General features: G+C 67.1%; 46 protein-coding genes, 1 tRNA gene and 1 pseudogene. 11 read left to right on the top strand and 37 right to left on the bottom strand.

What is annotated here, in order from left to right; translation table 11 throughout:
- Positions 1-475 (bottom strand): DinB family protein (locus tag VLA96_07540; GenBank protein ID HSE49040.1); only part of this gene is annotated, 475 nt, incomplete at its 3' end.
- A 158-nt stretch (positions 476-633) separates the two neighbouring features.
- Here VLA96_07540 and VLA96_07535 point away from each other — a divergent pair.
- Positions 634-1,047 (top strand): annotated as a pseudogene (locus tag VLA96_07535) (integrase core domain-containing protein).
- Between the two features lie 1,668 nt (positions 1,048-2,715).
- Here the strand turns inward: VLA96_07535 and VLA96_07530 are convergent.
- Positions 2,716-5,283, bottom strand: a complete 2,568-nt coding sequence (locus VLA96_07530) for a diguanylate cyclase (GenBank protein HSE49039.1) — start codon at positions 5,281-5,283, stop codon at positions 2,716-2,718.
- A 170-nt stretch (positions 5,284-5,453) separates the two neighbouring features.
- Here VLA96_07530 and VLA96_07525 point away from each other — a divergent pair, with 170 nt between their 5' ends.
- Both VLA96_07525 and lexA read left to right on the top strand, forming a co-directional pair.
- The gene (locus VLA96_07525; GenBank protein HSE49038.1) at positions 5,454-6,794 is read left to right on the top strand and encodes an amino acid permease; all 1,341 of its coding nucleotides are present in this window, start codon (positions 5,454-5,456) and stop codon (positions 6,792-6,794) included.
- A gap of 63 nt (positions 6,795-6,857) precedes the next feature.
- A complete protein-coding gene (gene lexA / locus VLA96_07520) occupies positions 6,858-7,496 on the top strand; it encodes a transcriptional repressor LexA (protein HSE49037.1) in 639 nt (212 codons plus the stop codon).
- A gap of 94 nt (positions 7,497-7,590) precedes the next feature.
- Here lexA and trxA read toward each other — a convergent pair whose 3' ends face one another.
- Both trxA and VLA96_07510 read right to left on the bottom strand, forming a co-directional pair.
- Entirely contained in the window at positions 7,591-7,920 is a 330-nt protein-coding gene (gene trxA, locus VLA96_07515; GenBank protein ID HSE49036.1) for a thioredoxin, read from the bottom strand.
- A gap of 73 nt (positions 7,921-7,993) precedes the next feature.
- On the bottom strand, positions 7,994-8,737 hold the full coding sequence (locus tag VLA96_07510; protein HSE49035.1) for a hypothetical protein: 744 nt from the start codon (positions 8,735-8,737) through the stop codon (positions 7,994-7,996).
- Positions 8,738-8,909: 172 nt separating this feature from the next.
- Here VLA96_07510 and VLA96_07505 point away from each other — a divergent pair, with 172 nt between their 5' ends.
- From VLA96_07505 to VLA96_07490, 4 genes are read left to right on the top strand one after another with little or no spacing between them, the layout of a single operon-like run.
- Complete coding sequence (locus VLA96_07505) at positions 8,910-9,470, top strand: sigma-70 family RNA polymerase sigma factor (GenBank protein HSE49034.1); 561 nt, start codon at positions 8,910-8,912, stop codon at positions 9,468-9,470.
- On the top strand, positions 9,467-10,285 hold the full coding sequence (locus VLA96_07500) for a hypothetical protein (GenBank protein ID HSE49033.1): 819 nt from the start codon (positions 9,467-9,469) through the stop codon (positions 10,283-10,285). Before VLA96_07505 ends, VLA96_07500 begins: the two co-directional genes overlap by 4 nt.
- Entirely contained in the window at positions 10,282-11,559 is a 1,278-nt protein-coding gene (locus tag VLA96_07495) for a HEAT repeat domain-containing protein (GenBank protein ID HSE49032.1), read from the top strand. Before VLA96_07500 ends, VLA96_07495 begins: the two co-directional genes overlap by 4 nt.
- Positions 11,560-11,567: 8 nt before the next feature.
- The gene (locus VLA96_07490) at positions 11,568-12,647 is read left to right on the top strand and encodes a HEAT repeat domain-containing protein (protein HSE49031.1); all 1,080 of its coding nucleotides are present in this window, start codon (positions 11,568-11,570) and stop codon (positions 12,645-12,647) included.
- A gap of 80 nt (positions 12,648-12,727) precedes the next feature.
- Here VLA96_07490 and VLA96_07485 read toward each other — a convergent pair whose 3' ends face one another.
- Positions 12,728-13,666 (bottom strand): FHA domain-containing protein, encoded by a 939-nt coding sequence (locus tag VLA96_07485; GenBank protein ID HSE49030.1) that lies wholly within the window; start codon positions 13,664-13,666, stop codon positions 12,728-12,730.
- Entirely contained in the window at positions 13,663-16,701 is a 3,039-nt protein-coding gene (locus VLA96_07480; protein HSE49029.1) for an FHA domain-containing protein, read from the bottom strand. The genes VLA96_07485 and VLA96_07480 overlap by 4 nt, the downstream gene beginning before the upstream one ends.
- Positions 16,702-16,834: 133 nt before the next feature.
- On the opposite strand from VLA96_07480, the gene VLA96_07475 reads away from it, so the two are divergent.
- Positions 16,835-17,404 (top strand): cysteine dioxygenase family protein, encoded by a 570-nt coding sequence (locus tag VLA96_07475; GenBank protein HSE49028.1) that lies wholly within the window; start codon positions 16,835-16,837, stop codon positions 17,402-17,404.
- Here the strand turns inward: VLA96_07475 and VLA96_07470 are convergent.
- Positions 17,401-18,570, bottom strand: coding sequence for an aminotransferase class I/II-fold pyridoxal phosphate-dependent enzyme (locus VLA96_07470; protein HSE49027.1), 1,170 nt, complete (start codon positions 18,568-18,570; stop codon positions 17,401-17,403). The genes VLA96_07475 and VLA96_07470 overlap by 4 nt on opposite strands.
- A 98-nt stretch (positions 18,571-18,668) precedes the next feature.
- Between VLA96_07470 and VLA96_07465 the strand changes: the two genes are divergently transcribed.
- The gene (locus tag VLA96_07465) at positions 18,669-19,937 is read left to right on the top strand and encodes a zinc dependent phospholipase C family protein (protein HSE49026.1); all 1,269 of its coding nucleotides are present in this window, start codon (positions 18,669-18,671) and stop codon (positions 19,935-19,937) included.
- Between the two features lie 6 nt (positions 19,938-19,943).
- Here VLA96_07465 and VLA96_07460 read toward each other — a convergent pair.
- Positions 19,944-20,032 (bottom strand) — tRNA-Leu (locus tag VLA96_07460).
- A 145-nt stretch (positions 20,033-20,177) separates the two neighbouring features.
- On the opposite strand from VLA96_07460, the gene VLA96_07455 reads away from it, so the two are divergent.
- Positions 20,178-21,068: a hypothetical protein gene (locus VLA96_07455; protein HSE49025.1), complete on the top strand. Its 891-nt coding sequence runs from the start codon at positions 20,178-20,180 to the stop codon at positions 21,066-21,068.
- On the opposite strand, the gene VLA96_07450 is transcribed toward VLA96_07455, so the two are convergent.
- The 6 genes from VLA96_07450 to VLA96_07425 all read right to left on the bottom strand — a co-directional run bounded on the left by VLA96_07450 (position 21,065) and on the right by VLA96_07425 (position 28,526).
- On the bottom strand, positions 21,065-22,432 hold the full coding sequence (locus VLA96_07450) for a hypothetical protein (protein ID HSE49024.1): 1,368 nt from the start codon (positions 22,430-22,432) through the stop codon (positions 21,065-21,067). The two genes, VLA96_07455 and VLA96_07450, sit on opposite strands and share 4 nt — an antisense overlap.
- A gap of 3 nt (positions 22,433-22,435) precedes the next feature.
- On the bottom strand, positions 22,436-23,740 hold the full coding sequence (locus VLA96_07445) for a BamA/TamA family outer membrane protein (protein ID HSE49023.1): 1,305 nt from the start codon (positions 23,738-23,740) through the stop codon (positions 22,436-22,438).
- Positions 23,733-24,197, bottom strand: a complete 465-nt coding sequence (locus VLA96_07440) for a cyclic nucleotide-binding domain-containing protein (GenBank protein HSE49022.1) — start codon at positions 24,195-24,197, stop codon at positions 23,733-23,735. Before VLA96_07440 ends, VLA96_07445 begins: the two co-directional genes overlap by 8 nt.
- Positions 24,194-26,986 (bottom strand): Npt1/Npt2 family nucleotide transporter, encoded by a 2,793-nt coding sequence (locus tag VLA96_07435; protein ID HSE49021.1) that lies wholly within the window; start codon positions 26,984-26,986, stop codon positions 24,194-24,196. The genes VLA96_07440 and VLA96_07435 overlap by 4 nt, the downstream gene beginning before the upstream one ends.
- A gap of 92 nt (positions 26,987-27,078) precedes the next feature.
- Positions 27,079-27,963, bottom strand: coding sequence for a metallophosphoesterase (locus tag VLA96_07430; protein ID HSE49020.1), 885 nt, complete (start codon positions 27,961-27,963; stop codon positions 27,079-27,081).
- Positions 27,960-28,526 carry a hypothetical protein gene (locus VLA96_07425; GenBank protein ID HSE49019.1) on the bottom strand — a complete coding sequence of 189 codons (567 nt, stop codon included), beginning with the start codon at positions 28,524-28,526 and terminating at the stop codon, positions 27,960-27,962. The genes VLA96_07430 and VLA96_07425 overlap by 4 nt, the downstream gene beginning before the upstream one ends.
- Before the next feature lie 90 nt (positions 28,527-28,616).
- On the opposite strand from VLA96_07425, the gene VLA96_07420 reads away from it, so the two are divergent.
- Complete coding sequence (locus tag VLA96_07420) at positions 28,617-29,795, top strand: putative sulfate/molybdate transporter (GenBank protein ID HSE49018.1); 1,179 nt, start codon at positions 28,617-28,619, stop codon at positions 29,793-29,795.
- Positions 29,796-29,798: 3 nt separating this feature from the next.
- Here VLA96_07420 and VLA96_07415 read toward each other — a convergent pair whose 3' ends face one another.
- The 23 genes from VLA96_07415 to VLA96_07305 all read right to left on the bottom strand — a co-directional run.
- Complete coding sequence (locus VLA96_07415) at positions 29,799-31,010, bottom strand: ABC transporter permease (GenBank protein ID HSE49017.1); 1,212 nt, start codon at positions 31,008-31,010, stop codon at positions 29,799-29,801.
- 10 nt (positions 31,011-31,020) lie between these two features.
- Entirely contained in the window at positions 31,021-31,806 is a 786-nt protein-coding gene (locus VLA96_07410; GenBank protein ID HSE49016.1) for an ABC transporter ATP-binding protein, read from the bottom strand.
- A gap of 1 nt (position 31,807) precedes the next feature.
- Positions 31,808-33,253 (bottom strand): efflux RND transporter periplasmic adaptor subunit, encoded by a 1,446-nt coding sequence (locus VLA96_07405; GenBank protein ID HSE49015.1) that lies wholly within the window; start codon positions 33,251-33,253, stop codon positions 31,808-31,810.
- Positions 33,254-33,419: 166 nt separating this feature from the next.
- Positions 33,420-35,678, bottom strand: a complete 2,259-nt coding sequence (locus VLA96_07400; GenBank protein HSE49014.1) for a SulP family inorganic anion transporter — start codon at positions 35,676-35,678, stop codon at positions 33,420-33,422.
- Positions 35,679-35,714: 36 nt separating this feature from the next.
- Entirely contained in the window at positions 35,715-36,233 is a 519-nt protein-coding gene (locus tag VLA96_07395; GenBank protein HSE49013.1) for an SRPBCC domain-containing protein, read from the bottom strand.
- Positions 36,208-36,621: a cyclic nucleotide-binding domain-containing protein gene (locus VLA96_07390; GenBank protein HSE49012.1), complete on the bottom strand. Its 414-nt coding sequence runs from the start codon at positions 36,619-36,621 to the stop codon at positions 36,208-36,210. Before VLA96_07390 ends, VLA96_07395 begins: the two co-directional genes overlap by 26 nt.
- A complete protein-coding gene (locus VLA96_07385) occupies positions 36,602-37,927 on the bottom strand; it encodes a hypothetical protein (protein ID HSE49011.1) in 1,326 nt (441 codons plus the stop codon). Before VLA96_07385 ends, VLA96_07390 begins: the two co-directional genes overlap by 20 nt.
- A 171-nt stretch (positions 37,928-38,098) precedes the next feature.
- Positions 38,099-39,316: an ornithine--oxo-acid transaminase gene (gene rocD, locus VLA96_07380; protein HSE49010.1), complete on the bottom strand. Its 1,218-nt coding sequence runs from the start codon at positions 39,314-39,316 to the stop codon at positions 38,099-38,101.
- Positions 39,317-39,321: 5 nt separating this feature from the next.
- Entirely contained in the window at positions 39,322-40,272 is a 951-nt protein-coding gene (gene pyrB, locus VLA96_07375; GenBank protein HSE49009.1) for an aspartate carbamoyltransferase, read from the bottom strand.
- Positions 40,269-41,261 (bottom strand): carbamate kinase, encoded by a 993-nt coding sequence (arcC, locus tag VLA96_07370; GenBank protein HSE49008.1) that lies wholly within the window; start codon positions 41,259-41,261, stop codon positions 40,269-40,271. The genes pyrB and arcC overlap by 4 nt, the downstream gene beginning before the upstream one ends.
- Positions 41,262-42,239, bottom strand: a complete 978-nt coding sequence (argF, locus tag VLA96_07365; GenBank protein HSE49007.1) for an ornithine carbamoyltransferase — start codon at positions 42,237-42,239, stop codon at positions 41,262-41,264. It lies immediately after the preceding gene.
- Complete coding sequence (locus VLA96_07360; protein ID HSE49006.1) at positions 42,236-43,579, bottom strand: cyclic 2,3-diphosphoglycerate synthase; 1,344 nt, start codon at positions 43,577-43,579, stop codon at positions 42,236-42,238. The genes argF and VLA96_07360 overlap by 4 nt, the downstream gene beginning before the upstream one ends.
- 147 nt (positions 43,580-43,726) lie before the next feature.
- Positions 43,727-45,988, bottom strand: coding sequence for a hypothetical protein (locus VLA96_07355; GenBank protein ID HSE49005.1), 2,262 nt, complete (start codon positions 45,986-45,988; stop codon positions 43,727-43,729).
- Between the two features lie 329 nt (positions 45,989-46,317).
- Positions 46,318-48,009 carry a M28 family peptidase gene (locus tag VLA96_07350; GenBank protein HSE49004.1) on the bottom strand — a complete coding sequence of 564 codons (1,692 nt, stop codon included), beginning with the start codon at positions 48,007-48,009 and terminating at the stop codon, positions 46,318-46,320.
- Between the two features lie 158 nt (positions 48,010-48,167).
- Positions 48,168-48,671, bottom strand: coding sequence for a TlpA disulfide reductase family protein (locus VLA96_07345; protein HSE49003.1), 504 nt, complete (start codon positions 48,669-48,671; stop codon positions 48,168-48,170).
- Between the two features lie 73 nt (positions 48,672-48,744).
- Positions 48,745-49,686 (bottom strand): A/G-specific adenine glycosylase, encoded by a 942-nt coding sequence (locus VLA96_07340; GenBank protein ID HSE49002.1) that lies wholly within the window; start codon positions 49,684-49,686, stop codon positions 48,745-48,747.
- 72 nt (positions 49,687-49,758) lie between these two features.
- Positions 49,759-50,301 carry a hypothetical protein gene (locus VLA96_07335; protein ID HSE49001.1) on the bottom strand — a complete coding sequence of 181 codons (543 nt, stop codon included), beginning with the start codon at positions 50,299-50,301 and terminating at the stop codon, positions 49,759-49,761.
- Between the two features lie 27 nt (positions 50,302-50,328).
- Entirely contained in the window at positions 50,329-52,035 is a 1,707-nt protein-coding gene (locus VLA96_07330; GenBank protein ID HSE49000.1) for a PilX N-terminal domain-containing pilus assembly protein, read from the bottom strand.
- A 24-nt stretch (positions 52,036-52,059) separates the two neighbouring features.
- Positions 52,060-52,788 (bottom strand): prepilin-type N-terminal cleavage/methylation domain-containing protein, encoded by a 729-nt coding sequence (locus VLA96_07325; protein HSE48999.1) that lies wholly within the window; start codon positions 52,786-52,788, stop codon positions 52,060-52,062.
- Positions 52,789-52,796: 8 nt separating this feature from the next.
- Positions 52,797-53,354, bottom strand: a complete 558-nt coding sequence (locus VLA96_07320) for a prepilin-type N-terminal cleavage/methylation domain-containing protein (GenBank protein HSE48998.1) — start codon at positions 53,352-53,354, stop codon at positions 52,797-52,799.
- A 19-nt stretch (positions 53,355-53,373) separates the two neighbouring features.
- On the bottom strand, positions 53,374-54,078 hold the full coding sequence (locus VLA96_07315) for a prepilin-type N-terminal cleavage/methylation domain-containing protein (protein ID HSE48997.1): 705 nt from the start codon (positions 54,076-54,078) through the stop codon (positions 53,374-53,376).
- 265 nt (positions 54,079-54,343) lie between these two features.
- A complete protein-coding gene (locus VLA96_07310; GenBank protein HSE48996.1) occupies positions 54,344-54,796 on the bottom strand; it encodes a nuclear transport factor 2 family protein in 453 nt (150 codons plus the stop codon).
- Between the two features lie 107 nt (positions 54,797-54,903).
- Positions 54,904-56,338 (bottom strand): hypothetical protein (locus VLA96_07305; protein ID HSE48995.1); only part of this gene is annotated, 1,435 nt, incomplete at its 5' end.

The raw sequence follows: 56,338 nt of genomic DNA, 5'->3' as shown, positions 1-56,338 counted from the left end.
TGATGTGATTCAGATCGTGGCCCGCGGTGAGCTTGATCATGTGCGCGATCGACTCCTGGCCGCGCTCCGAGTGCATGCCATAGTTCTCCCACGCGCTGCGCGGGACCGACTTCAGCAGCACGATGTTCGCCTCGCGCTGCGCGGTGTAAGCGGCCAGCGACTGCCTCGGGTCGCGCTTCGCATAACCGAAGGTGTTGGCCCAGGCGTCTTGATCGTAGGCCTGCACGGCGACGCCGGGGCTGGCGAGGATCTGCCGCATGCGCCAGCCGATGGCGACTTCGGCGTCCGCCAGGTGCGCGACAATCTCGGCCACCGACCACTTCCCCGGCGCGGGACGCTTCGCCAGCCGCTTCTTGTCTTTGCCGCGCAACAGCGCAGCCAGCTTCTTCGGCGCTTGCTGCTGGAGCTTCAGCGCGTCCTTGCCATCGGAGTGGCTCAGGATGCGGGCGATGTACTGCTGAACGGTCTCAGGCATGGGACGTTCTCCTGCCTTGAGTGGATGAGCGACAGAACGGCCGGGTCGCGGAATCTTTTTCCGCGCGCGACTTCTCGCCTCCCACCCAAGCAAAACCGGCTTGGGTGGGGCACCCATAGTTGGATTGGGTGCAACAAGCGTAGGCTGGCCCACCCGGCGGGCGGGCGACCCGGGTGCTGAGCGTGATGGATGCCTTCACGCGCGAGTGCCTGGCGCTGGAGGCGGACACCAGCTTCGCCTCGCGGCGAGTGACGCGGGTGCTGGAGGAGATCGCGGCCGAGCGCGGAGCACCGCAAGCGATCCGCTGCGACAACGGGCCGGAGCTGACCAGCCGCCACTTCCTCGCCTGGTGCGTGGAGCGGCGGATCGAGCTGCGCCACATCCAGCCCGGCAAGCCGCAGCAGAACGCACGGGTCGAGAGCTTCCACGGGCACATGCGGGAAGAGTGCTTGCGCCTGAGCTGGTTCGAGAACCTGTTCGACGCGCGGCGCAAGATCGCGGCGTGGCGGACCGAGTACAACGAACAGCGGCCACACAGCAGTCTGGGATATCGAACGCCGAAGGAGTTTGCTACAGAGATGGGGGCGGCTTCGGACGGCAAGAAACCGCCGTCCTCAGCCGCAGAACCAAGAACAGGAGCTAAATCAGGTGTCGTATGATCGCGTGTGTGGAGAATGGGGGCAGGTCACTGCCACAGTCATGAGCAATGTAGACGGGACAGCCATCAAGGAAGAGTCGGATTTTTATCCGTGGGGTGGTGAGCAAGTCATTCGAGGTAGAAGGCGGTGAGTTAGTACACGCCGGTTACGCACGGGTTGATCTGAGTAACGGTACGGCTGAGCACATTGGATTTCTTGGCGCGGGCGTTGATCTTGTGCTGACCAATGTGAGCCTAAGCCACATCGCTACCCCAGGTTCTTTCGGGATCGTGGGCGAAGGGGGCTTTCAAGGAGCCGCTGGAGGGGTCGGAGCCTACCTTAACGTCCATTCAGTCACAGATTGTATCGACCATAAGGGACGGTAGACAATGATTGCGCTAATCATCGGTGATCCCTCTTCTCCCGCCTGGCTCAAACACCTAACGGGACTACTAAGCATCGCGCTCGTTTTTTATGTCAGCTTCTTTGTCAGGTTGCCACGAACAGCCGGGAAGCCCCGGTCTTTCGCACCTAAATTCACATATCCTCGCGATACTTTTAAGGGTTTCATGCAACGGATTGGATTCACGCTTGCATTCGGGGCGTTCGTGGTGGTCGTCTATCTAGGCATTGGGCGACTGGCGACACTTCTGTCGCCCTACAAATAGCACACTGAAGGCATCCACTAACCGCGCGGATACAGCGGATACAGAGGGGAAGAAACCCACGCGGCATAGCTTTCACGGCGACCACTTTTCTTACGAGGTCGTTACATACGTTACGTAACGTTAGGGTCTCTTACTTGTTCTTCGAAGATGCTCATTATTTCTGGAACGCGATGTGCCCCGTCACCGTAAAACAGACATTTTCGGGGCGATGTGCAGCACATATCCCGGAAACGAGAGGGCATCTGATAGGGCGGGTGGCCCACCCTACCCGCTGCGCAGGAATTATAGAGACGGAGAATCCTGAGGGTGCCCCATCCTTCGCGCGCGGTGTTCGCGCGAAGGGTGGGAGCAAGCCACCAGAATGTGGGTGCCCCACCCGAGCCCCGCCGCGGCGGGCTCGGGTGGGAGGCAGAATCCTCATAGGTTCGCCTTCCTGGCCGAAGCCGTTGTAGCTCTTGAGGTCGCTCGGCATGGGAAGAGAGTACCGCCGTCGCCGACTCATGCAACATCTTCGATTCGCTTGTTCTGGATCTGGAACAAGCGTTCCCACCCGAGCAACGGCGGCTCGCCCGCCCGAAAGAGTTGCGCGGCCTCGACTAGCCCTTAGCCACTGGCCACTTTTCCTGTCAAGCCCTCACTCCACCTGCTTTCTCGCTAAACCGCTGAGCACAATCGAAATAGAGTTCCCTCCCCGATGTCCGGTTTCACCCCTCCCGTATGTCATGCTGAAAGTGGCGGAGTGTACCTACACCCCGCCGGCCACTGCTCTTTCTCAACCCGCAAGCTCAAGCCGTAGGGTTACCCTACCCGCATCCCGTTCTGAACAATCGGAAATCGCCAGGACACCCCGGGGGGAGGGGATACCTCGAAGGTAATCGCGAAGCCGTGCGAGAGGTTATTGCTCTCTTACCTGCAGGGATGACCGCTTGCCGACCTAGGCGACGGCGGCGACTTCGAGTTCGGCGGCGAGGGACTTGGCAGTGCCGGGGCCTTCGACCTTGGCGGCTTCCAGCGCGGCGTCGGCGCGGTTGATGACCTCGGTGACGATGTCGATGGGGTCGTACTTGGCCTGCATCACCGCCTCGGCGATGCCGACGGTCATGGGCGGCTGCTTCTCGGTGCCGGGGATCTTCACGCTGCCCAGCACTTTGCGCAGCTTGTCGATGACGAAGAAGGCGTTCTTGTCGTTGGTGTCGGCCAGCACCACCGCGATGGTGGTGAGCTCGTAGCGCACCGCGACGTCGTTCTGCCGGATGTGCGAGCAGATGACCTGGCCGAGCTGCGTCATCATGTTCTCGACCGCCTGCTCGCCGATCTCCTTGACCAGCGTCCCGGATTTGCCGAAGTGCAGCAGCATCAGCGTCGAGGTGGAGTTCTGCTGCACCGAGCGCCGCGTCTCCGACAGCAGCACGTCGAGGTAGCTGGAGCGCTTGAGCAGGCCGGACTTCTCGTCGGTGACGGCGAGCGTCTTCATCAGCGAGCGCAGCTTGGCGTTGGAGACGGCGAGCTGCGTCTGGTCGGCGATGGTCTTCAGCACCACCACGTCGGTCTGGCGCCACTGCCGCTGCTGGCCGCACTGCTCCAGGATGATCATGCCGGCGTGCTCGTCGCCATCCATCAGCGGCACCGCGAGGATGCTCTTGATGTCGAGCGCGGTCAGGAATGGCTGCACAGGACCGAGCTCGGGCGACTTCTGCGCGTCGGCCAGCGAGACGAAGCCCTGCGCGATGGACATCTGCTGCAGCGTGCCCAGCAACTTCACGATGGCCTGGACGTCGGATTGCTTGATGCCGGGCGCGCAGTACTCGAGCGCCGCCGAGGGCGGCTTGCCCGGATTGCACAGGCCCGCGATACAGCGCGAGGCGCTCCAGTGCCGGCCGACGTCGTTGACCGCGGCGAACAGCACGCCCTTCACGTTGGACTGGCGGTAGATGTTGCGCGTGATCTCGGTGACGCGCGAGATGTTGTCGACGGCGTTCTCGCCGTGCTCGGCGGGCGGCGGCGCGGGCGCGGCGGCCACCGGCGCCGCAGCGGCGACCGGAGCCGCGACGGGCGCGGGCGCGGCGCCGCCTTCGTACTTCGGCACGTAGCCGGCGTTCATGTACAGGTTGCGCAGCTTCTCGTTCTTCTCTTCTTCGCGCGGGAAGAGCTTGTTGATGCGCTCCAGGCGCTCGATGGCCTTCGAGCGCATGCCGTACTGGATGTAGATCTCGGCCTGGAGGATGAAGTCCTCCAGCACGGTGGGCTCGCTGTCGACCTGCTTCTGCTGAGTCGCGGGCTCGCCGGGCACGGCGCCGACGGCGGCGAAACGGTTGGCGATGGCGCTGTAGCGGTTCTGATCGATCTTGCCGCGCAGCATCTCGAGGCGCTTCTGGTAGCCCTTCTCGTAGGGGTCTACCTCGGCGGCGCGGTCGAGCGAGTCCGACGCCTTGATGAAGTTGCCCATCGCGTAATACAGCTCGAAGAGTTTCACCAGCGCGGCGCAGTAGTCGGCCTCGCGGTTGGTGGCGTTGAACTGCTCCACCAGGTACTCGAGGAACTCGGGCGCGGGCGGATGCTTGTCCGTCACGCCCTTGATGAACTCGACGTACTCACGGCGCCGGCTGTGCTTGCTCTCGAACTCTTCCAGCTTGTGGGCGAGCGCGAGCGCCTTGCCGTGGTGCTCGGCGGTGATGAGCGCGCCGATGACCTGGCCGACGTTCTCGAGTTGCGCCGAGGGGTTCTTCTCGAACAGCTCCCAAAGGAAGGGCTCGGCTTCGAGCGGACGGTTCGAGCCCAGCAGCGCGAGCGCATAGGGCTCACGCGCTTCCGGCTTGGAGTCGGCGGCCTTGGCGAGCGGCTCCAGGATCTTGATGGCCTCGGCGGACTTCCTGTTCTCGGTGAGCGCGGCGCCGTAGGCGATGGCCAGCGCCTGGTTGGCAGGGTCCAGCGGATATCCGCGCTCGAGCAGCGCGAGCGGGCTGGAGCCCGCCTTCTTCTCCAGTTCGGCGGCGTGGAGATAGGCGTCGGCCGCGGTCTTGTTGTCGCCGGTCTCGGCGGTGAGGATGCCGAGCTGCTTCCAGTTCTCCAACTCGGGCTCGAGCACGACCAGCGACTTGTAGCAGGCCGCGGCTTCTTTCTTCCTGCCGGTGGCCACGAAGGCCTTCGCCGCAGCGTGGTAGCCCTCGAGCGCTTCCTTCTTGTCGCCCTTCTTCTCGGCGAACTGGGCGTGCTTGAAGACCTGTTCGTTGGTCGGCTGGCCGACGCGGATGAGCTTCTTGTAGGTGATGAGCGCGCCGGCGGCGTTGCCGATCTGCGCCTGGCGGTCGAAGAGCTCGCTCAGCAGCTCGTGCGCGTCCTTGGGACGGCCGAGGGCGATGCACAAGTCGGCGGCCGACTGCCGGACGGCATCCTGATTGGGGTCCGCTTCCAGGATGTCGATGTACTCGTTCAGGGCGTCGTTCTGCTTGCCCTTCTGGAGATACTTCTCGGCTTTTTCCAGGTGCTTGGAGATGTCAGCCATCGCGGACCCTGCGTCATCGCTGGCGGGCGCGCGAAGAAAGTCCGGCCGCGAAGAAGCGGCAAAAGACTGTTGTGGCAGCCAGTGTGAGGCTTGCGTATTGTATGCGGAACGCTACAGCAGCGGCAATTAGGGAAAAAGCCTGAGAGCGCGGTTTTTGGGGCAGGAGCGGGATGAACGAGAGCGGGTTGCGGAAAGAGCTGACTGCCGGCCAGATGGCCATGGTCGCCATCGGAGGGTCGATCGGGACGGGGCTGCTGCTGGGCTCCGGCGCGGCCGTCAAGCTCGCCGGACCGGCGGTGATCCTGAGCTACGTGATCGCGGCGCTGGTGATGGGCGTGGTCGCGCTCGCCATCGGCGAGATGGCCTGCGTGCACCCCGCGGCCGGGTCCTTCGGTGTCTACGCCGAGGAGTACCTGAACCCGTGGGCGGGGTTCATCTCGCGCTACGGCTACTGGTTCGCCATGGTGACCTCGATCGGGGCGGAGATGGTGGCCTCGGCGACCTACGCGCGCTACTGGTTCCCCGGCGTGCCGGCGTGGGCGTTCGTGCTCGGATTCGGTGCGCTGCTGGTGGGCGCCAACGTCCTGCCGGTGCTGCACTACGGCTGGTTCGAATACTGGTTCGCCATGCTGAAGGTGGTCACGATCGTGGCGTTCATCGTGCTGGGCGGGCTGTTCCTCGCCGGCGGGCGCGTGGCGCCGCAGTACACCGCGAGCGGCGGGTTCTTCCCCAACGGCGGGCTCGCGCCGCTGCTGGCGACCGCGTTCGCCATCTTCACCTTCGGCGGGGTGGAGATGGTGGCCATCGCGTCGGGCGAGGCGAAGTCGGGCAAGGACGTGGCGCGCGCGACCTGGGTGATGTACGGCGTGCTGACGTTCATCTACGTGGGCGCGGTCGCGGTGCTGGTAGGCGTGCTGGCGTGGCGCGAGGCGGGAGTGGCCGAGAGCCCGTTCGTCAGCGTCTTCCGGCTCGCGGGGCTGGGCGGCGCGGCGACGGTGATGAACGTGGTCGTGCTGACCGCGGCGCTCTCGGGCGCGAACGCTTCCCTCTACTCGGCGGCGCGCATGGTGTTCTCGCTGGCGCGCACCGGCTATGCGCCCAGCGGGCTGGGAAAGCTGACGCGGCACGGCTCGCCGCTGCGGGCGCTGATGGCCTCGAGCCTGGGGATCGTCGCGGCGGCGTGGGTGGCGGTGCGGTACCCGGAGAGCGCGTTCCTCTACATGTTCGGCGGAGCGCTGGGCGGCGGCGTGGCGGCGTGGCTGGTGGGGCTGGCGGCGCACGTGCAGTTCCGGCGGCGGATGTCGGCGGAACAGATCAAGGCGCTGCCGCTGCGGCTGCCGGGCGGCGCGGCCAGCTCCGTGGTCGCGTTCATCGTGATGTCGCTGGCGGTGCTGGCGACGTGGCCGACGCAGCTGCGGGTGACGCTGCTGGGCGGCCCGCCCATCCTAGGGGCGCTGACGGTGGCGTATTTCGTGACGCGCGGGCGGCGCGGTTCGAACCCGCCAAGGTAGCGGCCGCGGGGCGTCCGCGAGTTTTCGCTTGACATTCGCCCTGTCTTCGCCAACACTTTCGCTATGGCACTCACCAAGCGGCAGAAGCAGGTCTACGACTTCATCGCGGAGTTCCTGACGCGGAACGGCTACTCGCCCTCGTTCGAAGAGATCGGGCAGGGCATGAAGCTGAGCTCGCTGGCGACCGTCCACAAGCACATCTCCAACCTCGAGAAGAAGGGGCTGCTGAAGCGGGATTACAACCGCAGCCGCTCGATCGACGTGCTGCCGCCGAAGGGCGCGCTGAAGAAGTCGCTGGCCGCGGCGGCGGCCGCGGCGGCGCCGGCCTCCACTTCGCTGCCGCTGCTGGGGCGCATCGCCGCGGGGCGTCCGGTGGAGACACTGGAGAATCCGGAGACGATCTCGCTGACCGACATCACGCGCTCGAAAGACGTGTACGTGCTCGAGGTCTCGGGCGAATCGATGATCGACGAGCACATCATGAGCGGCGATTACGTGCTGGTGGAGAAGACGCAGACCGCGCGCAACGGCGAGATGGTCGTCGCGCTGGTCGACGGCATGGAGACCACGCTGAAGCGCATGTACAAGGAAGACGCGCAGGTGCGGCTGCAACCCTCGAACGCGGCGATGCCGCCCATCATCGTGCCGGCACAGAACGTCGCCATCCAGGGGAGAGTGATCGGGGTGCTCAGGAAGTACTAGTCGTCCGACGTCAGTCTTCGGACTCCAGGAAAGTCAAAAGCCCGGCACACATGCCGGGCTTTTTGCTGAAGACTGACGTCTGACGTTCGAAGACTTACACGTACTTCTCCAGGGCCTGCTGGATCTTCTCTTTGGCGACGTAGCCGACGATGGATTCTTTCGGCTGGCCGTCCTTATAGATGATGAGGGTGGGGATGCCGCGGACCTGGTAGCGCATGGGCGTGGCGGGGTTGCGGTCCACGTCCATCTTGCCGACCTTGACCTTGCCCTGGAACTGCGCGGCGACCTCGTCGACGATGGGGGCGAGGGCCTTGCAGGGGCCGCACCAGGCGGCCCAGAAATCAATCATCACGGGCTTGTCGGATTTGAGGACGTCCTGCTCGAACGTCTGGTCGGTGACTTCAAAGATCCCTTCGGCGGCCATTCTTCCTCCAGCTTCCTGCGCAAGTATGAGAGCAACGACTGAGTATATTGGATGCCGAGGCAGGCGGAAAGACTCAGCGGCGGCGGGACGCGGCCGGCCCTGCCGGCGAGAGGTCGGCGCTCCCCTCCAGCGCGCGCTGGAACCAGCGGCGGCGGCGCGGCGGCAACTGCTCGGCGAAGGCGGCCAGCAGCTCCTCGATCTGGCGGAGCATGCGGCGGTCGCTCCAGTTGCGCTCGTCGTAGCGCAGGCGGCGATAGGTGAGGTGGGCGAGCAACGCGTTGACGCGCTCGCGGTTCGAGGTGGCTTCCTTGTCCATGCGCGGGCGGCGCTCGCGCCAGCGCTTGGCGTCGATCACGTAGTCGGCGGCGCGCACGTCGTGCGCCAGCGAGCGCTTCTTGTCGGCGTAAAAGAAATCGAGCAGGTTGCGGTAGTGGATGAGGAAGGTTTCGAGCATGGCGTTGCGGAAGCTGCGCGGCCCGATGCCCTTGCCGCGCAGCGCGTTCGCCGTCTCGCGCACCATCTTGATCTCGTAGGCGAGGTGGCGGCGCGCCATCTCGGCGAGCTCCAGGTCGTCACGCTCCGCCTGGAAACGGCGGCGAGCCGAGACGGGCGCGGGCAGCAGCTGGTTCCGGCCGGGGAATGGGACGACGGGCGCGGGGCGTCCGCGGGGCTGCGGCGCGCGCCGCAGCGGCGCGGGCGCGATCTCGCTCACGACAAGCGGCTTGGGAGGGCGGCCGGGCATGGGCCGCAGCTTGCCAGCCGCGCGCGGCATGGCGGCCTGCGAGCGCGCCGCCGTGCGCGCTTGCTGGCGCTCCATCTGCCGTAGGCCACGAGTGAGGCGCGCTCCCATCGAAGTCTGTAGGACGCACGCGGGCAGCGGCTGGTTGCGCCCCCAAGGTGCAGCGTCAAAGGCCGCGGGCCGTGGCACCCATTTTCTTGCCGTTCCCCCTAACCGGGGGCTGCCCTTCAGGTCTAATGGGCGCATGGAGATGAGCGACCGAGGAGCGGTAGCCGCGGTGCGCGCGGGCGACCGCGAGGCGTTCCGGCTGCTGGTCGAGAAACACAGCCGCTCCATCTTCAAGCTGGCCTATCGCATGACGCAGAACGAACAAGACGCGGAAGAGGTGGTGCAGGAGACGTTCCTGCGCGCCTACCGGAAGCTGGCCGACTTCGAGTCGCGCGCGGAGGTGGGGACGTGGCTGTACCGCATCGCGGCGAACTGCTCGTACGACCTGCTCGGCCGCCGCAAGAAGCACTTCGCCGAGACGCCCATCCAGGACGAGGAAGGCGACCTGATACCGCTGCCGGCCGCGGACCCGAGCCCGGAGCGCGTGGCGCTCTCGGGCGAGCTGCGCGCCAAGCTGGCGGAGGCGATGAATGAGCTTTCGCCGGTGGAGCGGACGGCGTTCGTGCTGCGCCACTTTGAAGGACAGTCCATCGAGGAGATCGGCAAGGTCCTGGGTCTGAAGGCGAACGCGACCAAGAACAGCATCTTCCGCGCGGTGCAGAAGCTGCGCCGCGCGCTCGGCCCATTGGTGTTGGCGAGATGAAGAAAGAAATGCACCTGACGGAAGAACAGCTGGTTGCGCATCACTACGGCGACGCCGGCGCGCGCGAGCGCGCGGCGGCGGAGCAGCACCTGGCGAGCTGCGCGGAGTGCGCCGGCCGGCTCGCCGGCCTGCGCTCGTTCCTGCACGCCGTGACGGCGCCGGAGGCGCCGGCGCGCGACGAGGCTTACGGCAGCGAAGTGTGGGATCGCATCCGCGCGCACATCGCGCAGGAGCAGCCCGAGCCGCGGCGCTGGTTCGGGGTCTTCCCCGCGCAGCGCTGGGCGCTGGGTGGCGCGCTGGCCGCGCTCCTGGTGGCGGCATTCCTGCTGGGACGCTTCGTACAACCGAAGGGGCCGACGGAAACAGCCGCAGCGCCAAAGCCCGCGCCGGTCGAGGTCCGCGAGCGCGTCTTGCTGGTCGCGTTGAGCGACCACCTGGAGAAATCGCAGATGGTCCTGATCGAGCTGGCGAACGCGCCGACGCAGGGCGGGCCGGTAGACATCAGCGCGGAGCAGCGGCGCGCCGAGCAGCTGGTCGATTCCAGCCGGCTCTATCGCCAGACGGCGCAGGCGGTGGGCGATGCTTCCACGGCCAAGCTGCTGGACGAGTTGGAGCGGACGTTGCTCGACATCGCGCACAGCCCGTCGCAGCTCGAGGGGCCGGAGCTGAAGCGCATGCAGCAGCGCATCGAGGCGCGCGGCCTGATCTTCAAGGTCCGGGTGGTGGAGTCGAAGGTGCGGCGCGAGCAGTTGCCCCACAGAGATCAAGGGATGAAGAACGAATCCAAGCAGGCAGAACCGAGGAAACAGATATGAGAAGCAAGGCAGTGCTGATGGCGCTGATGTTGGCGGCGCTGGTGAGCGCGCGCGGGCAGTCGTTGGACGACGTCACGGGGAACGCGTTCGCACCGCAGACGGCGAGCGAGCGCGAGAAAGAGCGCGCGGAGCGCGACAAGGAGCGCGCGGCCGAGCGCGCCGAGCGCGAAGACGAGCTCTACAACGACGGCACCGAGTACCTGGACGAAGGCGAGTGGCAAAAGGCCCTCGGGAAGTTCGACCAGCTGATCGAGATGAAGAGCCGCCGCATGGACGCGGCGATGTACTGGAAGGCGTACGCGCTGAGCAAGCTCGGGCGGCGGCAGGAGGCGCTGGCGACGCTCGCCACGCTGAAGCGCGGCAATCCGCAGAGCAAGTGGGTGAAGGACGCGAGCGCGCTGGAGCAGGAGATCAACACGCGGCAGGGCGTCGTGCCGAAACCCGAGACGATCGAAGACTGCGAGCTGAAGGTGATGGCCATCAACTCGCTGATGAACAGCGACGAAGAGCGCGCCGTGCCGATGGTCGAGAAGCTTCTGAACTCGAACACGTGCCCGAAGGCGAAGAACCAGGCGCTGTTCGTGCTCTCGCAGAGCGACTCTCCGCGGGCGACGGCGGCGCTGATGAACATCGCGCGCGGCAACGCGCACCCCGAGCTGCAGATCAAGGCGATCCGCAATCTCGGCCTCAACGGCAACCAACAGAACAAGCAGGCGCTGGTCGAGATCTACAAGTCCACCAACGACACGGCGGTCAAGCGCACGGTGCTGCAGGCCTTCCTGACGGGCGGCGCCGAGGACGAGACGCTGGCGGTGGCGACGGGCGATCCCGATCCGGACATGCGGCGCGCCGCGATCCACCAACTGGGCGCCATGGGCGCGCACAAGCAACTGCACCAGCTCTACCAGTCGGCGCGGTCGATCGACGAAAAGAAGGCCATCATGAACGCCTGCGGCATCGGCGGCGACATTGCCTTCCTGGCACAGGTCGCCAGGAACGGCGCGGAGCAGATGGAGGTGCGCAAGGCCGCGCTCAACGGGCTGGGCATCGGAGGGGGAGGCCGCTACCTGTTCGAGGTCTACAACGCCGACACCAACCCGGAGATCCGCAAAGCGGCTATCAACGGCATGTTCATCAGCGGCGCGTGCAGCGAGATGGTGACGCTCGTGAAGAAGGAGACCAACTCCGACATGAAGCGGGCGCTCATCCAGCAGCTCTCGCTCATGGATTGTCGCGAGGCGCGCGATTACATGATGGAGATCCTGAACAAGTGAGGCCAGCCATGAAGCGACTCGTACTGTGTGTGATGTTACTGGGCGCCGCGGTCGCAACGGCGCAGGCGGTAAGACTCGAGGATCCACGCCCGCAGATCGTCAACGGCAAGATCTCCGAGCAGGCGATGAGCGGCACCCTAGCCCAGACCATCGAGCGCCTGGGGGCGGGGGGCCGGGCGGCGTGGATCGGGTACGCGGCGGCCAAGGTGGCGGGCGTGCAGCAAATGTGCTGCTTCAACGCGCGCAGCGCCTTCCGTGGAAACCCGCAGTGCTGCGGAGGATGCCGGCTGGAGAGCGGCGACAACAGCAACACCATGGGAAGAGTGAACGACTGCCCCGAGCCGCAGACGGACCGGTTCTTCGTCCTGGTGCGCGTCGGGTCGGGAGAGGTGCTGCGCATCCGGCCCGCGAGCGTGGACTGTGGTCTCGACCTGGGCGGGCTCACGCTGTACTGGCTGAACCAGGTGAAGCCGGCAGAGAGCGTGGCGTGGCTCTCGGGCTTCCTGACCAATGAATCGAAGAAGCAGCGCAACAACGCTCTCACGGCGCTGGCGCTGCACCAGGATCCCGCGGCAGAGGCCGTGTTGCTCCGCTTGTTGAAGCCGCCGCAGCCCAAAGACATCCGGAACCAAGCGGCTTTCTGGCTGGGAAGCGAGCACGGCCGGAGGGGTTACGAGGCGGTGCGCGACGCCATCCGGAACGACAGCGACTCAAAGTTCCGCCAGGAAGCGATCCTCGCGCTGAGCGAGAGCGACGAACCTGACGCGCAGCAGGAGATGATCCGGTTGGCGCACGAGGACAGGGATCCCGACGTCCGCGGGCAGGCGCTGTTCTGGCTGGCGCAGAAGGCGGGCCGCAAGGTCGGGGGCGTGATCGCCGACGTGATCGAGAACGACCCCGACACCGACATCAAGAAGAAGGCGGTGTTCGCGCTCACGCAGATGGACCACAACGAGGGGGTGCCGCTGCTCATCCAGGTGGCGAAGACGAACAAGAACCCGGTGGTGCGGAAGGAAGCCATCTTCTGGCTGGGGCAGTCGGAGGACCCGCGGGCGCTGGATTACATCGAGAGCATCCTGGCCAAGTAAGCCGCGATTGCGGCGCGCCGAGGCTTGATCCTTCGACTCGCGCTCCCCTACGGCACGGCTGAAGCCGTGCCCTTTCTGCCTCACCGCACCTTGACTTCAGCTTTGGCGCCGCGCTGCAGCTCGTTGGCCTTCATCTGCAGGTAGCGGTCCATGATCCTGGGCATCTCCACGTCCATGCGCTGGACGAAGCGGTCCTCGGCCTTCTTGATGTTGCCGTCCATCGCGTCCATCTTCTGCTGGAACTGGTCGAGGCGCGAATCGAAGCGGTTGAGGCGCGTGTTGAGCGAGGGCATGAACTGGCCGACGGCGCCCTCCGCCTGCTTCTGCATGGCGTTGAGCGTGTCGCGTGTCTTGCGGATCTCCTGCCCCTGGTAGACGACCACCGCGCCGAGCGCGAGGCACAGCAGGATGACCAACACGAGCAGGTTGCGCGTGACTGCGAGATTGCGTTCCAACATGGCTTCTTCCTCAGGTGAGATCTCGTCGTACGACGGACGTGCGATGGCGCTGGCGGCCGCGTAGCCGGTGGGCGCTTTCATGCCGCCGGCGGTCTTCGGGATGGCGGTGGGAATCTTGTCCTGGCTCGGCGCCGGCGTGTGCGAGGTGGTGGCGAAGCCGCCGACCGACGTCGGCGGGGGCGTGCGGGTCGCGCCAGCCATCTGCGTGGGCGTCGCCCGCACGGTGGTAGCGCCGATGCTCCCCATCTCCATGGTGCCGGCGATGGTGGCCGCGCCCGCGCCGAGCCGGAACTCGGGGCCGTCCTCGCCCAGGCGGAAGACGTCGCCGGGATGCAGTCTCTCGCGCATGATGCGACGACCGTTCAGCAGCGTGCCGTTGAAGCTGTTCTGGTCCTCGAGCCACAGCTCGCCCTCGGGCGTGCGCAGGACGATGGCGTGGCGGCGCGAGACCATCTCGCCGGCCGGCCGGACGTCGCACTGGGCATCGCGGCCGATGGAGACCTCGCGCTGGTCAAAGCTCCAGCGCTTGCCGTCGGCGAGTGATTCGAGCTCTACCTTCACAGGCGACTCCCATCGTGGTCCCGGCCCTTGAGCGCCACCATGATGAACAAAAGCATGAGAAAAGCAAAGCCGCTTAAGACGGCGGCGTAGGGCGCGAGCTCGGGATGGCGCCCGCGGTCGCCGAGCTGCGAGGCGTTGATGTCGCCGGCGAGGAACGCGTCGATGTCCTTGCGGATGCGCGCCTCGTCGTCGGCGTGGAAGGTCACGTGGACGGCGCCGAGGTCCTGGAAGCTGTAGCCGTAGCTCTGCAGGTTATGCGGGTCGGTGGAGTAGTCGTGGACGTAGAGGTCGCTGAGCGCCTCGAGCCCCCAGCGCGCGGCCATCAGGGGCGCGGCGCCGTAGCGCAGCGCGGCCGGCATGCTGGGCGAGAGCGTCCAGGCGGGCGCGTCTTCGCGGCAGTAGCCGGTGGGCGCGACGGCTTCGGTGCAGGCGGCCGACTCGCCCGCCTTCACGATATTGAACGGGTGGCGCTGCTCGACCGGGATGAGCAAGCCGGCGAGCAGCAGCTGCGGGATGAGCGCCAGCGGGAACACGTAGAGCGCCCAATCGGCGTTGCGCGCGAGCGCGGAGATGAGCAGGCCGAGCAGCACGCCCTGCATCGTCATCACCCACATCATCACGGTCGCGCCCAGGTAGTGGTTGCTCTGCGCGTTCATCACGGTGAGCACGGTGACGAAGAGTGCGCTTTGCACCAGCGCAACCACGCCGAGGTAGGCGAGCTTGGAGCCGAGATAGCTGAGGATGGAGAGGCCGCGCTGGCGCTCGCGGCGGTAGATGGAGATCTCGTCGACGACCTCGCGCACCGAAAACGAGCAGCCGAACCACAGGCCCGCGAAGACGACCATGAGCAGCGTCTTGGGCTCGTTAGGCCCGGCGGCGATGAGCGCGGTCAAGGCCGCGATGGCGACCGGCGGCACCAGCATGCCGGCCACGTTCTTCCAGTCCTTGAGCTTGCTGGCGAACTGGCGGGCCGCGAGCGTGCCGAACTGGCGGAGGCGCGAGTGCTTCTCCGGCCTGGCGGGCGCGACCGCGCCGCGCCGCGGAGCGGGCTCATCGCCGCCCTGCGTGAATTCCTTCGCCAGCTCGGACTGGCGGTAACGGCGCGCCCACTCGTCGGCGTCGCGCTCCAGCAGTTTCTCGTAGACCTCGTGGGGACGCGTGGCCTGGAAGTAGTGCAGCATCTCCTGGCCGGGCCCGTAGTAGGCGAGCTTCCCTTTCGCCAGGACCGCGATCTTGTCGAGCAGGGTGAACGAGCTGAGCAGGTGGGTGGTGAGCACGACGGTGGAGCCGCGATTGGCGATCTGGCGGAAGAGCTGCATCATCCGCATCTCGGTGCGCGGATCCTGGCCGGCGGTGGGCTCGTCGAGGAACAGCAGGCTGGGCTTGGAGAGCAGCTCGATGGCGACGTTGACGCGCTTGCGCTGTCCGCCGGAGAGCTCGCCGACGGCGACGTCGAGGCGGTCGCCGAGGTCGAGCAGCTCCACGACTTCCGCCACGCGCTTGCGGATCTCCTCGGCGTCAGAGTCGTCGGGCAGGCGCAGGCGGCCGGCGTAGTTCAGGCACTCGCGCACGGTCAGCGTCTTGTGCAGGATGTCGTCCTGCGGGACGTAGCCGATGAGCGAACGCAGCGAGCGGAACTCGTCATAGAGGCTCGCGCTGTTCATCAGGACGCGCCCGGAATCCGCCGGCTGGAAGCCGTTGAGGGCGTGCATGAGCGTGGACTTGCCGGAGCCGACCGGCCCGAGCAGCCCGACGAACTCGCGCGGCTCGATGACGAGCGAGACGTCGTCCACCAGCGTGACCGGCCGCTGCGTGTACTGGTCCTTGACCGTGCGCTTGAGGCGCTGCGCGACCAGGCGGACGCGCGTCCCGTCGGACTGCTGCTCGAGCTGTGAGCCGTCGAACAGCAGCTGGACGGCGCCGAGCGCGAGCTTGTCGCGCGGGTTGAGCGCCTGGCGCTTGATGCGCATGCCGTTGACGAACGTGCCGTTGTCGGAATCCTTGTCGAGGACCTCGTAGCCGGAAGCCGTGCGGCGGATCTCGGCGTGCGCGCGCGAGACGCTGGGATGGTCGAGCCGGATGTCGCTGGCGGAGTCGCGACCGAGCACCACGACCGGCTTGGTGAGCTCGAGGTCGCGCAGCACCTGCACGCGGCGGCGCGGATGGCGGTAGAGCAGCAGCTTCGCGTCGCAGTCGCCGAACTGGATGAGGTCGCCATCCTGCAGCAGGCGCTCGGAGACGCGTTGGCCGTTCACGAATGTGCCATTGCTGGAGGCCAGGTCGCGCACGGTGGCGCCGGCGGGGGTGGCGGTGATCTCGGCGTGGTTCTCGGAGATGGTGGGATGGACGATTTGGATGCGGCCTTCTTCTTTGGGTGCGCGGCCGATGCGCAGCCGGGTCGCGGTCAGCGGGATGTTCTCGACCGCGTACTGGTCGAGCACGAGCTGCAGCGAGCCGCGGCTGACAGCAGTGGCATCTTCGGCGGCGAGGCGTACCGTGACCGCCGAGCGCGAGGGCTTCACCGCGGCGGCCACCTGCGTCACCGGGCGCGATTCGCCCTTCGGCAGGTCTTCGTGGACCGCGGAAGCCGCGGCCGCGGCGCGCGCCGCCACCGCGTTCTGGAACTCGTAGGTCAAGCTATTCTTCGGCGAATGTCCGAAACGGACGCGGTCGCCGTCGTGCAGCGTGGCGCGCTCGATGCGGCTGTCGTTGACGTACGTCCCGTTGGCCGAGCTGTCTTCGACCATGACGCGGCCGCCCTCGAGCGAGAAGCGCGCGTGGATGCGTGAGACCTCAGGGTCGTTGAGCACGATCTGGTTCTGCGTGGGATGCCGCCCGGCCGTGACGGCGGTGGCTGTGACTTCAAAGCGCTTGCCGGCGTTCTCCCCCTGCTCGCCCACCAGCCAGTGGTGCGCGCCTTCCAGGTACCCGGAGCCGATGGGTGGGGTGCTGGTGTCTTGCAGGAGAGGCTTGCCGCAAAGGGCGCATTCGGCCGCGGTCCCGTAATTGACCCGACCACACGACCGACACGTCACCGTGGAAACCATTGCGAGTCCGAAGCCCTGGGAGGTTTCTCGGGGGAAGGCGCATGGTATTCGATTTTCGCGGCCGAGACAACGACCAAGGAGGTTGCGGTATCATGCTGCCCGAGTTTTTCTGCGAGGAGAGATGATCGCGATCGGAGATTTCGTCCAGGGGCTGCAGCGCTTCGCGCCGGCGGATTTCACGCGCATCGAGCGCATCCGGGATTACGTGCGCCAGAACCCGGTGGCGCCGGAGTCCATTGAGCGCTACACGCTCTGGGACAAGCAGCACTACACGCGCAACCTGATCGACCGCACGCCGCTGTATGAGCTGATCGCCATCTGCTGGGAGCCGGGACACATCTCGGCCATCCACAACCACGAGGGCCAGAACTGCTGGATGTCGGTTCCGATCGGGCGGCTCAAGGTGCAGAACTATCGCGTGATCGCGGAAGACCCGAAGGCCGGCACCTGCGACCTGGAAGAAGACAACGTGGAGTGGATCGAGCCCGGGAACCCGTGCGCCGTGGACCCGAAGCGCCCGGTGCATCGCGTGGAGAACCCGCGCGAGGCGAACACGCGCGCGGTGAGCCTCCACATCTACTCGCATCCCATCGACGCCTGCACGGTGTACTCGCAGGAGAAGCACACCTGCGGGCGCGTGGACCTGCACTACAACACGAAGTTCGGGATCCACGAGAACCTGCACGCCTAGCGCGCGGTCGCGGCGGGCGCTTTCTCCAGCCGGCGGCAGGCTTCGGCGAGGTCGGCGTCGGTCTTGGCGAAGCAGAAGCGCAGCATCTGCTCGCCGCCTCCACCAGAATAGAAGGACGAACCGGGGACGCTGGCGACGCCGGCGGTCTCGAGCAAGTGCATGGCCTTCGCTTTCGCGGTCTTTCCCGGAAGCGACGAAGCGTCGGCCAGGACGTAGTAAGCGCCCTGCGGGATGCAGGGCGCGAGGCCGATGTCGGCGAGCGTGTCGCACAGCAGCTTGCGCTTGGCGGCGTACTCGACGCCGAGCTGCGCGTAGAAATCCGGCTGCAGCTCCCGCAGGCCGGCGGTGACGCCCGCTTGCAGTGGCGCGGGCGCGCAGATGTAGGCGAGGTCGTGGAAGTACCCGATGGCGCCGGCCCAGCGCGCCGCGCAGGCCGCGTACCCGATGCGCCAGCCGGTGATGCTGAAGGTCTTGGAGAAGCCGGAGATGGTGACGGTGCGCTCTGCCATGCCCGGCAGCGTGCCGGGCGAGACGTGCTCGCGGCCGTCGTAGAGAAAGTATTCGTAGATCTCGTCGGTGAAGACGAACAGGTCGCGCGCGACCGCGAGCTCCGCGATCCAGCCCAGCTCTGCGCGGGTGAAGACCTTGCCGGTCGGATTCGCGGGCGAGTTCACGACGATGGCGCGCGTCTTCGGAGTGAGGGCGCGCTCCAGTTCGGCGCGCGTGAACTTCCAGTCGGGTGGCGCGAGCTTCACGAACACCGGCTTGGCGCCGACGAGCGCCAGCGTGTTGACGTGGTAGCCGTAGTAAGGCTCGAAGACGATGACTTCGTCGCCGGGGTCGAGCAGCGCGACGCAGGTGGAGTAGAACGCGCCGGTCGAGCCGACGGTGACGACCACTTCCCTCTCGGGATCGACGGTGATGCCGTTGTCGCGGCGCAGTTTCGCGGCGATGGCCTGGCGAAGCTCGGCGACGCCGTCGAGCCGCGTATAGGAGTTCAGGCCGCGCTCGATGGCTTGGATGGCGCCCGCGCGCACCGGCGGCGGGAGCTCGGTGTCGCACACCCCCTGTGCCAGGTTGATGCCGCCGACCCGGGCGCACTCCACCGACATGATCCGGATCTCGGACTGGATGATGGAAGCGGCGAGCTTGCTCAACGAGATCATCGGGCTCTTATTGTACCCGCGCGGGTTGTCCGCGCCGGGCGGCGACGAATGCGTTTCGTGGCACAACCAGAGCTGCCGCTCCTACCTCCTATCTATGCATGTATCGCCGGTCCCTGGCCGCCCTGCTGCTGTGCGTACTGTGCCTGGGGGTGGTGTGCCCGCCGGCGGCGGCCTACTCGGTGCTCAGCCACGAGCAGGTCATCGACATGGCATGGAACGACTCGATCGCGCCGCTGCTGCGCGCGCGCTTCCCGCACGCCACGCCCGACGAGATCAAGGCAGCCGAGGCCTACGCCTTCGGCGGATGCGTGATCCAGGACCTGGGGTACTACCCGTTCGGGTCCCCCTTCTTCAGCGACCTGGTGCACTACGTGCGCAGCGGCGACTTCGTGGTCGCGCTGCTGAAGGACGCGCAGACGCTGAATGAATACGCCTTCGCGGTAGGCGCGCTCGCGCACTACGTCTCCGACATCCACGGCCACCCGACGGTGAACCGCGCCGTCGCGCTCGAGTATCCCAAGCTGCGGCGGCGGTTCGGCGACGTCATCACGTACGACCAGGCGAAGTCGGCGCACCTGGAGACGGAGTTCGGCTTCGACGTGCTGCAAGTCGCGAAAGCGCGCTACGCGCCCAAGCAGTATCACGACTTCATCGGCTTCGAGGTCGCGGAGGAACTGCTGGAGCGCGCCTTCCGCGAGACCTACGGGCTCGAACTGAAAGACGTGATGACGCACCAGGGCCTGGCCGTCGCGACCTACCGGCACGCGGTGAGCCAGACCATCCCGCACCTCACGCAGGTGGCGCTGGCCACGCGCAAGCCGCAGATGATGCACGAGTTCAAGGACTTCGACGAGAAGAAGTTCCTCTACAACCTGTCGCGCGCCGACTACGAGAAGGAGTGGGGCACGAAGTACCAGAAGCCCGGGCTGGGCGCGAAGATCCTGGCGTTCTTCGTGCGGCTGGTGCCGAAGATCGGCCCGTTCCGCGCGGCAAAGTACCGCGACCCGACGGCCGTGACCGAGAACATGTACTTCGAAAGCATGAACACCACGCTCGATCACTTCCGCGCGCGGCTCGCGGAGCTGCGCAAGGGCGTGCCCATCACGCTCGCCGACTACGATTGCGATACCGGCGCGCTGGCGCGCCCGGGCGAGTACGCGCGCACCGACCGCGTCTACGACAAGCTGCTGCGCACGCTGAACGAGCAGCGCTTCCGCACGCTCGACGCGCCCCTGCGCGCCGACTTGCTGAGCTTCTTCGCGCAGCGCACGCCGAAGGACAAAGACACGCGTGAGGCGCTGGCGCGCCTGCGCCAGACGCCGGCCGCCGGAGCGCCCGCCATCGCGGCGGAAGCCGTCAAAGAGTGAGGGATCTGGTGCCGGGAGCGGGGGTCGAACCCGCAAGGGCCGTGAGGCCCGGCGGATTTTGAGTCCGCTGCGTCTGCCAGTTCCGCCATCCCGGCTTTCGGGGCAACTAGCACGTCGCAAAGCACTTAGCTCCCGGGTACGGGGAGCGCGATCGCCCTGCGTGCTACTGCTCGGACCAGCCTCTTCAGTATCGCACAAGAGCAATCCAAACTCCTGCTGCCTTCCACTCTCTAATCAGTCATGAACTTGCGACGATGCCTCACGCTGGCGCTGGCGCTGGGTGCCCTGTCCGGAGTGCGCGCCTTCCCTGACGACCCGAAGCCGCTGGTGCTGCACGTGCTCCGGAGCCCGGAGAGCGCGCTCGAGCCGTGGCTGCACGACACCAGCCGGTGGTTCATCCGGCAGAGCAAGACGCCGGTGGAGATCGTGTTCCTGGACGCGCAGCCGAAAGGCGCCGCCCCGGACGCGAAGAGCCAGACGAGCAGTGCGGTGGCGGACACGCCGCCCCAGCCGGACCTCGTGATCCTGGAAGCCAACCTCGAGCCGGGACTGTACGGGATAACGCTGCCGCCGGATGCGAAGAGCGTTGGGAAGGCCGACCTGGTGCTGGCGGCGGTTCGCTTCCCTAAGCAGAATCTTTCGCTGGCGCAGGCGCTGGCCGGCAAGGCCCGGCGAGCAGCGCTGGTCCAGGCTGCGGCGGACTCCGCCGCGGGCATGTACGCGCTTTACCTGGAATCGCTCGCGGCACGGAGGTCGAAGCGCGCCGCCGATGCGAAGGATGTGGACGCGCAGCCGCTCGAGACTCTGCTGCGTGACCAGACTGTGACGCGAGACCGCTACCTCCTCATCCCCGACACCTGGTGCGGCGCTCTGAAAGAGAAGGGACAAGCGCTGGCGGCGCGGTATCCCACGGAAGGGTTCGTGCAGATGAAGATCGTTGGGTTCGTCCCCGCCGGCTCGGACGAGAAGCGCGCGAAGCTCGCCCGGGAGCTGCTCGACTTCCTGGCGCTGCGCGGGCGCACGGACCCGCCGCCGAAGTGCGCCGCGGAGCCTGCCGGGCTGACGCCGATCGCCACGCCGTCGCCGGAGCAGGTGCAGGCCATCTACGCCGGGTTCAAGAAGAGCCGCTAGGGATTCGGCTCGGAGGCGACCACGAGCGGCCGCAGCAGGCGCAGCACCGTCTTGTCACGCCGAGCCATGATCTGGCGCGCGAGATATTCCGCCGCCGCCGGATCGGAGAGCTCGCCGGTGGCGACCGCCGCGCGGATCTGCTCGTCGGTGAACGACCCGACGATGCGCGCCGCCCAGCGCGCGTCGCGCAGCGTGAGATTCTCGAACGCGATGACCGGGAAGGTCGGCTTCCACGCCAGCGGGTCGAACCCGTCCGCCGAGTAGCGCCCGACGCTCGGGAACTCTACCGGAATGGGATGCTGCGTGGAAGGCGGCTGGTATGCGCCGAGGGTCGCTAGGCCCTTGCCCGCTTCCTTCAGGTCGAAACGATTCTCAAAGCCCGCCCACTGCGGCTTGATGGTGTTGCCGGCGCTGCCGAGGGTGGAGCCGAAGTCGAAGACGTAGTGGCGGATGAAGTGGCGGCCGCCTTCTTCCACGAACATGTCGAGCGTGTTGGCGGTGTGGATGTCGTAGTCGTTCAGCCAGGCGGCGAAGATGCGCAGCGCGCGGACGTCGCGGCGGTGCTGGTGCGGGATGATGTCGTTGGGGTCGTCCTCACGAACACCGGTAAAGCGGAAGCCGCCCTTCGGCTTGCCCGGCAGCATCTTGCTGGCGACGGCGCGGTAGGCGCCGTCAGGCCGGCGCGGCAGCAGGGCGAGGATGCGGTCGAGGTCTTCCTGCTTGAACGCGCGCTTCTTGCCGCGCATGGTGAGCTTGGCGTCGGGCGCGAGCTGGAGCTGCTCCGGCCGGAAGTAGAACAGGTAGTTCTCCGGCACGTTGTAGCCGATGGCGTAGAACAGCTTGGTGCTGATGACCTCGGCCGCGGTCGCGACTTCCGGGAAGTCCGGCGGGTCGAACTTCAGCAGGTAGCTGTCGCCGCGCTCATCCTTGATCCAGAAGCCGCTGCCCACGCCGGCGGCCTTCCCTTTGGTGACAAGGAGCTTCCCCGGCGCCGGGCCGGTGCCGCGATTGGGTCCGCGGCGGATCTCGTCGAGCGACATCGCGCGCCGCCCGTTGCGGTTCGTGAACCACGAGGAGTCGGGCACCTCGTCGACCGAGTTCACGTTGTACGACTCCTTCTCCTGGTCGGTGACGTAGCGATATTGCCGCGGGAAGTCGAAGGACTGCCTGATCTGCTCCCACAGCGTGCCGTCGAGGAACTCGATGACGTCGAGCGTCTTCAGCTCCTTGGGCTCCTTGATGTCTTCCATGTCGTAGTCGAGCCAGAGCGGAGGCTCGCCCGGCTTCTGTTGCGCGAGCGCCGGCAGCGCGAGAACGAGGAGCAGCGCCGCCAGAGCAGCTCGCGATGTGTGGAAGAGGTCCATGGCCTAAAACCCCCGGTTGAGCTTCAGGAAGAGGCGCGTCTCCTGCGGGCTCTTCCCTACGAAGATGCGGAAGGTGAACTGCTTTGCGGGGCGCGCCTCGAAGCCGCCGCCGAAGGTCGCGCGCAGGTTGTCGGCTCGCAGCTCAGAGAGCCCGTTGAAGACCTGGCCGAAGTCCGCGAAGAGGAACGCGCGCAGTTGCTCGACCAGTTGCCAGCGATACTCCAGGCTGCCGGCGAGCGCATTGTTGCCGTAGAAGCGATACGACGGATATCCGCGCAGCGTCTCGTAATCGCCCAGTCGCGCCATGCGGAAGAACGGCACAGCGCGGTCGCCGCGCGGGTCGTTGAACAGTCCGAGGACGCGCACCGCGATGACGCGTCGCTTGGTGCCGAGCGGGAGATACGTTCGGCCGTCCATGCGATACGAGGTGAAGGCGAAGGCCTGGCGGTCGACGCTCCAGTTGTCAGCGACGCCGAATCCGACCCAGGCGCCGGCGCGGGGATCGTCGGCGGCGTCGCGTGCGTCGAGCTCCAGCGAGGCGTACGGCCCGAAGAGCTGGCCGCCGGCCAGGCCCGGCACCTCCGCGGGGGTGAACAGCGCCTGCGTCGTCGGGAAGCGCTCGTCCCTGCCGGGGAAGATGCTGGTGCTGGAGTAGTCCACGCCCGCGCCGAGCTGCACGCGGCGGTGCGGCTGGAGCTCCGCGCCGAGGCGCGCGCTGCGCTCCTGCTGGTCGAAGGTCGTGCGATCGAACTCGGACGAGAACGCCCCGATGCCCGAGAAGTCCTCCTGCGGGCGCATCTGGTAACGGCCGGCGGCGATGAGGCGGAAGGTGCGCTTGTGGCCGCCGGTGGGGTCGTAGGTCAGGCGCGCGCGCGTGTCGAAGTAGCGGCGCAGGGTGGCGGCGACCGCGGCGGACGCTTCGAAGTCGCGCGAGAGCAGGTCGGCGGTCGAGACCGAGAAGCCGCCGCCGATGCCCGAGCCCTCGCCCAGCCCGCCGTACATGAACTTCTTGTGCAGATGGTGATGGCCGGTCGCGAGCCGGTCCTTGTTGTCGCCGAAAGCGCCCGCGGGAAGGTGTCCGGCCATGTTGGCGACGCCTTCGATGGGAAGATTCAGCAGGCGCACCGGCGCCATGAAGACCTTGCGCACCGCGCTCTGCTTCGGCGGGAACTTCGACTTGTCCACGATGCGCCGGCGCGGCGCACCCTGCTCCGGGGCGCCGGCCTGCGACGCCGCCTGCGGCCAGGCGGCCGTCGCCAGCAGCGCGACGACCAGCGCCACGCGCGCGATGGAGCGGGCCTCAGCCACGGAGGTACCCATAGCGATAGTCACGGATCTCGCGCGTGAGCGCGGAAAAGAGTCCCTGGACGATCTCGGGGTTTTCGGCGAGGACCTCGAGGAACTCGGCCGCATCGATGCGCAGCGCAAGCGTGTCTTCCTCGGCGGTGGCGTTGGACTCGCGCTCGCTGCGGTCGAGGATGGCGAGCGTGCCGAAGGTCTCGTCCTCGGTGCGCACCGCTTCGAAGTCGGCGGCGGGCTTGCTGAGCCGGACGCGCCCTGAAACGATCTGGAAGAGCGCGTCGCCGGGATCGTTTTCGCGGAAGATGTCCTCGCCCGCGGCAAAGCGGACTTCCTGCGCGATGCCGGCGATCTTCAGCAACTGTTCGGTCGTGCAGTAGGCGAAGATCTGCGCGCGGCGCAGGCTCTTCATCTTGTCGAGCACGTTCAGTCCGGCCGCGTCGCGCAGGGTTGTGCTCGTGGTCATGCGATCCTCCGTTGTGGTGGTGGAGCGAGTCTTTCGCGCACGGACGCCGCGGTCGCGGCGACCAGCGGCTCCTCTCCGCGCGCAAGTTCTTCGAGGCTGTCGTACAGCTCTGCGACGCGCTTGCCGGCAACCTCGTCGAGCGCGGCCAGCGCAACCGCCGGCGAAGGCGAGCGCAGCAGCTCGGCGAGCGCGGCCTCGCGTCTTTCGGGCGGCGCGATGCCCAGCCGCTCCGCGCACGCGAGGCGCGCGCCCATCGCCATCTCCTCGTCGAGCGCCGGCAGCACGACCTGCTTCATCTCCTGCGGCAGCAACTGCTCGAGCAACTCGACCGCGTTGGCGCGCACCGCGTGGTCCTTGCTGGAAAGCCCGCGGTAGATGCGCAGCAGGTCTTCGGCGGGATGCAGCAGGCTGAGCAGCCGGAGGACGTTCTCCAGCGAGGCGGCGAGGCGCTGCTGCAAGGTCGCCTCCAGCAACTCGGGGGTGCGCTCCGACTCGTCGTCCGTGGCCGGGGCGACGGCTTGTAGCAGCACCACCGTCCCGTAGTACTCGCGCAGCTCGGCTTCGAGCTCGTGGCGGATGGCCTTTTCCGAAACCTGCAGCTCGGGATGGCGCGCACGCGCGGCGCTGAGCGCGTGCACGATGGCGGGCCGCAGCTCGCGGTCGCCGGAGGCCAGCGCCTCGAGCAGGAGGTCCACGGCCGGCTGCGCGCCCATGGCGGCGAGGGCACGCACGACGCCGCGCCGGATGGCGGCGTCGTGTCCCGGCTCGAGCACATAGTGCCGCAGGCGCTCGAGGATGGCAGGCCCGCATTGCGCCAGCGCGGCGCACGCGGCGGAGCGCGCGCTGTGCGTGGCAAGGTGCGGTACGATCAGCGGAACCAGTTCCGGATGCGCGAGAGTGCCGGCGCTGCGCAGAGCCTCGTGGACGACCTCGCGCGAGGGGTCCTGAAGCAGCAGCGCGAGCGCTTCGTGCACGGCCTCGAGCGATCGCAGCGAGCCGAGGGCGCGGGCCGCTTCCTTGCGCGCGCCTTCGTTGGTGCTGCGCAGCAGGCTCTCGAGCGCGCGGGTGGCGAGTGCGTGATGGCCCTGCTTCGCGCGGCGATCGAGCGCCCACACGATGGCCGCGCCGCGCAGGCGGTAGTTGGTCTCGCGCAGGTAGCGCAGCACGCGCTTCTTGGGTACCGGCTTGCCGAACTTGCGCGCGATGTGCATCGCCTTGGCGCGCACCTTGGGCGACTCGTCGTCGAACAGCGGCGTCAGCTTCTCGGCGACGCGGCGGTCGCCGGTGGTGGCGAGCGCGTCGAGCGCGGCGGCGCGCACGGCCTCGGAGTCGTGCGTCAGCAGGCGCTGCACGTGCGGCACCACGGTGCCTCCGGCGCGCGTGGCGCGGATGATCTCGAGCGCATAGAGGACGTCTTCCGTGTTGCGGCTGTGCAGGCTCTTGATGAACGTGACGGCGGTCTCGGGGTCGCGAACGTCGACCGGCGGCCGCGCATCGAGGCCGAAACCGCCTTCCGCGAGGGCCGCGCGCAGCGCGTCGCGATAGCGGTAGCGCACCGCCATCAGCGCGACCATCCAGACGCCGATGATGCCGAGCGTCACCGCGCTGACGCCGCGGACGCTGAGGCCGGCGATCGCCGTCAGGCCCAGCACCAGCGCGCCGGCGGAGGCGTCGGCGATGCGCCACAGCACGGTGTCGATGAACGACTTCACCGCCGGCTTGATGTCGCTGGCGACCGGCAGGTAGAGCAGCTCGCTCGCGCTCTTGTCCACCGAGTGCTTGAGGAGCTGGTCGGGGCCCTTGGCGGCGAGCGCGGCTGCCAGGCCGGTCCACACCAGCAGCGCCAGCGAGCCCGCGCCCACTGCGAGCGGCAAGATGAACAGCGCGATCCCGACGCCCAGCCGGCGCAACAGGCGGCTGGTCAAGAAGATCTGCAGGATGAAGGAGAGGATGCCGAGGTATCCGTAGAACGAGCCGAAGAAGTGAGTGAGCTGGTCCTTGGCGGGATAGATCTGCTCCGCGACCGCCTTGAACTGAAAGTCGATGACGGTGGAGACGACCTGCGACAGCGTGATGACCACCGCGATGAGCGTGAGGTAGCGGGACTTCAGGATGATGGCAAGGCTCTGGCGCAGGTTCTGCGGCTGCCGCGGCGCCTCGCGCTCGTCCGCGCTCGCCCGGCGTCCGGTGCGCCAGATGAAGTTCACCAGCACCACGCAGACGGCGATGAACAGGATGATGGCGAGCAGCAGGTTGTCGGTGCCGATGCGCTTCACCGCCTCGCTGGAAAAGAAGCCGCCGATAACCGCGCCCAGGATGCCGCCGGCGCCGATGAAGCCGTAGAGCCGCTTCGCCTGGCGCGTGGTGTAGATGAAGTTGGAGAGTGTCCAGACCTGCATGGGCGCGATGACGCCGAAGATGCCGGCCCAGAAGTAGATCGCCGGGTAGAGCCACCCGAACTTGAAGCGCAGCAGCCACCAGAAGACGAAAAGGTTGACGGCGAAAAAGACCAGGGTGCCGGAGACGAGCTTTTCATGCGAGACGCGACGCGCGAGCCGGATGTAGATGGAGACGAACACCCCGGCGATGGCGGCGATGCCGATGTACATGTACGGCAGCTTGAAGGCGCCGAAGCGGCTGATGAAGAGCGCGTCGCGCACCGACTTGGAGATCACGTAGCAGCTGATCACCAGCACCAAATAGGCGAAGAAGGCGAACGCAGTGGGGCCCTCGCCGCGGCGCAGGCCGAAGGCGGAGCGGAAACGGTCGCTGAGGTGCAGCTCTGGCACCCCGAATCGGATGCCGGTTCGAGTGCGCGAGTTTGGTCAGCGCATGGCCGAAAACCCGCTAAAAATCAGGGATTTGTGGGGAAACCCGCGGCTTACTTCACCGCGGCCTGGGTGGCGCGGACGGGCTGGCCGTTGACCAGCCGGGGCAGCACGCCGGCGTCGACGGTCTGGCCGTCGCGGCGGATGGTCTGGAAGTTCAGCGAATCGCCCTCGATCTCGACCACCATGAAGGTGTTGTCCTGGTCTTCGCCCTTCTCGGTGAACTCGGAGCGCGACCCGATGTTGCCTTCGCGCAGCTTCGCGGAGCCGCCCTCAATGAAGTAGTAGATCCCCTTCTGCGGGCGGATGCGCTCGTAGAAGTGCTCATGACCGGCGAAGACCACGTTCACACCATATTTCAGGAACAGAGGTTCGAGCGCCTGGCGCAGCTCGATGTCCGGCCCGTGGCGCTTGCCGGAGGAGTACAGCGGATGGTGGAAGAAGCAGATCTTCCACCGGTCGTTGCTCTTCTGCAGCTCGGCCTCCAGCCAGCGGAGCTGCTCCAGGTCCATGTAGGTGCTGTCGAGCGCGAAGAAGCGGACGTCGCCCTTCTTGAAGGTGTAGTAACGCTTGCCGCCCATGTTGAACTTCTCGTAGAAGCGCTGCGCGGGGTCGTCGTGATTGCCGAGCGCGGCGTAGAACTTCACGTCCTTCTCGAGCAACGGCTGGTACGGACGGGAGAACTTCTTCTCGTAGTCGTCGGGGCTCTCGCCGCCGTAGAGGTTGTCGCCCATCATCAGGACGAAGTCGAACGGGTAACGGTCGTAATAGTTCTTCAGCAGCTCTGCGATCTGGTACTGGTGCTTGTCGCCGGTGCCGGTGTCGCCGATGACGGCGAAGCGGACGGCGTCGTTGCCGGCGGGAAGCTGCGGCTGCTGGGCCGAGGCGGACAGCGCCAGCAGCAGGAGCGCGAGAGCGGCGCGGCGGAGCGTCTTCACGGCAGCGCTCTCGGGACGAGGTCGATGACGAGCTGCGAGCGGGTGTCGACCAGCAGCAGGTCATCCTGCACGAAGCGGTACTCGAGGCCGTCGGGGAGACGCGGCAGGACTCTCAGGATGTCGGGCGGCATCATCGCGCGGCCGTCCGCCGGGTATGGGCCGTTCACCATGATCTTCTTTTCGATCTGCTCCGGCTTGTCATCTTCAACGGCGCGGCGCTCGGGGCTGGCGCGGCGCCCCAGGTACGCCGCCATCACCTTGCCGATGCGCGCGGTCAGCTCCGCGCCGAAGACGTCGCCCACGCGCGCGGTCGGACGGCGCTTCCGGACCTCCTCGGCCAGCTGCCGGCGGTGCGCGGTGATCTCCTCCGGCTTGCTCTTGCCGTCGATGTGCGGTGACGCCCGCTCCGCTTCGTCGCGCAGCTTCAGGAAGTCGTTGAGGCGACCTTCGAACGCGGCGAGCGCCGGGTCGGCGGGCTTCTCCTTCCCTGCCGGGCCGGCGGCGAACGCCGGGCACACCAGCAGCAAGGCAGAGAGCACCCCGGAAATGGCTAGGGAACGCATATTAGTAGGACGTCCCGGCGCGGCAGCAGCGTTGCTTTGCCGGGCAGGAAAGATGCGGGCTTCGAGGCTGCTGTGCGACCATAGCGGGTCATGGCCGCCGCACCCCCAGCCCTGGAAACGCCGCGCCGCGAGCGCATCCGGTTCGACCGCAACGAGTTCTCCGGGGCGTTCGGCGACATGGGGACCGACTTCCCGCTCATCGCCGGCATGATCCTGGCCGCCGGACTGAACCCCGCCGGAGTGCTCACGATGTTCGGCGCGATGCAGATCCTCACGGGCTTACTGTACGGCATCCCGATGCCGGCGCAGCCGCTGAAGGCGATGGCGGTCATCGTGATCACGCAGAAGGCGAGCGGCGCGGCGCTGTACGGCGCGGGGCTGGCCATCGGCGTGATCATGCTGGTGCTGGCCGCGACCGGCCTGCTGAGCGCGGCCGCGAACGCGGTGCCGAAGGCGGTGGTGCGCGGCATCCAGTTCGGACTGGGGCTGCAACTCGCGACGCTCGCGCTGCGGGACTACGTGCCGGCGGAGGGCGGCGCCGGGTTCATGCTCGCCGGCATCGCGTTCGTCATCACCCTGCTCTTGCTGGGAAACCGCCGCGTGCCACCGGCGCCGTTCGTGTTGGCGCTCGGATTCGTCTACGCGCTGATATGGCGCGTCGACCCCAAGCTGCTCGGGCAGGGATTCGGATTCGCGCTGCCGCAGCTCAACCTCCCCACGCGAAGCGACATCTGGGTCGGGTTCTATCTGCTGGCCATCCCGCAGCTCGCGCTCTCGTTCGGCAACTCCATCCTCGCGACCAAGCAGATCACCGCCGACCTCTTCCCGGAAAAGAAGCTCACCATCCGCAAGATCGGGCTGACCTATGCCGCGATGAACCTCATCAACCCGTGGTTCGGCGGCGTCCCGACGTGCCACGGCTCAGGCGGCATGGCCGGGCACTACACCTTCGGCGCGCGCACCGGCGGGTCGGTCATCATCTACGGCCTGTTCTACCTGGTGCTGGGTCTGTTCTTCTCGCTGGGGTTCGCGAGCATCATCCCGCTGTTCCCGAAGCCGGTGCTGGGAATCATGCTGCTGTTCGAGGCGGTCGCGCTGTTGCTGCTGTGCCGCGACATGGCACAAACGGCCGGGCAGTTCGCCATCGTGCTGGTCGTCGGTCTGAGCGCGGTCGCGCTGCCGTACGGTTACGCCATCGGCCTGGCGCTCGGACTGGTGCTGCACTACGCGTTCGCGGGCCGCCTGGAGCGACTCACGCGGCAGGCGTAGCGCCTACTCGTACCGCAGCGCCTCGATGGGATCCAGGCGCGCCGCTTTGCGCGCGGGGTAGAAGCCGAAGAAGATGCCGACCGCGGCGGAGAACACCGCCGCCACCGCGATGGCGACCGGCGAGATCAGCACCGGCCATCCCACCACCTGCGTGATGAGCACCGACATCGCGACGCCCAGCAGTATCCCGACCGCGCCGCCGATGAGGCTCAGCACGACCGCTTCGATGAGGAACTGGCGCTGCACGTCCGTTTCCGTGGCGCCGACGGCCATGCGGATGCCGATCTCGCGCGTCCGCTCGGTCACCGAGACCAGCATGATGTTCATGATGCCGATGCCGCCCACCAGCAGCGAGACGCTCGCGATCGAAGCGAGCAGCAGCGTGAGGACGCGTGTGGTGGATTCCTGCAGCTCGGCCATGTCGGCCATGTTGCGCACGAAGAAGTCGTCGTCCTGGCCGGGGCGGATGCGGTGGCGGTCGCGCAGCAACTCGGTGATCTGCTGTTGCGCCGAGTAGCTGGCCTGGCGCGAGACGGCCGAGACCATGATGAAGCGCAGCCACGTCTCGCCGGTGATCTTCTTCTGCAGTGTGGTGAGCGGGACGAAGATGATGTCGTCCTGGTCGTCGCCCATGCCGCCCGACTGGCCCTTCGGCTTGAGTACGCCCACGACCTTGAAGGGCAGGTTCTTGATGCGGACGGTCTGGCCGATGGGGTCGACGGCACCGAACAGGTTCTTGCGCACGGTCTCGCCGATGATCGCGACGTTCGCCGCCTGGGCCACGTCCTGCTGCGTGAAGATGGTGCCCTCGGCCGCCGGCCAGTTGCGGATGTCAAAATACTGCGGTTCAGTGCCGTTGATGCGGGTGAACCAATTGTCGTTCTCGAATACCACCTGCGACGAGGAGAAGGTGCCGGGCGCCGCGGCCGCGACCGTCGGGACCTCGCGCACGATGGCCTGCATGTCTTCGATCACCAGGGTCTTGGTGCCACCGAAGCCGACGCGCAGGCCGCCGCGGTTCACCGACCCGGAGCCGACGAAGAGCATGTTGGAGCCCATGGCCGCGATCTGGTCCTGCACCTGCTTCTGCGCGCCCTGCCCGAGGCCGACCATGGCGATGACGGCGCCCACGCCGATGATGATGCCGAGCATAGTGAGGCCGCTGCGCATCTTGTTGCGCGCCAGCGCGCGCATCGCGATACGGACGATCGACATTATCTCCATGTCAGTCCTCCAGCGCCGGCAGCGTGAGCAGCACTTCGGCGGCGCGCGGCGGGGTGGGATTCTGCTCGTCCTTCTTGATCTTGCCGTCGCGGAAAAAGATCTGCCGCTTGGCGTAGTGGGCGATGTCGTGCTCGTGCGTGACCAGCACGATGGTGAGGCCGCGGTCGTTGAGCTGCTGGAAGATCTGCATGATCTCGACCGAGGTGCGGCTGTCGAGGTTGCCGGTGGGCTCGTCGGCCAGCAGGATGGAGGGCGCGTTGACGAGAGCGCGCGCGATGGCGACGCGCTGTTGCTGGCCGCCCGAGAGCTGCGACGGGAAGTGGTCTTCGCGGTCGGCGAGCCCGACCAGCGTCAGCGCCGCGCGGGCGCGATCGATGCGCTCCTGCTTCGAGACCTGCGCGTACAGCGTGGGCAGCTCGACGTTCTCGAGCGCCGTGGTGCGCGACAGCAGGTTGAATCCCTGGAAAACGAAGCCGAGCTTGCGGTTGCGGATGGCGGCCAGCTCCGGCTTGGAGAGGTCGGCGACGTTGACGCCGTCGAGGTGATAGCTGCCCGAGCTCGGCTTGTCGAGGCAGCCGAGGATGTTCATGAAGGTGGACTTGCCGCCGCCGGAGGCGCCCATGATGGCGACGAATTCGCCCGCGCGGATGTCGACGCTCACCCCGCGTAGCGCGTGCACGCGCGTCTCGCCCAGCTCGTAGTACTTGTGGACGTCGCGGATGCGGATGAGCGCGCCGGAGGCCGAGTCCACGGCCGTCAGGCTGCCGGGTTGGGAGATGGTGGCCACGCTACCGCCGCTGCGGCCCACCCACGCCCGGCATGCGCGCCTGGCCGCCCCGCGCCGAAGTAGAGCCGGTGATGACCTCGTCGCCTTCCTTCAGTTCGCCCTTGAACACTTCGACCACCGCGGTGACGGTGCGGTCGGTGATACCGGTGCGCAGCTTGATGGGCTCGAGCGTGCCGTCCTTGTGCAGCTTCCAGACAACGGCGCGCTCGGAGCTGATATCGGTCATGCTGTCGCCGCCGTGCGTGGCGGCCTGGTCCGCGGCAGTGGTGCCGCCTCCGGGCGTTTCGCCCGCCGCGGCGTCTTGCCGGGCGCGCCGATTGCCTGCCCCTGCGCCGCCGGTGCCCGCGCGCCGCCCGCCGCCACCTCCCGCGGCGTCGCTACCGCCACCGCCGCGCGCCATCTCTTCCATGCCGTACTTCTTGTAGAGCGCGCGGATCTCCTCGGGCTTCATGTCGGGCTTGAACCGCAGCGCGCCGTTCGGGACCTTGAGCACGTCCCTGGCGTGCGCGACGGGGATGGAGACGTACGCCGTCATGCCCGGGAAGAGCTTCATCTCCGGATTGTCGAACTCGACGATGGTGTCGTAGGTGACGACGTTCTGCACGGTGGTGGGATTCATGCGGACCTGCACCACGCGTCCACGAAAGGTCTGGTTGGGAAAGGCGTCGACCTTGAAGCTGACGGGCTGTCCGGCCTTGATCATGCCGACGTCGCTCTCGTCGGTCTTGGAGTAGACCTGCATCTTGGTCAGGTCCTGCGCGATGGTGAAGAGGGTGGGCGCCTGCAATGAGGCGGCGACGGTCTGGCCGACGTCGACGCTACGCGCCACCACCACGCCGTCCACCGGGGCGGTGATGATGGTGTGGCGGAGATTCGTCTCGGAGACCTGGAGCGCCGCGGCCTTCTGCGAGACCTGGGCCTGGGCCTGCGCGACGGCGGATTGGTCGGCGCTTACCTGCGCCGCGCCCGATTCCGCCGCGGCGCGCGCCACGTCGAGCTGCTGCTGGCTCAGCACGCCTTCCTGCACCAGGGCCTGCGTGCGCCGGTACTCGGCGGCCGATTGCGCCGCGGTCGCCTTGCTCTTCTCCAGGTTCGCCCGGGCGGCGGCCAGGTTCGCGCGCGCGTTCTCCAGGTCGGCGCGCGCCTGGAGCACGTTCCCCTGGAAGATGGCCGGGTCGATCTCGGCGATCACCTGGCCCTTCTTCACGCGCGAGTTGAAGTCGGCGTTGAGCTTGTAGATGGTGCCGGAGACCTGCGAGCCGACTTGGACCGTAGTGACGGCGTTGATGGTGCCGGTCGCTTCCACCACCTGGCGCACGTCGCCCTTCTCGACCCTGCTGGTGAAGTACTGCACGTCGTTGCGGCTCCGCAGCGAGAAGGCCGCCAGGATGACGATGGCCACGCCGATCGCGATGAGGATGTATAGAGTGCGCTTTGAGAGCTTCACGCCTTGCTGTCCTTCCGACGGATGAATGCGCTGTGGGCCCGGTGGGAGCGACATGCTATGAGGAAACAGCTGAGTCTACCAGCACGGCGAGCGCGCCCGATAGGACCGCAGACACCAGTCCCATCCTGCTTAGACCCGTGCCCCAGGGAAAAGACTCGGTGGGCAGCTAGGAATCCTGCAGGGTGCAGATCTCGCGGTCGGTGTGGCGGAGCCGCATGGCGAGCGCCCGCGCCAGGCTTTCGAGCAGGTCGGCGGCCAGCTTCTTGTGCTCGCCGGCGAGCTGGTCGAAGCGCTCGCGCGACAGGACGTAGACCTCGGTGTGGCTGACGGCGACGGCGTCGGCGGAGCGCGGCTCCTGGTCGAGGAAGGCCATCTCGCCGAAGAAATCGCCGCGCCGGAAGGTCGCCAGGTGGTGCGGGCTGCGGCCGCTGAGTGGGAGCATGATGCGGACCATCCCGCGGCGGATGAGGAACAGCTCATCGCCCTTCTGGCCGAGGGTGAAGATGGTCTCGCCCGCCTTGTAGGTGCGCGAATCCATGCAGCCGGCGAGCGCGGCGATGGTCTCTTCCTTGCGTTTCTTGAGCAGCGCGATCTCGTGCAGGTCGAGCGGCGACTCGTCGCCGCGCCCGAGCGCGCGCTCCTCGAGCAGGATGTCGTCTTCCACCCACTCCAGGGCCTCGTCGCGGTGGCCGAAGGTCATGACACGGCGGCCCTCGCGGGCGAGACCCACGTGGCCGAAGTAGCTTTCCATGTCCTGCCCGGTGGGGACGTTGAGCGGCAGATGGCTGAGGATGAGGTACCCGTTGCGCTCGCGCAGGATGTGCTCGATGTTCTCGAGCATGTGCGCGGCGGTGAAGTCCACCGATTGCACGCGGCGCATGTCGAGGATGAAGTACTTGCGGCGCTCGTTCTTCAGCTCGGGCTCGAGCGCGGTGTAAAGCTGGTCGGCGGTGCCGAAGAACAGGCTGCCCTGCAGCTCGAAGATGACGGTGCGGTCGCCGCGCTGCTCCAGGATGGCGGACTCTTCCGGCAGGCGCACCTGCTTGGAGAACATCTCGTTGCCGAAGAGCTTGCGCCGGACGACGTGCCCGCCGATCTGCGCGCGCATGAACAGCAGGACGGCGAGGCCGAGGCCGACCGCGGACGCGGGGATCAGGCCCACCGTCTCGGCGACCACCACGACCGCCAGGATGACGAGGAAGTCGAGGATGGTGGAGCGCGAGCGCAGCAGGCGCAGGCTGCTGCGATCGAACATGCGCACCCCGACGACGATCAGGATGCCGGCCAAGGCGGCGATCGGGACCCAGGCGATCATCGGACCGAGCAGCAGCAGCGCGACCACCGCAAGCGCGCCCTCGAGCACGCCGGAGCGCCGCGTCTGCCCGCCGCTGGAAAGGTTGATGAGCGTGGCGCCCATCTGGCCGGCGCCGGGGATGCCGCCGACGACCGTCGAAGCCACGTTCCCCAGACCCTGCCCGACGAGCTCGCGATTGGAGTCGTGGCGGCTGCGCGTCAGCGTATCGAGGACCAGGCAGGTCTTCAGAGTATCGATGGAGAGCAGAACGGCGAGCGTGAGCGCGGGAACGAGCAGCAGCGTGAGCTGCTCGATGCTCATCCCGCCGACCGCGCGCCAGCGCAGCGCGATGGAGTCGAAGAAGCCAGCTTCCGACGCGCCCAGCGACCCGATGACCAGCTTGTTGCCGGCGAGGGTGAGCAGCGAGCGGTTTGCCAGCGCTACGCCGAAATACGTCGCGACCCCGGCGGCGAGCGCCAGGATGGCCGCGGGGATCGCCTTGGTGAGCTTGGGCGCGAGCACCATCACGACCATCGTCACCACGCCGACCGCGATGCTCTGCCAGCGCCAGGCGTGCGGGTGCCCGACCGCGTCCCAGAAGCGGGTAGCGCTGGTGACGCCGAGGAACTTCGGGATCTGGCTGATGATGATGATGAGCCCGACGCCGGTCAGATATCCGCTGACCACCGGGTAGGGCATGTACTTGATGAGCGTGCCGAGCCGGATGAGGCCGAAGACGACTTGGAACAGGCCGCAGAGCAGCGCGACCGCGGCGAGCATCAGGACGATCTGCGCGGGCGGCGTCCCCTTCGCCACCAGTTCGATGGTGAGCGCGGAAAGCACGGCGGCCGCGGGCGCGCACGGCGCGCTGATGAGGCGCTTCGTGCCGCCGAGCGCCGCTGCCACGATGCCGAGTGCCGCGGTCCCGAGGATGCCGGCGAGCGCGCCTTGCGCGGCGTAGCTGCCGCCCAAGGGACCGAAGATGGTCACGCCGAAGGCGATGGCCGAGGGCAGCGCGACCAGCATGGCCGCAAAGCCGCCCCAGAAGTCGCCGGCGAGGGTCGCTGCAGACTTACGGCTGACGGTTACGGCCGGGCTCGGGTTCGGAGTGCTCAGAACAGGTGTAGCCAAGCGGTCGCTCGCTCCCGCGGCATCATACCCCGGGTCTTAGCCGGCGGACGAATCCGGCCGAAGACGACCTTCGCCGGGCCCTCCCACTTTTACCGGAAACGTGGCCGGCCGGTCGCGCGACTCGGCAAGCTGCTTGAAGACCATCGAGGTCTGATGGAAGAGTCGCCCCAGGCGGCGGCGCAACAAGGGCGCCAGCAAAGGCACCAGCATGCCGTGAAACGTCTCCTCTTGGATGAGCCGGATCGTACCCGCCTCCTCCGGGCTAAGGATGAAGCGATGATCGCCGCAGAAGAGTGCGGGAACAAGGAGAGTCCCCATCCAGCGCAGCCGGAGCGGCGGCTCGACCTCGAAAAAGATGACGTGGACGGGAAGGCACGGTCCGAACGGGAACAGCGGCACCCAGAGGACAGCGGGCTCGCCGGGGAGGGCGTGGCCGCGGACCCGCCGGATGGAAGGATTCCACCGCGGGTAGTTCTCGAAGTCCAGGATGAGATCCCAGATACGCTGGGCCGGGGCGCGAATCAACACCTCAGTGCGGACGATCAACTGTGGCATGTTCCCTTTCGAGGTCTTCGAGGAGTGAACTGCTCATGTTGACGAGGCGCTCGTTGAGATGGCGGATGCGCTCCGACATCTTCTCCAGCAGGCGGAAGGCGAGCGAGGGGTCCTGGTGCACCTGGCGCAGGAAGCTGGACTTGTCGAGCGTGAGCACCTGGGCGTCGCCCAGGGCACGGACGCTGGCGACGCGGACGTCGCGTTCCACCAGCGCCATCTCGCCGAAGAACTCGCCCGCGCCCAGCACGGCAAGGCAGTACTCGCGGCCGCCGTCCCGGCGCACGACCTCGACCTCGCCCGACTGCAACACGTACATGCAGTCGCCGGTCTCACCCTGGCGGATGATGTATTCGCCGTCGCGGTAGAGCTTACCGAGCATGGCTGGCATGAGTCCTCCAATCGGTGGACCGTTCGAAACCGGCCGCCGCGATCTCCCACAGGAAGCGCAGCAGGAAGCGGGGGTGCAGCGTCCGCAGCACGACCTCGCGGTAGGGCGCACTCCCGGTAAAGGTGTCCCAGAGCACGATGCTCATGCGGCGTTCCGCTCCGCTGACGCCCTGCTCACGCGACACCATGCGCCAGAGGCCGCGCCGCAGCAGACGATTGTGCTGGATGACGCGCGTCACCACGAAGACCAGGCGGCCGAGCCAGTTGTCATGGGCGATGGAGTTGCACGTGGGCTCGAAATGCTGCTGGAAATCGCGCGCCCCGACGCCGTGGAAGATGGCCGTCTTGGCGGCTGCCTTGGCGGTGCGATAGGCGGCGCCGAGGCCATCCTTATAGAGACGCGTGGTGCCGCAGTCGCCCACGAAGACCAGGCGGTCGGCGTAAGGGATCAGCGCCGGCCCGGTGCTGATGCGCGGCGAGCAGTGGCAGAGGTCCACCGGCGGCTCCCATCCCGGCGGCATGCATGCGCGCACTTCGGGCAGCTCGAGGAACTCGCGGATGATCGCTTTGTCGATGTCGTGACCGAGCACGCACAGCGTGGCGAATTCGCCTTTCGGGATGATAGCGGCGAACTCCAGCCGCGGCAGGTGCGGAAGGAACACGTGCATCGCCGAGCCGAGTGTCGCCTGCACGGTCTCCCGTCCCAGCAGAAACTCGCAGATGTAGGTCTTGGTGCTCGGCGGCTCGCGATAGGGCAGGCCGAGCGACTGCACCAGCTTGGCGCTCGGCCCATTGACGCCGGTGGCGATGGCGACCAGGTCGTAGGTCGCGGAAGCGCCTCCCTGCGCCCGCACCAGCGGCTTCCCCTCCGCCCGATTCACGCTCTCAACGCGCTGGCGGAGGTGGCGCGCGCCGTGCGACTGCGCCAGCGCCAGGAGGAAGGCGTCGAACCCGCAAGGGTTGGGCGACGCGATGCCGCGCGGCCCCGCGCCGCGATGCACCGCCGCGATCCGTTTCTCGTGCAGCGGGGTCTCGATGCGCACGCTGCCTACGTCCAGGTGGAGCGCGTAGCAGTCGATGCCGCGCTCGACCACGGTCTCGGGCAGCGTGATGCCCTCGGTCGCAAGATGTTGCACCAGCGTCTCGGAGATCACGCCACCACACATGTTGCAGCCGGCGGGACCACTGACGTGGAAGTCGCGCGGTTCATAGATATCGACTGTGAGTCCGAGGCCCACTCGGGTCGCGGTCTGCAGCAGGAAGTAACTGAAGAACGAACCGGCCGGGCCGCCGCCGATCACGGCCACTCGCGATCCATTCTCCAGCCGAGGCGTATCGGGTGCTGGTGCGGAGCCGTCGGGAAACATGAACCCTCCCTTACGTCCGCATGCTGCGCGAGCGTCGTGCGGCATCGTGGGGCCCGGCGCGACGGAAGTCTGTGACCGCTATCACACTGCGAGACGAGAAGGCGCTTGGGGTCAGGTGCTTTCGATGACGCGGCGAATGCACGCGAACGCCCAGTCGATCTCGGTGCGGGTGATGACCAGCGGCGGCGCGATGCGGATGACGCGGTCGTGCGTCTCCTTGCACAGCACGCCCTGGTCCTTCAGGCGCTCGCAGTAGGGCCGCGCCGCGCTGTTCATCTCCAGGCCGATCCACAGGCCGATGCCGCGGACTTCCTTGAGGTCGGGACTGCGCAGCGTGCGCAGCCGCTCGAGGAAGTAAGCGCCCAGCTCCGCGGAGCGTTCGACCATCCTTTCTTCGACAAGCACGCGCAGCGCGGCGCGCGCGACGGCGCAGCCAAGCGGATTGCCGCCGAACGTGGAGCCGTGGTCGCCGGGATGGAAGACGCCGAGGATCTCCTTCGACGCCAGCACGGCCGACACGGGATAGAATCCGCCGGCAAGCGCCTTGCCGACGATGAGCAGGTCGGGCCGGATGCCCTCGTGCATGTAGGCGAAGAGCTTGCCGGTGCGGCCGAGGCCCGACTGGATCTCGTCGCACATCAGCAGCACGTTGTTTTCGCGGCAGAGGCGCGCCGCTTCCGCGAGAAAGCCGCGCGGCGGGATCAGGATGCCTGCCTCGCCCTGGATGGGCTCCACCAGGAACGCGCAGGTGTTCGGCGTGATGGCGGCGCGCAAAGCTTCGGCGTCACCGAACGGAATGACTCTGAAGCCGGGCGTGAATGGGCCGAAACCGTCGCGATACTGCTCGTCGGTCGAGAAGCTCACGATGGTCGTGGTGCGCCCGTGGAAGTTGTTCGCGCAGACGATGATCTCCGCCTGGCCGTCGGGGATGCCCTTCCCCTTGTATCCCCACTTGCGCGCGGCCTTGACCGCCGTTTCCACGGCTTCGGCGCCGGTGTTCATGGGCAGCGCCATGTCGAAACCGGTCAGCCGGTGCAGGTCTTCGTAGAGCAGGCCGAGCTGGTCGTTGCGGAAGGCGCGCGAGGTGAGCGTGACCTTGTGCGCCTGCTCGAGCATCGCCTCGAGGATGCGTGGATGGCAGTGCCCTTGGTTCACCGCGGAGTAGGCGGCGAGACAGTCGAGGTAGCGCTTGCCGTCGACGTCGTAGACCCAGACGCCCTCGGCGCGCGCTAGCACCACGTCGAGCGGCTTGTAGTTATGGGCGCCATAGCGATCTTCCAGGTCTATCAACTCGGCGGCTTGCAGGTGTTGTTCGAGGAGGGTCGTCATGATTCCTAATCCTTATCCAGAAGCATCGTTAGCAGCGCCATGCGCACGAACAGTCCATTGGCAGCCTGGCGGAAGTAGAACGCGCGCGGATCGCGGTCGACGGTCTTATCCAATTCTACCGTTCGGGGCAGGGGGTGCAGGATCATGGCCTCGCGCTTCATGCGGGAGAGCAGCCCGGAGTGCAGCGCGAAGCGCAGCAGGCCGCCGCGGTCGATGACGCGCTCCGGCCGGATGCGCGTCTGGTACACCACATCGACCTCGCCTACCACGCGCGGCAGGTCCTCGGTGAGCTCGTACCAGACATTGTGCCGCTCGAGGTATTGCAGGATGTCGTCACGCATCTGCATCTCGGGCGGCGCGACGAAGTAGAGCTTCACGCGGTCGAACTTCGCCAGCAGGTAGGCGAGCGAGCGGGCCGTGCGCCCCTTGTCGAGCTCGCCGATGAGCGCGACGCTCAGGCCGTGAAGCGGCCGCTCGCGGTAGATGGTGTAGAGGTCGAGCAGCGCCTGCGTGGGATGCTGGCCGCCCTGGCCGTCGCCGGCGTTGATGACGGGCACGGGCGAGACCTCGGAGGCGCGCTTGGCGCCGCCTTCCTCGTGGTGGCGGATCACGATGACGTCCGAATAATTGCCGATGATGCGGATGGAGTCCTCGACCTGCTCGCCGTCCATCTCCGAGGAGAAGCTGCGCGCGTGCTCGCTTGAGAGCACGCGGCCACCGAGCCGGTGCATCGCGGCTTCGAAGGAGAAGCGCGTGCGCGTGGAAGGCTCGTAGAACAGCGTCGCGAGGATGCGGTTCTGGTAATCCTGCGTGCCACCGCGCGCGACCAGGCGCTCCATGCCGGCCGAGCGGTGGAACAGCTCCATCAGCAGCGGCACGGTGAACTGCTGCGACTCGATGACGTGCTCCAGGCGGACGCGCGCCGCCGCCGGGGGGTTCAGCGTGGCTGTGCTCATGGCTCTGCTCCTGCGCTGATGAGTTCGCGGTGAACGACGTCGCGCACGCTGCCTTCCGGCTGGATGTGCGTGCCGGCGCGACCCGCCACGGCCTCCACCAGGTGCTCGTAGGACGTGATGATGACCTCGTGCCCGCCGGCCTTGAGGAAGCGCAGCGCCGACTCCACCTTCGGTCCCATGTTGCCGGGCGGGAAGTGGCCGTCGCGGTAGTGCCCCTCCATCTCGGCGACGGTGGCGCGCCGCAGCGGCTGCTGCGCCGGCTTCTTGTAGTCGAGGTACACGTAGTCGGTGTCGGTAGAGATGATGAACAGGTTCACCCCCAGCGCGGAGGCGAGCAGCGCCGAGGCGCGGTCCTTGTCGATGACGGCTTCGATGCCCGCGACGCCACCGTTGGAGCGCACCACCGGGATGCCGCCGCCGCCGCAGGCCACGACGAGCACGCCGCGCTCGACCAGATCGCGGATGACCTCGAGTTCCACGATCTCGACTGGCTCGGGCGAGGGCACGACGCGACGGTAGCCGCGGGCGGCGTCTTCCACGATCTGCCAGTCGAACTCGCGGCGGCGCGCTTCGGCGTCGGCGCGCGAGTAGAACGGCCCGATGGGCTTGGTCGGGTGGGACATGGCCGGGTCGTCGCGCGAGACCAGCGTCTGCGTCACGAGACTGACCACGGGTATCTGCTGGCCCACGGCGGCCAGCTCATGTCGTAGGGCCTGCGCCAGCACGTACCCGATCTCGCCCTGGGTGGCGGCGCCGCAGACGTCGAGCGTCTGCCCTGGGACCTGGTCGCAGGCGCGCTCGGAGCGCAAGAGCTGCGCGCCGACTTGCGGGCCATTGCCATGCGTGACCACCAGGCGCCAGCCATCGGCGACCAGGCCGGCGATGGCGCCGGCGGTGCGCCGCGCGTTGGCGACCTGCTCCGCGACCGTGCCCTTCTCACCCGCGCGGATGAGCGAGTTGCCGCCGACGGCGATGAGCGCGGTCTTCACTCAGCGCACCAGCTCTCCCGCGAACATGCGGCGGCGCGTGGTCTCGTGCGCCGCCACCGGCACGTCGCGCAGCAGGGTGAGCAGGATGGCCTTCTGCGCGTGCAGCCGGTTCTCCGCCTGCTGGAAGACGGCCGACTGCTCGCTGTCGATGACCTCGGCGGTCACCTCGTCGCCCCGGTGCGCGGGCAGGCAGTGCATGAAGATGGCTTCCCCCTTGGCGCGCCGCATGAGCTCGGCGTTGACCTGGTAGGGCAGGAACTGGGGACGCCTCTGCTCGGCCTCCGCCTCCTGCCCCATGCTGGTCCACACGTCGGTGTAGATGACGTCGGCATCCTTCGCCGCCCACTCCGGATTGTGCGTGAGCGTGATGTTGCCGCCGGTCTGCTCGGCGCGATGCAGCGCCCAGTCGACCGCGCCGGAATCGGGCTCGAAGGCGCGCGGCGTCGCGATCCAGACGTCCACCCCGAGCTGCGCGCCGGCGAACATGAGCGAGTGCGCGACGTTGTTGCCGTCGCCCACGTACGCGACCTTCAGCCCGGCGAGGTGCCCCTTCAGCTCGAACATGGTCAGGTAGTCAGCCATCGCCTGGCACGGGTGGCTGAAGTCCGAGAGCCCGTTGATGACCGGGATGCTCGCGAACTCCGCCAGCTTCTCCACGGTCTCGTGCGCGAAGGTGCGGATCATGACGCACTGCACCATGCGCTCCAGGTTCTTGGCCACGTCGTAGACCGTCTCGCGGCGGCCGAGGTTGATCTCGGCCGGCGAGAGGTAGACGGAGAAGCCGCCCAGCTGCTGGATGCCGACGTCGAACGAGACGCGCGTCCGCAGCGACGGCTTCTCGAAGATCATCGCCAGCGTCTTGCCGCTCAGGGTGTGCGCATAGGCCGACGGGTCGGCCTTGATGCAGCACGCCAGGTCGAGCAGCGCGTGGATCTCCTCAGAGGAATGGTCGCGGATGGAGACGAAATCCTTGTTCATGCGTAGTCGGCCTCCGACACCGACTGGTACCGCGCCGCGAAGTCGGCCAGAGCGTCGCGGAAGTTGAGGCCCAGGCGCGGCTCGACCTCGTAGGTCACGCGCAGCGCCGGCTTCTCGATGTGGATCACGCTCGCCAGGTCGATGGGCGTGGCGACCAGCACCAGGTCGCACGGGACGCGGTTGATGGTGGCTTCCAGTTCCGCGCGCTGCATCGGGCTGTACCCCATCGCCGGCAGCAGGTTCTGCAGGTGCGGGAACTTCTCGAAGGTGCGGCGGATGGAGCCTTCCGCGAACGGCCGCGGGTCCACGATCTCGGCCGCGCCGTAGAGCCTGGCCGCGACCACGCCGGCGCCGTAGGGCATCTCGCCGTGGGTGAGCGTCGGCCCGTCTTCCACCACCAACACGCGCTTCCCTTTCGCCAGCTCGGGGTCCGGCACGCTGACGTGGCAGGCCGTCTCGATCACCCGGGCCTTCGGGTTGTAGCGGTGGATGTTGTTGCGGACGGTCTCCAGATCGGGCAGCTTCGCGGTGTCGACCTTGTTGATCACAATCACCTGCGCGCGCAGCAGGTTCACCGAGCCCGGATAGTAGGTGAGCTCATGGCCGGCACGGTGCGGGTCCACGACGACCATCTCGAGGTCGGGCTGGTAGAAGGGCGTGTCGTTGTTGCCGCCGTCCCAGAGGATGACGTCGGCTTCCTTCTCGGCCTGGCGCAGGATGGCAGCGTAGTCCACGCCCGCGTACACCGTGGTGCCCTTCATGATGTGCGGCTCGTACTCTTCGCGCTCCTCGATGGTGCACTTGTTCTTTTCCAGGTCGGCGAGGGTGGCGAAGCGCTGCACCGCCTGCTCGGCGAGGTCGCCGTACGGCATGGGGTGGCGGATCACGACCGGCCGGAAACCGAGCTCGCGCAGCTCGGCGGCGACGGCGCGCGACACCGGGCTCTTGCCGCAGCCCGTCCGCACCGCGCACACCGAGACCACCGGCAGCGACGACTTGATCATGGTCTCTTCCGCGCTCAGCAGCCAGAAGTCGGCGCCTGCGGCGACCGCGCGCGCGGCCAGCAGCATCACCGCCTGGTTCGAGACGTCGCTGTAGGAGAAGACGACAGCGTCCACCCGCTCGTCGCGGATGATCTGCTCCATCTCGCTCTCGTCGCGGATCGCGATGCCCTGGGGGTAACGCTCGCCCGCCAGCTCCGGCGGGTAGGTGCGGCCGGCGATGTCGGGGATCTGCGTGGCGGTGAAGGCGACCACCTGGAACGCGGGGTCGTTGCGGAAGACGACGTTGAAGTTATGGAAGTCGCGGCCGGCTGCGCCGAGGATCAGTATCCGTTTCATGGCTATGAGGGCTCCGGGAGCAAGGATTGCCAACCGGATATCGTCGTCCCGGACGGGGGCCATTTCGGTGAGGCAGGTCACAGGCGGGGGTGAGGGGTGACGCGTGGCGCACATTCCCGCTAAGCGCTTGCAGGCGTGCGGGTTGGACTAGTCGCCGGTGGTCGCCTGGGCGGCCAGGCCGCTTTCCAGGTACTCGTAGATGGCAGGGTTGGTGCAGACCTCGAAGTACGGCCGGTCGGTCCAGTGCTTGAGCGAGAAGTCGCGGGCGTCGATGTGCGGCGTGCGCGCTTCGCGCACCACGATGCGCTGGAACGAGCCCGAGGGCAGCGGCACCAGCCCGCTGTAGAGCCGCACGATCTCCTCGCCGTAGAGCATGGGCAGCTTCAGCTCGTGCGGCTGGAGCGAGATCTCCTTCTTCAGCTTCTCGAAGGCGGACTGGTTGATGTTGACGCCGCCGATGTTGTAGCGCACGAGGAACTCTTCCGGCATGCCGCCGGTGTCTTCGTCGTCGACGCTCTGGAACGAATAGACGTTGAAGAGCGTGTCGCCCGCGGTCATGAACTTGCGCGCGCCCTTGGTGCAGGACGAGAGCCGGTCGCTCTCGTTGAGGGCCTTGGAGATCATGATGCGCGTGGAGCCGTCCATCAGGTACATGGGGGGCGAATCCTGGAAGCAGACGCCGATGCCGAGCTCGAGCGCCGGCAGGCCGGCGGCCAGCGACTTCTGGTTGTAGGCGTGGACGACTTCGACGATCTCCTTGGCCAGCACGCAGGCGCGGCCGACGCCGAAGCCGGGCTCGCCCTCGCGCTCGAACAGCGCCAGGATGACGGCATCGCCCTCGATGAACACCTTGGTCGCGCCGTGCTGCGCGACGAGCCGGTTCACCGGGTCGTAGAAGTTCAGGCTGAAATACGAAGCCGGGTTCTGCCCGCGCTCATAGAGCGTGCGGGTGAGGGTAGTGGAGTCGCGCACGTCGGCCTTGATGACGACGTGGTGGATCACCTTCTCCTCGGTCGGCTTCTGCTCGTCGGGCAGCAGGAAGTCGTAGAGCGTGTTGTTGATGGCCGAGAGCTCGCGCAGCTTGTCGTTGAGGATGACGTTGACGGCGTCCATCGCCGCCACCAGGCACTCCAGCCGGCGCAGGTCGCGGTGGTAGCGGATGAAATCGACCAGGAAGCGCCCCGCCATCTTGGCGCGGTCGTTGCCCTTGCAGGCCTCCACCTTCTTCACCGCGGCGTTCAGGTTGTCGGGCGAGATCTTGCCGTGCTCTTCCAGCAGCGTCTCCACACGCTTGCGCTCGGTGCGCGAGATGAGCGCGTTCTTGAGCTGCTGCGCGTTGATGGGCGGAGAGTACTGCCCCAGCAGCGGCACCGCTTCGTACGACGCGATGACGTGCTGCATCACGTTCTTCGACTCCAGCGCCTCGACCCAGAAGCCGACCAGCGCCTTCTGCGCCCTGCCCTTGTCGTCGGCCTCGTTCGGCGTCCCGCCCGCCATCAGTTCCTGCGCGTTCTCGGGCGAGTTCAGCACGGCGTCGAGCGTGTGCTCGCCCTCGCTCAGGTCCTTGATTAGGTCGAGCGACTTCAGGAACTCGATGGCGATCTCCTGCATCGTCTGGAAGCGGTCGGGATCGCGCTCGTAGTTGCCGAGCATGACGTAGTGCTCGGCGTTGAGGTAGTCGTCGCGCCCGTCTTCGGTGAAGATCAGCCGGTTGGTGAACAGGTCATAGCTGGCAGCCGCCGCCTCGCCGAACAGCGAACGGCGCATGCGCGCAAGCGTCTCTTTCTCGATCTCGCGCAGCGTCGCGAACATCTCCTGGCCCACGCGCCGCAGCACCGCTTTCTTCCCCACCTGGAAGCGCCAGAAGCGCTCGCGCATCTCCACGTGCTTGGGCGTGGTGTGGCGCAGGCCCTCGATGCTCTTCAGCTTGGCGCGGCACCGCTCCAGCACCTGGGTGTACTGCTGCAGGATCTCGTTGCGCAGGAACTTCACGCACGCCAGCCGCGCCAGCAGGTCGACCGAGACGTTCTCCTCCGACTTCGCCCGGTTCAGCGCCGCGATGTGCAGGTCGGCCAGCAGGCGCTTGAAGTCGCCGGCGTCGGGGGGCTTGGGGGGCGCTTTGGGGGCTCCGCCCGGCGTCCCGATCATCTTGTTGCTGGGGCGCGGCGCCTGCGGGGCGGCGAGCGGGTCTTCCGCCACCATGTCCTCGACCTGCCCGTGCTTGGCGACCAGCTTGCCGATGTGGAAGCGCGCCACCTCGCACATCTTCGGGCTCAGCCACACGTCGTGCCGGATGTTGTCGACCCCGAGCTGCAGGTCGCTCAACGTGAGCGCCGGCGTGTAGGTGGAGAGGCTCATCCGCCGCGCGTGGTCGGCGGGATTCCCGCGTTGGAGGAATGAAAATGCCACCCTGGGCTGCTCGCTCCTTGGCTAGTCCCCCGTGGAGTCCCGGCGCCCTAACACCGATGGTGCCCGCCAACCTCGCCTAGACCACGTCCACACGAACGGAACCGTGACGCCAAGGATGAGGGTCCGCGACGCATTCCACGCCTTACTTCGAGGGGAACTGCCTTGAATGTGGCCCGCAGCGTATCACGAGACCCGCTGATTCCCAAGGTTACGGAGGTTACCTTTTGGGAATAGGGGCGGGCATGATCCAGCGTGGCGGGCGGCGGGTCGCGGCGAGCGGCGAGCCGCGGCTCGACTGCGCCGCACGCCGCCAGCCGCGAGCGGCGGGCCTACTCGGGTGTGCCCTTGGCCGAGTTCTGTCGCGCCCGCTCGAACTCGTCACCCTTCTTCCACTCGACCTGGCCGGGCTGCTGCGCCGCCTTCCACCCCAGCACGAAGCCGAACTTCGCCAGCACCGCGTTGGCGGTGAAGTCGAACTCCTCGCGGAACTCGTCCGACGGCTTGTGGTAGTCCTTGGCGGTGTAGTCGTCGTACATCTTGTTGCCCCACTCTTCGCTCTTGCCGCGGTACTTGCGCCCAGCGCCCACCGAGAACGCCGGCACGCCGACGCGCGCCATGGAGAAGTGGTCCGAGCGGTAGTAGTGCCCGGCTTCCGGAGCGGCGTCGGGCATGATCTTCAGGCGGAACGCCTTCGCGGTCTGCTCGACCACCGGCGCGAACGAGGTGCGGTCGTAGCCGACCACCTCGAGCTGCTCGGGGTAGCCGTAGGGCTTCACGTCGTCGTAGTTCAGGTCGAGCTGGATGCTTTTCGCCGGCAGCGGCGGATGCTTGCCGAGGTACTCCGAGCCGAGCAGGCCCTGCTCCTCCGCCGTCACGGCGGCGAAGTAGATGGAGCGCTTCGGCCGGGGCGTGGCCTGCGACCAGGCGCGCGCCAGCTCCAGCACCATGGCGCAGCCGGTGGCGTTGTCGAGCGCGCCGTTGTAGATGTTGTCGCCCGGCTCGTTGGCGTGGACGCCGAAGTGGTCGTAGTGCGCGGTGTAGAAGATGGCCTGGTCCTTGAGCTTCGCGTCGGAACCCGGCAGCATCGCGACCACGTTGTTGGAAACGAACGACCGTACCTGGCTCACGATGTGCGCCTTGAGCGAGAGCGGCAGCGCGATGGGCCGAAAGTCGCGCTGCCTGGCGGCGGCCAGCAGCTGGTCGAGGTCATGCCCGGCGGCCGCCAGCGCCTTGCGCGCCACCTCCAGCTGGATCCACGACGCCGCCTTCAGCTTGGGCTCGCCCGGCTGGATGTGCAGGTACGACTTCTCGCCCGACCACGAGTTCTTGACCACGTCCCAGCCGTAGCTGGCCATCTCGGTCTTGTGGATGAGCAGCACGCCGACCGCGCCCTTGCGCGCCGCCTGCTCGTACTTGTAGGTCCAGCGGCCGTAGTAGGTGAGCGCTCGCCCGGTGAAGAACTTCGGGTCGTCGGACGGCGGCTCGTTGACGAACAGCATCAGCACCTTGCCCTTCACGTCGACATCCTTGAAGTCGTTCCACTGGTACTCGGGCGCGTCGATGCCGTAGCCGGCGAAGACGATGGGCGCGTCCACCTCGGCCACTTCGGTCTGGGTGAGGTTGGTGGTGATGTAGTCCGCGCCGAAGGTCAGCTCCATCGCCCCGCCAGCCTGCGGGACGATCGTGAACGTCGACTGCTTCGGGTCGGTCGTGACGCCGACCATCGGCACCTTCTGGAAGTACGTGCCGTTGTCGCCCGCGGGCTTCAGGCCGTAGAGCTCGAACTCGGCTGCCAGGTACCGCGCCGCCACGTCGCCGCCGCGCTGGCCGGTGCCGCGACCTTCCAGCAGGTCGTCGGAGAGGAACTTCACCTGGGCCTTGATGCGCTCAGCGTCGATGGAATGCATCGCCGCGGGGACGCCTGGGATGCCGGGCCCGGCGGCCTTCGTCTTTGCGGCTTTCGCGGATTGCGCCGCCGCCAACGTGGAAAGAAGGATGATCACTGCGACCAGCTTGCGCATGTCAGCTCCCCTGGTGCGTAAGAAACATTCCATTGTACTGGGTAGCAATAAGCAGTAAGCGATAAGCAATAAGCCTGCTGCACTGGCTTATCGCTTATCGCTGATTGCTGGTCGCTGATTGCTGGGCGTCGCCAACGGCGACGCTAGTTCTTCGACCCTCAACCGGCCTTGAAGTCGGGCACGTCCTCGCCGGGCTTGAATACCGGCTGCGGCGCCTTGCCCGCCAGCGCCGCCATCTTCGCATTGAGCTCCTCGATGTCCTTCTTGTACCAGCCCACGCTGGTCAGCTCGATGGCGCCGCCGCCGTCCGGCGAGATAAGGAAGACGGTCGGCACGTTGGTCAGGCCATAGGCGTTGGACACGGGATAGCGGCTGGTGTCGTCGAGCGCCACCGCAAAGGTGATGCCGTACTCCTTCAGGAACCCGGCGGTGTCGGCCTTCGAGTCCTGCGAGACGCCGACCATCTGCACCTTGCCGCCCGCGTTGGCGCGATGCAGCCGCTCGAGGTACGGGAACGTCATCTGGCAGATCGGGCAGCTGATCTTGAAGAACGCCAGCGCGACCGGGCCGTGCTTCAGCGCCTCGCCGAGGTCGAAGGTCTCCCCTGTCATCGTGGGCAGATTGACTGCGGGCGCCTTGGTTCCGGCTTCGAGCGTGGGCATCGGGCGATTCTCCGGTAGAGACGGCCTTCTGGCCGTCTCCGGGACGCCCAAAAGGGCGTGTCTACCATAGATTCTAGAGCATGCCCGCGCGTTTCAGGATCTTGCGCGTGAGACCGGTGAGCGGCAGCTCCGACAACCGCGAGATCTCCACCCACCTCCCTGCGCGCGACGGCTCTTCGAAGACGACGACCGTGTAGTCGGTGACGGTGATCGCATGCCGCAAGCGCATCAGTGCTGGTGCGCCATTTGCCGTGCAGGCCGGCAGCTCCCACATCCCCGGCATCAGGCTCGCGTTCGCATTCCGCTGGACCAGCCGCACCGAACCGTTGCGCCGCGCCAGCGCGTAGGCGACCTCTTGCTTGCGGCGCGGCCGGCTCGCGGCGCGCGGCAGCTCGCCGCGCGTCGCGCACGCCGCGGCGACGGGACAACGCCCGCACAGTGGCTTGTCCGGCAGGCAGACGGTCGCGCCCAGTTCCATCATCGCCTGGTTGAAATCTCCCGCGCGGCGCGGCGCGAGCAGCTCCTGCGCGCGCAGCCAGGTCTCGGCCGGCGGCAGTGCCCGGCCGGCCAGGCGCGCCAGCACGCGCTCCACGTTGCCGTCCACCACGGCGACCGGCTCGCCGAACGCAATGCTGGCAATCGCCGCCGCGGTGTACCGTCCCACGCCGGGGAGCCCGCGCAATCCTTTCGCGCTGCGCGGCATGTTCGCACCGTGCTCCCGCGCGACCACCTGCGCGGCGCGGTGCAGCAGGCGCGCGCGCCGGTAGTAGCCCAGCCCGCTCCACGCCGCCAGCACGTCGCGCTCGTTCGCGGCGGCCAGCGCGCGCAGCGTCGGAAAGCGCCGCAGGAAGTCGCGATAGTGGCCCAGCACCGCAGCGACGCGCGTCTGCTGCAGCATGACCTCCGACAGCCAGACGCGGTACGGGTCGCGCGTCCCGCGCCACGGCAGCGCGCGCGCGTGGCGGTCGTACCAGCGCAGCAGCCGGCGGCGGAAGTCAGCGAGGGCGAGCGGCACGCCGCGATTGTAGCCGGAAAAGAAAACGTCCGCCGCGGCGGACGCGGCGGACGCCTGTGAAAAGGTCCACCGCTACTGCGGATTCGCCTCCGCCGCGGGCTGTGCCGCCGCGGGCTTGGCTTCGGAGCCCTCCGCAGCGCTTGCCGGTTGTTCCTTGCCAGCCGCGGCAATGGCTTTCTCCAGCTCCTGACGCTGCCGCTGGATCAACTCCAGGTACTCGCGCTTGCCATCGATCGACGACTGGACGCTCGCGCTCTGCTCGCTGGTGCTCGGTTCCGCAAGCCTGGCCTCGAGCTCGCCGAGCTCTTGCTGCAGCTCCGCCTCTTTTTGCTTCAGCGCTTCCAGGTCCGCGGCAGCATTCGGGCCGAGAGCCGGTGTCTGGCTGGCCGCGGGCTGTTCGTCCGCCGGCTTTTCGCCGTCCTTGGCCGAGGCCTCGCCCGCGGGGGAGGCTTCCGACGCATCGGTCACCGAAGGTTCGAAGTCCGCGGGTCGCGAAGCGACCAGCTCATCCTCCGTGATGACGTGCTTCGCCTTCTTCTCGGGCGCAGGTTGTGTCTGCCCCCAAAGCAGGCTGCCAGCCAGCAGCAGGATCGCGGTGCCCAGCAATGACTTCATCACTCCTCCTTGCTCTCCAGACCAGCCTCAGTAGAACGACTCACGGAACGCCAACAGTGTGAAGTAGGCGTTCGAGATGCTGACGATGGACGAATCCAGGTCGTAGTGGAACTTGGCGCCGCCGCTCACGTCGATCGACTTGCCCAGGATGGCGCCGTAGAAATCACCGTTACCCGAGAGTGTGATCGCCGCATTCGGAGCATTCACCTGCATGAAGGTGGCTGCGCCGCCGTTGAGAGCGATCTTCGCCGTGCCCCCGTACATCACCTGGAAATCCTTGGGCACGCAGCCGGCGCACGTAAGGCTGCCGCCACCCATATCAAAGACCTTCGCCGGGCTGCTGATGCCGGTGCCGGCAAAGTTGAACACCACCGCGCCCGGAGGGCTGACGACGATGTTCGAGTTGCCGACGAACGTGAGGCTGTTCCAGTTGTAAGTCCCCGGAGCGAGGGTCAGGGTGGAACCGCCGGAGACCGTCACGTTGCCATAGGTGCCCGGCGTCAGCGACGTGTTGCTGTTGTAGACCTTGTTGGTCGTAGGCGGCAGCGGCGAGGGCGGTGGTGGCGTGGGCACGATTGGCGCCGTCGCGATGTTGGCGATGCAGTTGGTCGGCGCACCGGCGCCGCACACGGCATTGGTCGGATTCCCCACGAGTGGGGTCTGGCTCGTGTTCAGGGCAGCTGTGCCACAGGCACCCACGCCGGCAGGCAAGACGCTGCCGACCGAGCCACCGATCGCCGTGCCGCTGCCGATCACGGTCACAGTGCTGACCGCGCCCACGTCGCCGCCCGTGTTGTACACGTTCGTGCCGCCATAGGGCCCGGCCGAGGAGTAGTACGCGTCGGTGGTCGAGCCACCGCCGACGACCAGCGGACTCGGGCAGGTGTTGCCGGTGGCGAACATCCCATACTGGAACGGTTGCGTCGGCTGCAGCCCGACCTCGGCCTGCACCATGCGGCGCGCGCCTGTGGTCGTCACCGCCAGCACCGTGACCAGGAAGACCGGGTTCATGCTCGGGATCGTGTCGTTGCACTGCGCCGTACCGGCGGGAAGCACCTGCTCGTTCGCGGCGTTGAAGCACACCCCTGTCGCCGCGCCGGCGACGCTGCTGACCGGATAGTTCTGCTGCGAGCCGTTGAGCTTCAGCGCCACGCGCGCCCACTTCCAGGGCAGCGCGGCCGAGGTGCCGTTCCACGGCGCCGTGCTGGTCGCCGTCTGATACCACAGATTGCCATTCGGCAGCGTGGTGCACCGCACCGAGTAGTCGATGCTGTTCTGCGCCTGCAATCCCGGCAGGTTGTAGCCGTCGTGGCAGAGCTCGTCGTCGTAGTACTGGTTGTTGATGTCCCACGGCCGCACCGAGCCCGCCTGGTTGCCTTCGTTGAGGATGTACAGGATGGCCTGGTTGTTGCCGGTCGGAATGAACGTCAGCGGGCCGCGCGCCATTCCCGGGTCGTAGTTCTTGATGGCGGTCGGGATGGAGCCCGGGGTGATGAGCGGCCACAGGCTGTTCGGGCTCGCCTTCATCATGCGGGCGCGGACCTCTTCCAGCCCGGCGCGAGCGGCGAAGTACGCCACCTGCTGCCGCCGGAAGTTCGCGTTGATGCTGGTCTCCATGTTGGTCATGTACATCATGCCCAGCCCGATGGCCGAGAGCAGCAGCAGCGCCAGCAGCACCGTGATGAGCGCGATGCCGCGTTCCCCGTTGCGATGACCCGATGGATTGCGTTTCATTGCTTGCTCCTTATCCCCTACCTGCTAGTTCAGAACCGAGTTGATCTTGGCGCCTGAGACCAGCGTGATGAGCGGGTACTGCCCCGCGAACGTCGGCACGGTCGAGCGCACCTGCACCGTGATGTCGATGGACCGGATGTTGCCCAGGTCGTTGGGGTCGGTCACCGGAAGCCCCAGGACGTTGCCCGCCGAATCGCGCGCGGCAAAGATGTTGGTGTTCATCACGCCGGTCAATTCGGTGTAGTAGGTCGGCGCCGCCCCAGCCATCGCCAGCGCCTTGGGGATCACGCCGCGGCGCAACATGCAGGGCGTCGCCAGCGAGCAGGCGACCGCCGGGTTGCCGTTCGAGTCCACCAGTTGCAGGTAGACCTCGCTCACCTGGCCCGAGCCGTCGATGTCGCCCTCGAACTGCACCTCGGTCCCGCTCACGTACTCGATGCCGTTCTCCACCGGGAACATGGGGTGCCCGGCGCCGGCCAGCATGCCGTTGGCGATCTTGTCGGCCGTCGGCGGCGCGGCGGAGTCGAACAAGCGCCAGCCCGGGTAGCCGGCCTGGTGCAGGTCGAGCGAGATCTGGTCGAGGAACTGGCGCGCTTCCTGCGTCAGGTCCACGCGCGCGGTCTGGTCCATGTTGACCCGCTGCATGTCCACCAGTTCCTTCATCACGATCCCGATCACGACCGTCAGGATCACGATCACGATCATCATTTCCAGCAGCGAGAATCCGCGCTCGCGCTTGCGTTCCGTTCTCATGCTTCCTCCTACGGCCCACCGATGCCGCGCAGCGACACCGGAATGGTGAACGTGAGGCTCTCGTTCTGGTTGGGTTGCAGCTGGGTCGAGACCGTGATCAGCCGGGCCACCCCGGGCGTGACCGTCATGGAATTCCAGCGCACGTCGTAGCGCAGGTTGTTGCAGTCCACGTACTGCGCCTTGTAATTCGCCGGCACCGCCGCGTAGGTCTGCCCCAGGCGGTTGATGCTGCCGTAGGTGATGCTCGCCGGGTTGTTGTCGAGCAGCGCGCCGGCGCCGTTGGGCGCCGCCGCGTCCGCCACGCCCACGCTCCACACGTTCCCCGCGCAATCGGTCACGAACGTCGGGTTGGCGGAGTTGATGTGCTGCGACATCGCCGCTTCCAGGAACATCTTCGAGATCATCACCGAGCTGGTGTCGCGGATGTTGCGCGTGTTCGTCGCCGACGCGACGAAGAACAACTGCGCCAGCGCCCCCAGACCGACCGCCAGCACGAACATCGAGATCAGCAGTTCGACCAGCGTCATGCCGGCCTGCGGGTTGCGTGCCTTCCTGCGGAGCTTCATCATGAGTCGCCTCGCTTCCCTATGCCATCGCCCAGCCGCCGGTCGAGTACACCCAGCGCTGGATGCGGCCGGCCGGCGTCACCGTCACGGCCTGCCACGTGAGCTTGGTATTGTGTTGGTAGAAGACCCAGTACGCCACCGGCGCTCCCGGGTTCATCCAGTTGCTGCGCGAGTTGCAGATCGACCCGCCGACGATGCCGGCCGCGGCGCCCGCCGGCAGGCACGGAACACCCTCCGCGCTGAAGCTCACCGGACTCTGCGCGTTCATGCCGTCATACGGGTTCACCGCCGAACCGGGCAGGAAGAGATTGCGCAGCTGGCCCGTCATCGGCGCCGTGCCCACCGGGCGCGGCACGATCTCGCCCGGGAATCCCATCACCGGGTCGCACAGCCCCGTGCCGGCAGGCGGTGGGTTGTCACACGCCACCGCGGCGCCTCCGTTCCCCGATGTCCCATTCGCGTTCTGCGGGTACACGTCCACGTAGTACTGCACCGGGTTCGCCCCGATGTAATACACGGAGTAGAACCGCGCGTCGCGCACCGCGCGCATGCGCGCTTCCTGGATCATGCCCATCGCGTTGATCGCGGCCACGCGCAACCGGTAGTCGCGGATCACGTTGATGAAGTACGGGATCGCCATGCCCGCCACGACCAGGGCGATGGCGATCACCACCAGCAGCTCGATCAGTGTGAAGCCGCTTGCCCGCTTCTTCCTGCTTCTCATTGCATGACTCGCTTTCGCCGCCTGCTGCTTTGCGGTCGGTGCTGGTTCCAGGCCTGGGGGATGACTGCGTGCCTGCCGGGGGAGGAGTGGCAGCGATACTACTCCAAAAGCATCCTGAGTTCCACACCTGTATCGGCAAGGTAAATGCCTTAGGTGCATGGACTTGCGTGGATAAGGCCCGCGCGGAGGCAATGGCCCGGATGGGTAACCCGTAACTTTTTGTTACATCTTGGGAAGTTGTCGGAGTGATTCGGGAGGCAGTGCTTTACGGATTCGTCGCGGGGACATCGGCGTGCGCCACCGCGATCCATCCCCCCTTCACCTGCTGCCAGACCGTAAGCATGCGGAGCGGCGTGTTCGGAAGGGGCTGCCCCTTGTAGGTGCCGTGCATGACGATGGTGTAGGTCACCATCATGTCGCTGCCGTTGGGTTCGCTCTTCATCTCGCCGAGGGAGAAATCCTGCAGGTCGAGCTGGCGGAACAGCGCCATGGTCTCGGCGCGGTCGTGGCGGCCCTCGCTGTCGATGGCGACGAAGGTGGCGCCGAGGCGGCCTTCCACCTGCGGCCAGTTCTTGGCTTTCACCTCGTCCCAGAACAACTTCTCGTAGGCTTCTGGGCCGGTGGCCGTCTTCCAGGTCGGCGGCTGCTTCTCCTCCCAGCAGGAGGTGGTGAGCAGGCTGAGGCAGAGGACGACCGCCATCGACAAGACTCTCTTCATGGCGCGCGATTGTAAATCAGCCGGCGCCAACTGCTAACCACCAACTACTCGCCACCAAAAAGAAGGCTGCCCGCGTGGGCAGCCTGTACAGGGTTACACGAAGAAACTTAGTCGCCGGCGACCGGCTCCTCGACCTTCTCCTTCTTGGGAGCAGGCGCGATGAGGGTGTTGAGTGAGACGAACGCCTCGGGCTCCTTCTCGCCCAGGACGTGCTTGCGGTAGAGCTTCATCATCTCGGCGTTCTTGGGATCGATGCCGGCGGCCTTCGCGTCGCGGGCGCGGATCTTCTCCTCGCGCGCGGTCTTGGCGATCCCCAGGTCGTCGAGCGTGTGGTTGCGCTCGGCGTGCACGTGCTCCTCGTTCAGCTTGAGGGTGTGCGCGGCCGAATCCATGCCGACCTTCTTGCCGCCGGCGAAGATCTCGTGCCGCCCGTTCTCCTCGTACCACTTGGTGAGGGTGGCGGTCATGTGCATCTTCTCGATGATATTCCGCCAGCCCACGCCGGTGTTGTAGGCGCAGAAGCTGATCTCGCCCTCCTGCGTCGCGTACGGGATGATGCACTGCTCGGTGCGCCGGAAGTCGTAGTTCCACAGGTCCTGGAACCACATCCCGGCGATGAACAGGAAGTTCCAGCGGTCCTGGCGGCGGCGCTCGATATCCTCGAGCGTCCGCTCACCCTTGACCGAGCCGTACTTCTTGTCGGCGTTCTTGGTCGCGCCGAAGGTCTTGTCGAACTTCCGCATCAGGTCGATCAGCTTGAAGTGCCTGGGCGACTTGAACGGGTCGTAGTTGCGCATGAGCGCGAGCGCCATGCCCACGACCGAGAGGAAGCGGCCGCGGCCGGCATCGTTGACCTTCGCGATGTCCTTGGCCAGCTGGTCGCCATACAGGAACTCGGTGACCGGCTTGGCTTCCTTGGTCTCCTTGTCGATCATGATGGCCATGCCGACGCCGCAGTTCGGGTGGCAGCCGCAGGAGAGCTGTCCCCAGTCCGCGCTCGGCCCGTGGATCAGGTCGGCCCAGTCGCTGAAGGTGGACATGAAGGAGATGGGGAACCAGTCGCGCGCCGGCTCGCCCAGGCCGGTCTGCTTCTTCACGTCGTGCGCCAGGTGCGAGAGCGTGTAGCGCTGCGCCTGCCGGCGCTCGTCGGTGATCTCCTCGTCGCGGCCGGTGAACGAGACCGGCTGGAACGACAGGAAGCTGATCTTGCGCGGGTTATCGAGGGCGAACTGGATGATGCGCCCCACCTGCTCGTTGTTGATGCCGTTGACGATGGTGGTGACCGGGACGATGTCGACGCCGGAGGCCCACAGGTTCTCGATGGCGCGCAGCTTCACGTCGAACAGGTTGCCGACCGCGCGGTGCGAATTCGCGGCGTTGCCGATGCCGTCGAACTGCAGGTAGGCGATACGCATCCCCGCCTTCGCGGCCGCGTGCGCGAACGCCGGATCCTGCGCGAAGCGGATGCCGTTGGTCGCCGCCTGCACGCTGAAGTAGCCGACCTGCCGCGCGTAGGCCACCGCCTCGAGGAAGTGCGGCGAG

Source organism: Terriglobales bacterium (assembly GCA_035457425.1).
GTDB lineage: Bacteria > Acidobacteriota > Terriglobia > Terriglobales > Acidobacteriaceae > JACPNR01.
Note: the sequence above shows the minus strand (reverse complement) of the source record. Positions and strands in the feature narration are given on the sequence as shown.

What these genes read in the sequence shown, in the direction of transcription:
- VLA96_07530 (HSE49039.1), bottom strand. Translation starts at nt 5,283, where the DNA reads ATGGCTGACATCTCCAAGCACCTGGAAAAAGCCGAGAAGTATCTCCAG.
- VLA96_07525 (HSE49038.1), top strand. Translation starts at nt 5,454, where the DNA reads ATGAACGAGAGCGGGTTGCGGAAAGAGCTGACTGCCGGCCAGATGGCC.
- lexA (HSE49037.1), top strand. Translation starts at nt 6,858, where the DNA reads ATGGCACTCACCAAGCGGCAGAAGCAGGTCTACGACTTCATCGCGGAG.
- trxA (HSE49036.1), bottom strand. Translation starts at nt 7,920, where the DNA reads ATGGCCGCCGAAGGGATCTTTGAAGTCACCGACCAGACGTTCGAGCAG.
- VLA96_07510 (HSE49035.1), bottom strand. Translation starts at nt 8,737, where the DNA reads ATGGAGCGCCAGCAAGCGCGCACGGCGGCGCGCTCGCAGGCCGCCATG.
- VLA96_07505 (HSE49034.1), top strand. Translation starts at nt 8,910, where the DNA reads ATGAGCGACCGAGGAGCGGTAGCCGCGGTGCGCGCGGGCGACCGCGAG.
- VLA96_07500 (HSE49033.1), top strand. Translation starts at nt 9,467, where the DNA reads ATGAAGAAAGAAATGCACCTGACGGAAGAACAGCTGGTTGCGCATCAC.
- VLA96_07495 (HSE49032.1), top strand. Translation starts at nt 10,282, where the DNA reads ATGAGAAGCAAGGCAGTGCTGATGGCGCTGATGTTGGCGGCGCTGGTG.
- VLA96_07490 (HSE49031.1), top strand. Translation starts at nt 11,568, where the DNA reads ATGAAGCGACTCGTACTGTGTGTGATGTTACTGGGCGCCGCGGTCGCA.
- VLA96_07475 (HSE49028.1), top strand. Translation starts at nt 16,835, where the DNA reads ATGATCGCGATCGGAGATTTCGTCCAGGGGCTGCAGCGCTTCGCGCCG.
- VLA96_07470 (HSE49027.1), bottom strand. Translation starts at nt 18,570, where the DNA reads ATGATCTCGTTGAGCAAGCTCGCCGCTTCCATCATCCAGTCCGAGATC.
- VLA96_07465 (HSE49026.1), top strand. Translation starts at nt 18,669, where the DNA reads ATGTATCGCCGGTCCCTGGCCGCCCTGCTGCTGTGCGTACTGTGCCTG.
- VLA96_07455 (HSE49025.1), top strand. Translation starts at nt 20,178, where the DNA reads ATGAACTTGCGACGATGCCTCACGCTGGCGCTGGCGCTGGGTGCCCTG.
- VLA96_07450 (HSE49024.1), bottom strand. Translation starts at nt 22,432, where the DNA reads ATGGACCTCTTCCACACATCGCGAGCTGCTCTGGCGGCGCTGCTCCTC.
- VLA96_07440 (HSE49022.1), bottom strand. Translation starts at nt 24,197, where the DNA reads ATGACCACGAGCACAACCCTGCGCGACGCGGCCGGACTGAACGTGCTC.
- VLA96_07425 (HSE49019.1), bottom strand. Translation starts at nt 28,526, where the DNA reads ATGCGTTCCCTAGCCATTTCCGGGGTGCTCTCTGCCTTGCTGCTGGTG.
- VLA96_07420 (HSE49018.1), top strand. Translation starts at nt 28,617, where the DNA reads ATGGCCGCCGCACCCCCAGCCCTGGAAACGCCGCGCCGCGAGCGCATC.
- VLA96_07415 (HSE49017.1), bottom strand. Translation starts at nt 31,010, where the DNA reads ATGTCGATCGTCCGTATCGCGATGCGCGCGCTGGCGCGCAACAAGATG.
- VLA96_07395 (HSE49013.1), bottom strand. Translation starts at nt 36,233, where the DNA reads ATGCCACAGTTGATCGTCCGCACTGAGGTGTTGATTCGCGCCCCGGCC.
- VLA96_07390 (HSE49012.1), bottom strand. Translation starts at nt 36,621, where the DNA reads ATGCCAGCCATGCTCGGTAAGCTCTACCGCGACGGCGAATACATCATC.
- rocD (HSE49010.1), bottom strand. Translation starts at nt 39,316, where the DNA reads ATGACGACCCTCCTCGAACAACACCTGCAAGCCGCCGAGTTGATAGAC.
- pyrB (HSE49009.1), bottom strand. Translation starts at nt 40,272, where the DNA reads ATGAGCACAGCCACGCTGAACCCCCCGGCGGCGGCGCGCGTCCGCCTG.
- argF (HSE49007.1), bottom strand. Translation starts at nt 42,239, where the DNA reads ATGAACAAGGATTTCGTCTCCATCCGCGACCATTCCTCTGAGGAGATC.
- VLA96_07360 (HSE49006.1), bottom strand. Translation starts at nt 43,579, where the DNA reads ATGAAACGGATACTGATCCTCGGCGCAGCCGGCCGCGACTTCCATAAC.
- VLA96_07350 (HSE49004.1), bottom strand. Translation starts at nt 48,009, where the DNA reads ATGCGCAAGCTGGTCGCAGTGATCATCCTTCTTTCCACGTTGGCGGCG.
- VLA96_07345 (HSE49003.1), bottom strand. Translation starts at nt 48,671, where the DNA reads ATGCCCACGCTCGAAGCCGGAACCAAGGCGCCCGCAGTCAATCTGCCC.
- VLA96_07335 (HSE49001.1), bottom strand. Translation starts at nt 50,301, where the DNA reads ATGAAGTCATTGCTGGGCACCGCGATCCTGCTGCTGGCTGGCAGCCTG.
- VLA96_07330 (HSE49000.1), bottom strand. Translation starts at nt 52,035, where the DNA reads ATGAAACGCAATCCATCGGGTCATCGCAACGGGGAACGCGGCATCGCG.
- VLA96_07325 (HSE48999.1), bottom strand. Translation starts at nt 52,788, where the DNA reads ATGAGAACGGAACGCAAGCGCGAGCGCGGATTCTCGCTGCTGGAAATG.
- VLA96_07320 (HSE48998.1), bottom strand. Translation starts at nt 53,354, where the DNA reads ATGAAGCTCCGCAGGAAGGCACGCAACCCGCAGGCCGGCATGACGCTG.
- VLA96_07315 (HSE48997.1), bottom strand. Translation starts at nt 54,078, where the DNA reads ATGAGAAGCAGGAAGAAGCGGGCAAGCGGCTTCACACTGATCGAGCTG.
- VLA96_07310 (HSE48996.1), bottom strand. Translation starts at nt 54,796, where the DNA reads ATGAAGAGAGTCTTGTCGATGGCGGTCGTCCTCTGCCTCAGCCTGCTC.